Origin of the sequence: Dyella halodurans, assembly GCF_026283925.1 — a bacterium.
In the GTDB taxonomy this organism is placed as follows: Bacteria; Pseudomonadota; Gammaproteobacteria; order Xanthomonadales; family Rhodanobacteraceae; genus Dyella; species Dyella halodurans.
Genome location: NZ_JAPDPF010000006.1, coordinates 229907 through 285178 on the forward strand (window position 1 = coordinate 229907; position 55272 = coordinate 285178).

The window sequence follows — 55272 nt, forward strand, 5'->3', positions numbered from 1 at the left end:
CCTCGCTTACGCGCGTGACCGCGGAATTGAACACGGCGTTCGGGTTATTGATCGCCGGCAGCGCCACGATCGCCGCGGTATAGCCGGCCAGCACGAAGCCGTAGGACATGAAGTTGCGGTACAGCACGGCGCCACCCGCGCACAGGCCGACCCAGAGCGACAGGCTGAGCAGGAACAGCTCGCGTTGCTGCGGAAACGCCGCCATCAGCAGCAAGCCGCACAAGCTGCCGGCGACCGTGCCGATGGCGCGGTAGAAACTCTTCGCCAGCACCATGCCGCTGTGCGGATGCATCACGATCGACACGGTGATCATCGCCGTCGCCGGCTGCTCGAGCTGGAACACCATCGCCAGCCAGGCGGTGATGTAGAACGCCAGCATGCACTTGAACACGAAGACCCACGCCAGTCGCTCGCCGGTGAGGAACTCGGCCAACCAGGGCCAGGCTCGCTGCGTACGAAGATCCTGAGGAACCGCCGCCATGGCTTATTCGCGCTCCAGCTGCGCGCTGAATTTCTTCAGCAGGCGCTCCAGCTGCGCCATGTCGCGCGGATGCAGGCCACTCACCTGCCGCTCCAGCAGCGCGCACACATCCGGCAGGAAGCTCTCGATCATCGCCACCCCTTCGGCGGTCAGCGTGAGCGACACCTTGCGACGGTCCTCGTCGCTGGCGTGCCGCGCGATCAAACCCTTGTCGCAAAGCTCGTTGGTAAGACGGGTGATGTTGGCGGACTTCTCGCCGGCAGCATCGGCCAGCTCGGTCGGATGCAGCGTATAGCTCGCGGTGCCGTACAGCATCATCAACAGGTTGTACTCGGGATGATTGATGCCGTAGGGCCGCAACATCGCGTTGGCATCGTCATGTACGCGTTTATAAATGTGCTTGATCAACCGGATCAGCACCGCCGGCTCCAGCGGAAACGCTGGATGCCGCTGACAGGTGATGGCCAACCGCTGTTCGGTGGGAAGGAAGCTGCTCATGGCGTCCGGCCTAATTAGTACATATATGTATTATTTACATATGAATTTTATGGCTGTCGCGGAGTACGTGCAAGAGCGTCATCCCTTGGATGTGAAAAAGGCGCCACGAGGGCGCCTTTGTTTGTCGGGGAAAGCCGGGCGGCTTAGCCGCCCTTGACCGGGAACGTCTCGAAGGCCCCCGGCGCACTCGCGCTGGACGGGCTGGCCGGCTTGCCCGCCGGGTGGCTGGACGGCGCCAACTGCGCCGTGCCGCACTGGTAGGCGCCCCAGGGCTGCGAGCCGTCGGTCAGCTCGCCCAGTGGCTTGATGGTGTCGGCGTGCATCTTGGCCGCCTCATTGCGCGCCATCACCTCCAGCTCGTCGCGCACCTTGATGTCATTGCGATTGACCGGGCCGACATGGTCCATCACCGACACCGTGACCTTGCCCAGGTCATGACAGGAGGACACATCGCCGGTCCAGGCCGTGCGGACGTTCTTCGCGGCATCGTCCAGGGTGATGCCCCAGGTGCAGGCGCCAAGTAGCGCGATGGGAACGAGCAGCAGCAGGGTCTTGCGCATGGGTTACTCCGCAACATGAAATGTGAAAGCCGGGCGGTTACCCGCCCGGCCTCCATCCTAACCCGGGGACGTGAACAGGTCCCCACAGGAACTTACTTCGATGATACCGGCTTGCCGTCGCCATCGATCACCTGCAGCTCGCCCAGCTTGAGGTCGCGGATCGGCTGCTCAATCTTCTTGAGATCGCCCACGATGACCCAGGTCAGGGCCGGCGGCGCAATGATCTCCTTGATCGCCGCCTGCGCATCGGGTTGACCGACCGCTTCGGTTCGCGCCTTGAGCGTCTGCACATAGTCGTCCGGGCGGCCAAACTGCACGATCTCGCTCATCGCGCCCAGCACCGCGGCGCTGGTCTCGAAGCTGCCGGGCAAGCCGCGGATATGGGAGTCCTTGATCTTGTTCACTTCCTGCTCGGTCAGCGGACGCGGGCCGATCACGTCGGTCGCTTCCTTCAGCACTTCCCGGGCGGACTCGGCGGTCTTGTCCGTCTGCACCGGTGCATACATCAGGAACGGACGCTGGCCGATCGCGTCGCGCATGAAGCTGAAGGCGCCATAGGCCCAGCGCTTGTCCTCGCGCAGGTTCATGTTGAGGCGCGAGGTGAAGCTGCCGCCAAACGCACCATTGGCGATGTCGATGGCCAGCTCGTTGGGCGCCTTGCTCGACGGCGCCAACAGGCCGGCGAGCACCAGCGATTGCGGCGCATCCGGCTTGTCGATCAGGAACACGCGCGGCTTGGGCTGGGCGGCCACCTTGGCGATGTTCTTCTTCGGCACCGCGCTGGCCGGTGCCTTCCAGTCGCCGAACGCGGCCTCGAGCTGCGGGATGATCTGCTGCAGGGTGGTGTCACCCGCGACCAGGATCTTGACGTTGTCCGGACGCAACCAGTCCTGCTGGAACGCGGTCAGATCGGCCGCCTGCATCGACTTGATCGCCTGCTCCGTGCCGGTACCGGTGAACGGAATGCCGTAGGCGTGGTTGGCGCCATAGATCAGCGGCGGCAAGGTGCGCAGGGCCAGCGCCGAGGGCTGGGTCTTTTCCTGCGCGATGGTGGCCAGCCACTGGCCGCGCACGCGCTCGATGTCCTCGCCCTTGAAGGCGGGGTTGCGCACGATATCGGCAAACAGCTCCAGCGACGGCTGTAGCTGGTCGTTCATCGCGTTGAGCGAGGCCGAGCAGGCGTCCAGGCCACAACCCACGCGGGTGATCGCACCCAGGCGCTGCTTGCGCTTGGCCACTTCCACCGAGTCGAGATCCTTGGTGCTCTCGTTCATCAGCGTGGTGGTGAAGCTGGCCGTACCGAGCTTGCGGCCCTGGTCGGCGGCATAGCCGGCATCGAACATCAGCTGCACATGCGTGACCGGGATGGTGTGACGCTGCGCCAGTACGACCTCGATGCCGTTCTTGAGCTTGCCGCGCTCCAGCGTGGGGAAGCTGAGGTCCGGGAACTGGCTGACCTGGGGCACGCCGGTGCTGCGGTCGAGCTGGCTCTTGGCCACGGCGTAGTCGTGCTTCGCCGGCAGCTTGGCCGCCGGACGGCCTTCGGCCGGATTGAGCGCGACGACCTTGGCGTCTTCCGTATCCGGGTTGAACTCCTTGTCGGCGGGCAGCACGGTCAGCAGGTAGTCGCCTTTGCTCAGCCATTTGTTGGACGCCGCCTTCACGCTGGCCGCGGTGGCGGCATCGGCGCGTTCGAGGTCCTTCTTGTAGGCACCCGGATCACCGCGATAGACCTGGCCCTCGGCGAGGATCACCGCCTTGCCGCCGAAGCCACCGACCTTCTCCAGCCCGCGCACGAAGCCGGCGCGATTGCCGATCTTGGCCCGCTCCAGTTCGTCCGCCGTCGGACCTTCGGCGAGGAACTTGTTGAGCTCCTCGGTGATGACGGCTTCGACCTTGGCCGGGTCCACGCCGCTCTTCACATCGGCCTGGATCTGGAATTGGCTGGCCAGGGCGAACGGCGCGATGCTCGCCGACACGTTGTCCACCAGCTTGTCCTGATAGACGAGGCGCTGGTACAGGCGCGAGGTCTTGCCGCCGCCCAGCACGGTGGAGGCCAGATCAAGCTGGATCGAATCGTCGCTGCCCAGCTGCGGCACCACCCAGGTGCGATAGATGCGCGGCTGCGCCACGTGGTCGTGCTGTACGCCGCGCGTGGACTTGCTCAGCGGGGTGATCCACGCCTGCTGGCGCGGCACGGCCGGACCGGCCGGGATATCGCCGAAGTATTTCTCGGCCTTGGCGCGGGCCTGTTCCACGGTGATGTCGCCGGCCAGCACCAGGGTGGTGTTGGCAGCGCCGTAATAGTCGTGGAACCACTGCTTCACATCGGCCAGCGAGGCCGCATTGAGGTCGGCCATCGAACCGATGGTGTCGTGCTGGTAGGGGTGATTGCCGGGATAGGTATTGGACAGGATGTTCTGGTCGACGCGGCCGTAGGGGCGGTTCTCGCCCTGGCGCTTTTCGTTCTGCACCACGCCACGCTGCGTATCGAGCTCGTTCTGGCCGATCGCGCCGAGCAGATGGCCCATGCGGTCCGATTCCATCCACAGCGCCATGTCCAACGCCGTGGTGGGTACGGTCTCGAAGTAGTTGGTGCGGTCGAACCAGGTGGTGCCGTTCATGTCCGTGGCGCCCGCCAGCTCGAACGGCTGGAAATAGGTGCCCTTGTGGTTCTCCGAGCCGGAGAACATCAGATGCTCGAACAGGTGGGCAAAGCCGGTCTTGCCCTTGGGCTCGTCGGCGGAACCGACGTGATACCAGATGCTCACCGCGACGACCGGTGCCTTGTGGTCCTCATGCACCACCACGGTTAGCCCATTGGGCAGGGTGAAGCGGGTATAGGCAATGTCCGGAATCGCGTGGGCCGCCTGCTCGCTCGCCAGATTCGGCGCCGCGATCGCCGGCACGCCGGTCGACACGCTGAGCAGTCCTGCCACGAGCAGGGCGAGGGGCTTTCTTGCCATGAAGAAACTCCTGTTTCGCTGAATGAACACCGTGAGGCTATCGGTGGCTTCCCACCTTGGCAAATGACCAATGACAGGGGTGTCTAGGGATGCCTGGACTGTCCGCCACGCTGTCCGGTCCTGCTCGGCCGCTGTCCGCGGACAGCCATGTGCATTCGCGGGCACGCAAACAAAAGCCATGAATTCATTGACTTAGATTGCCATCCGAGGTTGGCACGCTGCTTGCCATATCTGCCATGTAGGACTCACCCACTTTCATCGGAGACATGATCATGAAATTCGAATCGTTGATGCTGCGCGGCCTCTTCGTCGTCTGCCTGCTGGTTTGCGGCCTGGTGCTTGGCGCCATGGTGACCGCCTCGCCGGACGCCGTTCGTCTCGCCGCCGCCGGCAGCGCTGGCCAGTTGCTGATTGCCGCCCCGACCACCTGCGCCCTGCCGCCCGACGGCATCGTGTGCCCGCGGATCAACGGCTGAGCAAGAACGTTCATCCGCTCCGGCGCTGTCGGGGGCGCGCACGAACCCCGATAATGGCCGGATGTTGCATGTCATTCTTTTCAGACCCGAGATACCGCCGAACACCGGCAACGTGATCAGGCTTTGCGCCAACACCGGCGCAACCTTGCACCTGATCCGCCCGCTGGGATTCGAGCTGGACGATGCCCGCCTGCGACGCGCCGGCCTCGACTATCACGAATATGCGCAGCTGGCCGTGCATGACGATCTTGCCAGCTGCCTGCACAGCATCGGCCAACCACGCGTGTTTGCGTTCTCGACACGCGGCCGCGTGGCCCACGTGGATGCCCGCTTTGCCGAAGGCGACGCCTTGCTGTTTGGTTGTGAAACGGCCGGCCTGCCCGGCGACGTGCTCGACGCCATCCCCGAAGCGCAGCGCCTGCGCCTGCCGATGCGGCCGAACAGCCGCAGCCTCAATCTCTCCAATACGGTTGCCGTGGCGGTCTATGAGGCCTGGCGGCAACTTGGATTCCTGGGCGCAACCTGACTCCCTCTCCCCTTAGGGCGACCCGAAGGTAGTCCCTGTGGGAGAGAGGGTTGGGGTGAGGGGTCAATCTAGCGACAGGCCCATATTTATGCCGGTTCTTTTGCGGACTTATCGCGAGCACCCGCCCCTCACCTCAATCCTCTCCCCGCAGGGGAGAGGAGGCAAAATCTGGCGAGCGGCTACAATGCCCGCCATGACCGAAGCCGTCTCCCGCTCCCTGCTCCCACGCCCGCTGCGCGCACTCGCCGGCCGCGCGCTGGAAACCGCGCTCAACCACACCTTGTCGCTCGACCCGGACACGGTCGGGCGCCTGGCCGCCCTGGATGGACGCAGCGTGCAGCTGCACCTGCGCGGCCCCGAGCTGGCCTTGTCTGTCACCGTCGATGGTGAGCGCCTGAAAGTCGGACCCGCCCAGGACGATAGCCATCTGCGCGTCGCCGCCACGCCGGGCAGCCTGCTCGCCATGCTGCTCAAGCGCGACGACGACGGCGTGGCGCCGGGCAAGGTGGAGATTGCCGGCGATGCCGAACTCGCGCGGCGCCTGGAGAAACTCGCCAGCAAGTTCGCACCGGATTTCGAGGAAGCGTTCGCGCGCACCTTTGGCGACGTGCTCGGCGTGCCGCTGGCCAAGGCGGTGCGCAAGGCGCTAGCCCACGCCCGTGAGACGGCCAGCCACCTCACCACCGACACGGCGGACTGGCTGCGCGACGAGGTGCGCGTGGCCGCAGCGCCGGGCGAAGTGGAAAGCTTCCTCGACGGCGTCGACGAATTGCGCGAACGCAGCGACCGCCTCGAAGCGCGGCTCGCCCGCCTCGAACAACGCCTGCGCAAAGGACCCGCCGCGTGACGACACCTCTGAACGTGGTGCCGCGCGTCTTGCGTGTCGCTTCCGTGCTGCTGGCCTACCGACTCGATGAACTGGTCGATGCCGCGCATTTGTTCCGCCCGCTCAAGCTGGTGCGCCCGTTCGTGGCCAGGGCACCGGCCGGTGTGGACAGCATGCCGCGCGGCGAGCGCCTGCGCCTGGCGCTGACCGAGCTCGGCCCGATCTTCGTCAAGGCCGGCCAGGTGCTGTCCACGCGCCGCGACCTGGTGCCGGCCGATATCGCCGACGAGCTGTCCCAGCTGCAGGATCAGGTGCCACCGTTCTCGGGCGCCGAAGCGCGCGCGATAGTCGAGCGGGAGCTGAAGGCACCGATCGGCCAGCTCTATGCCCGCTTCGACGAAACGCCGCTAGCCTCGGCGTCGATCGCGCAGGTACACGCCGCCACCCTGCACGACGGCAGCGAAGTCGTGGTGAAGGTGTTGCGTCCGGGCATCGAGCAGCGCATCGATCGCGATGTGAAACTGCTGCGCTCGTTGGGTGAACTGGCCCAGCGCTGGCACCCCAATGCCGACAAGATCCGCCCGCTCGACGTCGTCGCCGAAGTCGAGAAAATGCTGGAAAACGAGCTGGATCTGCAGCGCGAAGGCGCCAGCGCCAGCCTGCTGCGGCGCAATTTCGAGAGCGGCGTGGACCTGTACGTGCCGGCCGTGCACTGGGAACTGACCACCGGCGGCGTGCTTACTCTGGAACGCGTGCGCGGCGTCAGCAGCGACGATATTGCCGCCATCGATGCCGCAGGCATTGATCGCAAGGCACTCGCCGTGAAGGGCGTGCGCCTGTTCTACGAGCAGGTCTTCCGCGACAACTTCTTCCACGCTGACGCGCACCCAGGAAATATCTGGGTGGATACCACGCGACCCACCGAACCGCGCTTCATTGCGCTGGATTTCGGCATCATGGGCTCGCTGCCGGAAGAGGACCAGTACTGGCTCGCGCAGAATTTCATTGCGCTGTTCGAACGCGATTACGCGCGCATCGCGCAGCTGCATGTCGATGCCGGCTGGATGCCGTCCAGCGTGCGCCTGGACGAACTGACCGCCGCGGTGCGCACGGTGTGCGAGCCCTACTTCACGCGACCGCTTTCGCAGATCTCGCTGGCCGAGCTGGTCGTCAAGCTGTTCCAGACCGCGCGCCGTTATCAGCTGACCTTGCAACCGCAGCTGATCCTGCTGCAAAAGACCTTGCTGAACATCGAAGGCGTGGGTCGCATGCTCGATCCCGAGATCGACATCTGGGCGGTGGCGCACCCGGTGCTCAAGCGCATCCTGCGTGAACGCTACAGTCCGCTACGAACCCTGCGCACGGTCCGTCGCCGCCTGCCGGAATGGCTGCACGCCGCGCCGGAATTCCCGGAATTGATCCGCGATGCGCTGCGCCAGGTTGCGCGCGGCGAGCAGCGCAGCGTCAGCGATCCGAACGCACTGGCGCAGCAGCGTGACGATGCGCAGCGCGGCCAGCGCGCGCTCGCCTACGGCCTGCTGGGCAGCAGCCTGCTGATTGGCAGCGCGGTGCTGTGGTCGCAAGCGGCGGCACATGGCATCTGGCCACCGATTGCATCAGCTGTCCTGGGAGTCATCGTATTCGCCATCGGCTGGCCACGGCGCTAAGACACAAGCAGCCGTCATCCCATGCTCGAGATCCTCTACCAGGACGACGCCCTGATCGCGGTGAACAAGCCCGCGGGCCTCGCCGTGCATCGCTCCAAGATGGTCGGCAACGCCGAGGAGTTCCTGATCGACCAGCTGCGCGAGCAGGTCGGCGGCATCGTGTATCTGGCGCACCGGCTGGATCGCGCCACCAGTGGCGTCCTGTTGATCGCGCGCTCGTCCGGGATTGCCGCGGCGCTGGGCGAGCAGTTCATGGGCCGCGACGTGCACAAGCAGTACCTGGCCGTGGTGCGTGGCTGGCCGGAGCCGGAGGAGGCGCTGATCGACTACGCCCTGCCCGGCTCGCGCGACACCGGTCCACGCCGCGACGCCCGCACCCGCTACCAGCGACTGGCCACGGTGGAAGTGCCCATTGAGCTCGGCCGTTATGCGCAGCAGCGCTATGCCCTGGTGCTGGCGGAGCCGGAGACCGGTCGCTTTCGCCAGATCCGCAAGCACATGGCGCATATCCATCACCCGATCATCGGCGACTGCCAGCACGGCCGCGGCGATCACAACCGGCTGTACAAGCAGTACTTCAGCTGCCATCGCATGCTGTTGCATGCCTGGCGCCTGAGCTTTTCCCATCCGGTCTCGGGTCAGCCGATGCTGATCGAAGCACCGCTGGACGCCGCCTACCAGGCCCTGCTCGACCGCTTCGGCTGGACCCTGGCCGCTGGCTGAGCCCGGTTGCCGGCATGCTTTGCCGCGAGCCATGGCCGCGCATGACTTGCGCCCGCTAAACTGCGCGACATGCTCACCGTCAGCCGATCCATCGCCCTGCCCGAGACCGAACTGACCGAGCGCTTCCTGCGTGCCGACGGTCCAGGTGGCCAGCACGTCAATCGCACCGAAAGTGCGGTCGAGCTGCGCTTTGACGTGGTGCACTCGCCATCCCTGCCCGAACCCGTGCGGGAGCGTCTGCTGGCCCGCCGCGACCGTCGACTCACCGACGACGGCGTGCTGGTGATCCAGGCGCGTCGCTTCCGCGACCAGGCGCGCAACCGCGACGACGCGCGCGAGCGGCTGGTCGAGATCATCCGCGGCGTGCTGGTGCCGCCCAAGGCACGCATCGCCACCAAGCCCACCCGCGGCTCGAAAGAGCGGCGCCTCGCCGGCAAACAGCAGCGGGGCAAGATCAAGCAGACGCGTTCGCGTGACTGGAGTCGTGAATGAGTGACCGGATGCTGCCATCCGCCCCGCCCGAGGCGCCCAAGCTCAACAGCCGATTCTGGCCGTGGCTGGCGCGCGTCCTGCTGCGCCTGAGCGGCTGGCGCCTGCTCGGCGAACCGGCCAACGAGCCGAAGCTGATCCTGATCGGCGCGCCGCATTCGTCCTACTGGGACGGCTATTACGGCCTGTTGATGAAGATCGGCCTGGGTGTCGACATCAACATCATGATCAAGCGTGAAGTGCTGGATGGCCCGCTGGGCATCATCCTGCGCCCCATCGGCATGATCGCCATCAATCGCAGCGCGGCGCTCAACGTCGTGGACCAGATGGTGCAGCGATTCAACGAGCGCGAGCGGATGTGGCTGGGCATCACGCCGGAAGGCACGCGCAAGAAGGTTACGCACTGGAAGTCCGGCTTCCTGCGCATCGCGCACGATGCCAAGGTGCCGATCCAGACCCTCTTTCTCGACTATCCCAGCAAGACCTTCACGTTCGGTCCGGTGGTGCGGGCCACGGACGATCACGATGCCGACATGGCGAAGATCCGCGAGCTGTTCTCGCCCTATCGCGGCAAGCATCGCAACGCCAACGGATAAGCATTCGTGACCTCGCTCGGCATCCAGCACTTCGACGCCTTCCTGCTCGCCTGCATCGCGCTGAACCTGACGCCGGGGCTGGACACGTTCTACATCCTCACGCGCAGCGGGCGCGAAGGGCGTGCCGTGGGCGTCGCCGCTGCGCTGGGCATCAACGCGGGCTGCATCGTGCACACGCTGGCGGCGGTACTGGGCATCTCGGCGATCCTGATGACCTCGGCCATCGCCTTCAGCGTGCTGAAGTACCTGGGTGCGGCTTACCTGGTATGGATCGGCCTGCGTATGCTGCTTGCGCGCGGCACGGCGCGACAGCCCACGGTGACACGTGGCAAGGGCCTCGTGGCGGCATTCCGCCAGGGCATGCTGACCAATGTGCTCAATCCGAAGGTGGCGTTGTTCTTCCTCGCCTTCCTGCCGCAATTCGTGTCGATGCAGGCGGGCCATCCGCAGCTGGGCTTGCTGGTGCTGGGGCTGAGCTTCATCGGCACGGGGACGTTGTGGTCGATGGTGCTGGCCTTGCTTGGCGGACACATCCACCACCTGCTCCATACACGTCCGCGACTTGGTCAGGGGATGGATCGGGTGTGCGGCATGGTGCTGGTCGGCTTTGGATTCAGGCTGGCCCTGCAACGGCAGCCATAGCCACCCCGCCGTTTTTTTGTAGGAGCGCACCCAGTGCGCGATCGGTGGCACGGCGGCACCGCTACGTTGGCTTTTCGCGCACTGGGTGCGCTCCTATAGAAGCAGGTCTTAGCGTTCGGAGTGACCCGACTCATCATAATCGCGATGCGTCAGCAGGCCAGGGCGCACCAGGTCGACGAACGCCCTCGCCTCTTCACTGAGAAACTTGCCCTTGCGCATCACCACGCCGTAGCTGCGCTGCGGAAAATACTGCTTCATATTACGGACGGCCAAACGCGAACGGTCGGCTTCGGTGATGCAGATGCCGGTGACGATGGAAATGCCCAGGCCCATCGCCACGTATTCCTTGATCACGTCCCAGCCGCCCACTTCGATGGCCACCTTGTAGGGCACCTGGCGCTGCTGGAACACCAGGTCGACCAGTCGATACGTGGACAGTCGCTGCGGCGGCAGGATCAAGCCGAAGGGCGATAAATCCTCGAGGGTAATCCGGTCCTTGGCCGCCAGCGGATGATCGAGCGGCGTGATCAGCATCGGGTCGTAGTGGTGCACCGGGGCCCAGGCGATATCGTTCGGCACGTCGAGCATGGAGCCGACGGCGAAGTCCGCCTCATCGGCGCGCAACAGCGCCAGCCCGTCCTTGCCGGTGACATTGGCCAGTTGCAGATGCACCGTGGGAAAGCGTTCGCGATAGCGGCGCACCAGGTCAGGCAGCAGGTATTGGATGGTCGAGCTGCCCGCCGCAATGGTCAGGCGGCCGCCTTGCATGCCCTTCACCTTGGCCTGGAAGTCGCGGTCCAGGTTCTCCCATCCCTCGACCAGGGGGCGCGCTAGTTCGTACAGGGCTTCGCCGGCGTCAGTGAGATTGATACGGCGGCGCCGACGCTCGAGCAGGCTCACGCCGAGCTCGCGCTCCAGGGCCTGCAATTGCAGGCTCACCGTCGGCTGAGACAAGTAAAGGGCCTCGGCAGCTCGCGTCAGGGTACCCAGCTTCACCGTGTAGACGAAGGCCCGCGTCTGCTTCTGGCGGTTGCCCTTGTAATAGAACCGACCCGACTCGCTGGCGGCCGACTCATCGCCTTTTCGCCGCCTTGGTGGCTCGACAGGTGCTTTTTTTGCCTTTTTTGGCGTCGACCGGACGGATTTCATGGCTTTTGACTCAACGAGTTGCAACACGTATTGATAAATACAATACCAAAAATTGAAACATTTGCTTTGTCAAAGCAATTCTCCGTGACCTAGTGTCATCGCATCGTCATCACGGAGATTTGCCATGGCCGTCCCCAAGGAACGCGTTCTCACCCAGCCGGCCCAGGTCCATGGCGCGACCCGGCCGGAGCACGACGCCATCCTCACCCCCGATGCGCTGGCCTTCCTGGCTGACCTGCACCGTCGTTTCGACGCGCGGCGCCTGGAACTGCTGGCCGCGCGCAAGCTGCGCCAGGCCCGTTTTGACGCTGGCGAACTGCCGGATTTCCGTCCGGACACTGCCGCCATCCGCGAGGGCCAGTGGACGGTCGCCCCGATCCCGGCCGCCCTGCGCGACCGCCGCGTCGAGATCACCGGCCCGGTCGAGCGCAAGATGATCATCAACGCGCTCAACTCCGGCGCGAAGGTGTTCATGGCGGACTTCGAGGATTCGTCGGCCCCCACCTTTGCCAACCAGATCGACGGCCAGATCAACCTTCGCGACGCCGTGAACGGCTCCATCGAGTACGTCTCGCCCGAAGGCAAGCAGTACCGCGTGAAGCAGAACCCGGCCGTGCTGGTGGTGCGTCCGCGCGGCTGGCACTTGCCGGAGCGCCATATCAGCGTGGACGGTGAGCCGATGGCTGGCGCCCTCGTCGACTTCGGCCTGTACGTTTTCCATAACGCCCGCCAGCTGCAGGCGCGCGACCTGGGCCCCTACTTCTACCTGCCCAAGCTCGAGGCGATGGAAGAGGCGGCGCTGTGGGACGAGGTGATGTCCGCCGCCGAGAGCGAGCTGGACCTGCCGCCGGACTGCATGAAGGCCACGGTGCTGATCGAGACGCTGCCGGCCGCGTTCCAGATGCACGAGATCCTGCATGCGCTGCGCGGCCGCATCGTCGGCCTCAACTGCGGACGCTGGGACTACATCTTTTCCTACCTGAAGACGTTCCGCGCCCATGGCGATCGCTTGTTGCCGGATCGCGGCCAGGTGCTGATGACAGTGCCGTTCCTGAAGTCGTATTCGGAGCTGCTGATTCAGACCTGCCATCGCCGCGGCGCCTTCGCCATGGGCGGCATGGCGGCGCAGATTCCGATCAAGGGCGACGAGGCCGCCAACGAGGCCGCCTTGGCCAAGGTGCGCGCCGACAAGCTGCGCGAAGTGCAGGCCGGCCACGACGGCACCTGGGTGGCGCATCCGGCGCTGGTGCCGGTGGCGCAGGAAGTGTTCGACCAGTACATGCCGTCGCCGAACCAGCTGGGCGTGGTCCGCGCCGATGTCTGCGTCACCCGCCATCACCTGATTGCACCCTGCAGCGGTTCGATCAGCCGCGCCGGTTTCGACAACAACGTCGAAGTGGCGCTGCGCTATACCGCGTCGTGGCTGGACGGCCAGGGTTGCGTGCCGATCCATCACCTGATGGAAGACGCGGCCACCGCCGAGATCGCCCGCGCCCAGCTTTGGCAGTGGCTGCACCACGGCCCGCTGGAATTCACCGATCACGCGCCGATCGACTTCGCCCTGTTCGATCACGCCCTCGCCAAGCACACCCATCGCTTGCGCGAGAGCAACGCGGCCTACGCCGCTCGCGCCGACCAAGCCGCCGCCCTGCTTTCCACGCTGACCCACGCCGACCACCTCGGCGATTTCCTCACCCTGGCCGCCTACACGCAGCTCTGACCTTCCACCGATCGCACCGACGCATCACCGATAAGAAAGGGAGACACGCTCATGAAGAACACGCTGCCCACCGCCGACCAGATCGCTCTCGACTGGAGCAACAACCCTCGCTGGAGCGGTATCCAGCGCAATTACTCCGCCGCCGACGTGGTGCGTCTGCGCGGCACGGTGGCGGTGGAACATTCGCTCGCCCGTCGTGGCGCCGAGCGTCTGTGGCAATCGCTGAACAAGGAAGACTTCGTCAACGCGCTTGGCGCGCTGACCGGCAACCAGGCCATGCAGCAGGTGAAGGCCGGCCTGCAGGCGATCTACCTCAGTGGCTGGCAGGTCGCGGCCGATGCCAACGTCGCCGGCGAAATGTATCCGGACCAGTCGCTGTATCCCGCGAACTCGGTGCCACTGGTGGTGAAGCGCATCAACAACACCTTGCTGCGCGCCGACCAGCTACATCATGCCGAGGGCCTGCACGACATCGACTGGATGGTGCCCATCGTGGCCGATGCGGAAGCCGGTTTCGGCGGTGTGCTCAATGCGTTCGAACTGATGAAGGCGATGATCGAGGCCGGTGCCGCCGGCGTGCACTTCGAGGACCAGCTTGCCTCGGTGAAGAAGTGCGGCCACATGGGTGGCAAGGTGCTGGTGCCGACGCGCGAGGCGGTGGACAAGCTCAATGCCGCGCGCCTGGCTGCCGACGTGCTCGGCGTGCCGACCCTGCTGGTGGCGCGCACCGATGCCGATGCTGCCGACCTGCTCACCTCCGATATCGACGAGAACGACCAGCCGTTCGTCACCGGCGAGCGCACGGTGGAAGGCTTTTTCCGCGTGCGTCCGGGCCTGGACCAGGCGATCAGCCGCGGCCTTGCCTATGCGCCCTACGCCGACTTGGTGTGGTGCGAAACCAGCAAGCCGAACCTGGAAGAGGCGCGCAAGTTCGCCGAAGCCATCCACGCCAGGTACCCGGGCAAGCTGCTGGCCTATAACTGCTCGCCCAGCTTCAACTGGAGGAAGAACCTCGATGACGCCACCATCGCCAGGTTCCAGAAGGAACTCGGCGCGATGGGTTACAAGTTCCAGTTCATCACCCTGGCCGGCTTCCACAGCCTCAACTACGGCATGTTCGATCTGGCCCACGGCTATGCACGCCGCCAGATGAGCGCCTTCGTGGAACTGCAGGAACGCGAGTTCGCCGCCGCCGAACGCGGCTTCACCGCGGTGAAGCATCAGCGTGAAGTGGGCACCGGCTACTTCGATGCGGTGACCCAGGCAATCCAGCAGGGCCAGTCGTCCACCACGGCACTGAAGGGTTCCACCGAAGAGCAGCAGTTCCACGCATCCCGCCAGGCCAGCGCGGCCTGATGAGGCACCACGTGTCGCGTGAGCCAGCACGGAAGCCGGCGTGTGCGCGGAGAGCATGGCTCTCCGCGCACGCCACGCAGGGAGTGCGGCCCTCATGGATCAGCCAGGTTGCGCCGTCGTCTCGGCTCGCACCAGCGTAGTCACGGTCCAGCCAGGACGAGGTTCCAGCTCGCGCTTCGCCGACGCCATGCGCAACGCGCCCCTTTCTTCCACGCCAAACAACAGCACGGTGTCGGAACCATACTGTTCGATGAAGTGCGGCCAGTCGAAGGTGGCGGTGAGGCGCGTCGACTTGATGCGCCAGCCTTGCGCCAGCAGCTGGATGAAACGCTGATGGGTCATGTCGGCGGCGAACAGCCGCGGCACCAGGAAACGCCGCACCAGCTGGTCACGCTCACTCCCTTCCTGGGGAAGGTCGTTCTGCAAGCGATAGACGCGTTCGCGCCCGAAGTCCTGACGGTAATGCACACAGGCTAGCGTGTTGCGCTCGCGATGAGTCGACATCGCCAGCAGGCGACCGATGCCGGTGAGATCGAGATGTCGCTCCGCATGGGCGCTGGCCGGATGGCCATAAAACGTGGTCAGCCCCTCCATGCGCGCCTGGCGTATGCCTTCCCACTGCTCGTCCGCCACGATCACGCGGAACCCGGCGTCGACCAGTGCTCGCGCCACGGCGCGCGCCACTTCATCCGAACCATAGATCAAGACGCCGTTGGGATCGGGCTCGGCAACTTTCAGCCAGCGTGCCAGGGGGCGCGCGGTGGCGCTCTGCAACACCACCGTGCCGACGATCAGGATGAAGACCAAGGGCACCAGCGCCTCCGCACCTGGCAGCTGCAGATCATCCAGGCGCAGCGCGAACAGCGCAGACACCGCGGCCGCCACGATGCCACGCGGCGCCACCCACGCAATCAAGGCACGCTCGCGCCAACTCAGCGAGCTGCCGGCGCTGGCAATCGCGACCGTGAGCGGGCGCACCACCAGTTGCGCAGCGAGGAAGATCGCGATGCCCGACCACAGCACGCCATCGGGCAGGGGCCAATCCAGTCGCGCCGCGAGCAGAATGAAGAGCACCGAGACCAGCAAGGTGGTGAGGTTTTCCTTGAAGTCGAGAATGTCGTCGATATGCACATCGCGCATATTGCCCAGCGCGATGCCCATCACCGTCACGGCCAGCAGGCCGGACTCGTGGGTGATCGCGTTGGACAACGAGAACGCAAGCAACACGGTCACCAGCGCGCCGTAATTCTGCAGGTATTCGGGAATCATGTGACGGCGCAGCAGGGCAGCCAGCAGCCATGCGGCAGCCAGACCGATCGCGGTGCCGCAGCCGATCACCAGCAGGAATACGCCAATGGTGTGGCCTTGCTCGCGCGTCACGATCGCTTCGTACACCAGCACGGCGAACAGCGCGCCGAGCGGATCGATCACGATGCCCTCCCAGCGCAACGTATTGGCGATACGCGCGTTCGGCCGCACCGTGCGCAGCATCGGCGCAATCACCGTCGGCCCGGTGACGCAGGTGAGCGCACCAAACAGCAGGGAAACCTCCCAGCTCAGACCCGCCAGGTAGTGGGCAGCCAGCGCCAGCAACAGCACGGCGACCACGGCGCCATAGGTGACCAGCCCACGGACCACGCCACCGATGCCCGGCAGCTCGCTGAAGCGCAGCGTGAGGCTGCCTTCAAACAGGATCACCGCCACGGCCAGCGACACCACCGGGAACAGCAGCGGCCCCAGCAGCTGGTCCGGCGCCACCACGTGACCCACCGGCCCAAGCAGGATGCCCGCCAACAACAGGAACAGGATGGCCGGCAGCTTTACCCGCCATGCCAGCCACTGGCAAAAAAAACCGATGCCCAGCAGGCAAACCAGCAACAGTCCAAGGTCAGCCGCCATGCGCCATCCTTCGCGTGCCCGTCAGGGAGCTATCGGAGCACGCGCACGGCAACGCCGTCCACCCTTGGGCGGACCATTGAACACGAGGGGAAGAAGGGGGGCCAAGCCCCGGTATCGGACGGGGGAGGGGGAGGGGAGTACCGATACCGGGGTGGCAGGCATAGTTCATTTGCGAACCAGCGGGTACAAATATTACCCCGCTTGCCGGACAAGTCAATACCCGTCAGTACAAGAATTGCCCTGCGCCAGCCGGCGACCCGTCAGAAACGCCGGTAGGTCAACGCCTCGGCAAGATGCGAGCGGTCCAGCAGGCCTGCTCCGCCGTCGAGGTCGGCAATGGTGCGAGCCACCCGCAAGGTGCGGTGATAAGCGCGGGCCGACAGTCCCAGGCGTTCCAGCGCGGCATCGAACCAACGCCGCTCGGCCGGCCCCAAGGCGCAGTCGCGTTCCAGTTCGCGCGTGCTGATTTCCGCATTGGAGCGGCCTGCCCGCATCAAGGCATGCTTGCGCGCCCGCACCACCCGGGCCCGCACCGTGGCCGAGTCCTCGTCGTGCTCACCGCGTGGCGTGCCCAGTTCGCTCAGCGGTACGCGCGGCACCTCCAGGCTCAGGTCGATGCGGTCCAGCAGCGGTCCTGAAATGCGCGCGCGATAGCGCTGGATCTGGTCCGGCGTACATTGGCAACGCTGGCGCGGATCGCCGGCATAGCCGCAAGGGCAGGGGTTCATCGCCGCCACCAGTTGGAACTGGGCCGGAAAGGCCGACTGCCGCGCCGCCCGGGAGATCACGATATGACCGGACTCCATCGGCTCCCGCAGTACATCCAGGACATGCCGACCGAACTCCGGCAGCTCGTCCAGGAACAGCACGCCGTTATGCGCCAGCGAAATCTCGCCAGGCCGGGGCACCGCGCCGCCGCCCACCAGGGCAACCGCCGACGTCGTGTGATGGGGCGCCCGGAACGGCCGCCGACGCCAACGCGCGGGGTCCACGGTCTGTCCGGCCACCGACAACACCGCACAGGTTTCCAGCGCTTCAAGTTCGCTCAGCGGCGGCAGGATGCCCGGCAAGCGCTCGGCCAACATGGTCTTGCCGGTGCCCGGCGGCCCCGCCAGCAACAGGTGATGGCCACCGGTGGCAGCGATCTCCAGCGCACGTCGTGCCTGGGGCTGCCCGCGAACGTCGGCGAGGTCCGGCCCCCCGGCGTCGATGTAGGCGTCAGGGGCATCGGACGGCAGGCCAAGATCCTGTGCCCCGCGCAACCAGCCGCAGACTTCGGCCAGGGTGTCGGCCACCAGCACATCAGCATCCGAAACCAGGGCGGCCTCGGCCGCATTGGCCCGCGGCACCACCACGCGACGCCCGCGAGCGCGTGCCCGCAACAACGCCGGCAGCACGCCCGATACGCCGCGCAAGGCGCCAGAGAGCGCCAGCTCGCCCAGGAACTCGCAGTCATCCAGCTTCTCGCGCGGCACCTGGCCGCCAGCGGCCAGGATGCCCAGCGCAATGGCGAGATCGAAGCGACCGCCATCCTTCGGCAGCTCGGCCGGCGCCAGATTCACGGTGACCCTTCGATTCGGGTACTCGAATGAGGTGTTCTGGATCGCCACCCGCACGCGGTCGCGCGCCTCGCGCACGGCGGCTTCGGGAAGACCCACGATATTGGTGCCTGGCAAGCCACCCGACAGGTGGACTTCGACCATCACCTGCGGGGCAGCCACGCCTTCCTGGGCGCGGCTAAGCGTAACGGCGAGGCTCATGGCGCCGGCACGGAACGAATGGGACGAGCGCGGCTGCCAAGTTGGAACACAGGGTTGGATCCCTCAAGCGACCTGTGACTTAAAAACAGCCGCCCCCGACCGTTCTCGGGGTGAGGGTGACAGATCGGGGGCGGCTCCCGGGACGTGGACCCGCGCTACGCCCGTTAGGTGGCAGCACCGGCCTCGAGATCGGCGATTCGCTTCTCCAAAGCCTCGACCTTGGCGCGGGTACGCGCCAGAACCTGGCTCTGGACTTCAAACTCCTCGCGGGTGACTAGATCAAGGCGGCGCAATCCCTGCGCCAGGACATCGCTGAAGTTGGTGCGCAAATCCTGGTGCGCCTGGGTCAATCCATTTGGAACCAACGAAACAAGACGCTGGGCAAGTTGATCGATATCCTGCCTATCCATCATGGACAGCACCTCGAGCTCGTCGGGGGACAGTGTAGATTCATGTCTTTAAACGCCACCATCAGCTTGCTCCGCTAGAAGATGTAGGCATTCTCCTACACGCTAAGCACCCAGGCGACAGCCCGGGCCGCGCGCAGGCAAAATGGCGCCTCACGGCACCCGGTGCCGAACACAACGATTTCAAGGAATGCCCATGAAGCTGGTGGTTGCGGTCATCAAGCCGTTCAAACTGGACGACGTACGCGAAGCCCTGGCCGAAGTGGGAGTCCAGGGCATTACGGTCACCGAGGTGAAGGGCTTTGGTCGCCAGAAGGGCCATACCGAGCTGTACCGCGGCGCGGAATATGTCGTCGATTTCCTACCCAAGATCAAACTCGAGGTAGCCGTGGCCGACGATCAGCTGGATCGCGTCGTGGAAGCCATCCAGCAGTCCGCGCGCACCGGCAAGATCGGCGACGGCAAGATCTTTGTCAGCTCGCTGGAGCAGGTGATCCGTATCCGCACCGGCGAGCTGGACAACGACGCGCTTTAGGAACGAGCTGTCGCGGCTGCCTGGCTGCGTTCGAAGCGGCGGTGATGCACCAGCAGGCCGGCGAAATAAGTGATGTAGTAACCGATCAAGAGCCCGAACACGGCCAGGGTCAGCGGGCTGTTGCCGAAGGCCGGCGCGGCGTTCGCCAGGGCCGGATCCTGCAATTGGGGCATCAGCACCGCATAGCGCCAGCCGAGGCGGGCGAGCAGCAGCACGGTCAGCAGGCCGCCGATCCACGGGTTGGGAAGATAGGCGTCGGCGCCATTTGCGTCGCGCTCGAAACGGGTCAGCCGTAAACCCACCAGGCCCAGCAGCGCGCCGCCCAGGGCTCCTCCGAGCAGGCCTTCCAGCAAGCGCAGGTTGTGCAAGCCACCAAGCGCGAGCGCCACGCCAAGCACGGCGAAGAAGGCGATGCGAACCGTCATGCGCTGCCGGCGGATCGGCTGCCGCCCAAAGCTGCCACGCACGCGGCGCCAGACGGCGAACGCCATCAAGGGCAGCATGATGAAGGGAATCGCAGTCGGAGCCACGGGCAGTCCTTCGCTGGGAACAGGCTTCGCAGCTTATCGGACCCGCCACCGCGCTGGCGATGGGCATGGCACAGCCACCGCGGGTGACAGCTGTCACCCGCGATGGCGCCTGGCAGTCTTACTTGGCCTTGCCCTGGTTGGCCACGGCGGCCATCTTCGCCGCGATCGCGTCGGCGTCGCCGAGGTAGTAATGGCGCAGCGGCTTGAGCTCGGCGTCGAACTCGTACACCAGCGGCACGCCATTGGGGATGTTCAGCTCGACGATGTCGTCGTCGGAGATGTTGTCCAGGTACTTCACCAAGGCGCGCAGCGAATTGCCGTGGGCGGCGACCACGACACGCTGGCCAGCGCGGATCGCCGGCGCCAACACGTCATGCCAGTACGGCAACACGCGCGCGACGGTGTCCTTGAGGCACTCGGTATCCGGGATGTCCCGCGGGTCCAGCTTGGCGTAGCGCGGATCGGTTACCGACTCGTTGGCAGCGCGATCCAGCGGCGGCGGCGGAATGTCGTAGCTGCGGCGCCAGACCTTGACCTGGTCCTCGCCGAACTTCGCCGCGGTCTCGGCCTTGTTGAGGCCGGTGAGCGCGCCGTAATGGCGCTCGTTTAGACGCCACTCGAAACGCACCGGTATCCACATCAGGTCCATGGCGTCCTGCACGCCCCACAGCGTGCGCACGGCGCGCTTGAGTACCGAGGTGTGGGCCACGTCGAAGGTGTAGCCTTCGGCCTTGAGCAGGCGACCGGCCTCGGCGGCTTCGGCCATACCCTGTTCGGTGAGGTCCACGTCGGCCCAGCCGCTGAAGCGGTTGTCGAGGTTCCACTGGGACTGGCCGTGTCGGATGAGTACGAGCTTGTGCATGGCGGAAATTCGCAGCGAGAAACCTGAAATGTTGAGGCTCGCTACCGGGTACGTCAAATAACCCGGCCGGCCCCTGTCGAAGGTCATGCTAAACCCGCAGCTGCCGGGGAGCATCCTACGGCGGTCAATATCTCTACATGGAGTTTGTTATGCGACGTAACCTGATCACGCTTGCCCTGGGCCTGGCCCTGCCCCTGTCCGCACTGGCAGCGGATAACGACGTCAGCAAGGTCAATGGCACGGTGCATGTCGAATCCGGTCAACAAGCCGGCAACGTCAGCACGGTGAACGGCGCTGTCCGCATTGGCGACAACGCCACCGTACAGAAGGCCAGTACGGTCAACGGTTCGGTGGAGCTTGGCGATAAAACCCAGGCGACGGCCATCGACACCGTGAACGGTTCGGTCACCCTGGGTGCCGGCGATCGCATCGCTGGCACAGTGAGCACCACCAATGGCGGTGTTCGCCTGGGTGAACATGCCGATGTCGCCGGCAAGACCAGCACCGTCAACGGCAGCATTACGCTCAACGCTGCTCACGTAGGTGGTGGCATCCACACTACCAACGGTGACATCACCGTCGGCGCCAACTCTCGCGTTGAAGGCGGCATCCTGGTCGACAAGCCGGGTGGCTGGTTCACCTGGAACACCAACAGCCGGCTGCCGCACGTGGTGATCGGCCCGCACGCCGTGGTGCAGGGCCCGCTGGAGTTTCGCCGCGAGGTGGTGCTGCAGGTGAGCGATACCGCGCAGATCGGTCCAGTGAAGGGCGCCACGCCGGTGAAGTTCAGTGGGGATATGCCGCCGGCGAACTGACCTCAGCGGTGCTCAAACCCAGTCGCGCGGCTTCAGGTAATCGCTGAGCCGGGCTTCTGGTGAACCGGCTTCGGGTTCATAGGCGTATTCAAAGCGCACGCGCGGCGGCAGGCTCATCAGGATCGATTCGGTGCGCCCACCCGATTGCAGGCCAAACAGGGTGCCGCGGTCGTAGACCAGGTTGAATTCCACGTAGCGGCCGCGGCGATAGAGCTGGAATTCGCGCTCGCGCTCGCCATACGGCGTGTCCTTGCGGCGCTCCACGATCGGCAGGTAGGCGTCGAGAAAGCCCTGGCCGACATCGCGGGTAAACGCGAAGCAGCGCTCGAAGCCGCCTTCGTTGAGGTCGTCGTAGAACAGGCCGCCGACACCGCGCGTCTCGTTGCGGTGCTTGAGGTAGAAGTATTCGTCGCACCATTGCTTGTAGCGCGGGTAAACGTCCGCGCCATAGGGCTCGCACAGGTCGCGCGCGACGCCATGCCAGTGCAGCACGTCCTCGTCGTGCGGGTAGAACGGCGTCAGGTCGAAGCCACCACCGAACCACCACACCGGCTCCACGCCTTCCTTGCTCGCCTCGAAGTAGCGCACGTTGGCGTGCGTGGTAGGTATGTGCGGATTGCGCGGATGCAGCACCAGCGACACGCCGGTGGCCACAAAGCTGCCGCCGGCCAGGTCGGGCCGGTGCGCGGTGGCGCTTGGCGGCAACTGATGGCCATAGACGCGGGAGAAATTCACGCCGGCCTGCTCGAAGATCGCGCCATCGCGCAGCACGCGCGTGCGTCCACCGCCGCCGGCGGGGCGGGTCCAGGCGTCCTCCTCGAAACGGGCGTTGCCGTCCAGCTGCTCGATGGCCGCGCAGATGCGGTCCTGCAGGTCGCGCAGGAAGGTTTCGGCGAGATCGGCTTGTTGGCTCATCGATGGACTCGTGGTCGGGTGAACCCGCCAAGCTTAACAAGCCCGCGCATGCCGACTGCTGCGACCTGGCGTCGCGCGCTGTTTCCAACCGACGTGTCGGGTCTAGCTGAGGCGCTCGACGATGCGGCGGTGACCGATCAGATTCGCCCAGCGCGCGCCGAGGTCGATCCACATCAGATAACCCGATTCCGCCAGCAGCCGCAGCAGATAGCGCCGACTCAGCACCAGCGCCGGTTCCGCCGCGACCGGCACGCAGTCGAAGCCGAGTCGTCGCGCCAGCAGCTGGCAGCGGGCGAGGTGATAACGGCTGGTGACCAGGGCCACCGGCGGCAGCATCCGCATCAAGGGGCCGTCCTGCTGCAGCAGGCTGCGCGCGTGGCGCAGGTTTTCCAGCGAATCGACCGATGCCTGCTCCAATTGCAGGATCACCCCGGCGGGAAGCTCATGTTTGAGCAGCCAGGCGCGTCCGGCGGCGGCTTCGCTGACACTCCCACCGCTGCGACCGCCCAGCAGCAACACATGGTCAGTCTGGTCGGCCCGCATCAGTGCCAGCGCGCGTGACAGGCGTTGTTGGTAATCCGGCTCGGGCTGGTCGTGCACCAGTCGGCGGCCGAACACCAGCACGGTCATCCGCCGCGGCATGGTCAACGGGCTACGCCCCGCCACGCGCCATACATGAATGAGATAGCCAACCCAGACCAGGCCCAGGCTCAGCACCAGTGCGACAACCGTCACGGCCGCGGCATGCAGCACGTCCCGATCGCTCAAATAGCGCCAGGGACCACGTTTGAGCGGGGCGATGATGGGCGACACGGGCAGGGCGGCGGCCAGGGCAAACTCAGTGCCCGAGTGTGCGCAGCTGGCCGTGCAGACGCAATCGCGGCCCGCGACCAGCCCCTGCACAAAGATGAATGCCGGCCCCGGGCGCCGTTTGTCCAGACTAGGAAATATGACGATCGCTGGTTAGGCTCCCGCGATGTCAGTACCGATCCAACCCTTGGCCGTCAGTGCCTATACGGCCACATCGGCGCTCGGCCATGGTCTTGAAAGCCACGTCGCCGCCCTCGCCGCCTCCCGTGGCGCACTCCGCCCGAACGATTTCAGCAGCGCGCCGCTGGCCTGCTGGATCGGCCGCGTCGATGGCGTGGAAGAGGCCTCGCTGCCGGCCGCGCATGCCGTGTGGGAATGCCGCAACAACCGCCTTGCCTGGCTTGGCCTGCATCAGGACCATTTCCTGGAGCGTGCGCTGGACGCGCGCCAGCGCTACGGCGCCGCGCGCGTCGCCTTAGTATTGGCGACCTCCACCGCGAGCATGGGTGCCACCGAGGAGGCCTATCGCCGCCTCGACGAGCAAGGCCAGATACCACCGGACCTGCGGCGCCCGCTGATCCACTCCCCGCACTCACTGGCGGGCTTCGTGGCCGAGGCGCTGGGCCTGGAAGGGCCTTGCCTGACCGTCTCCACGGCGTGTTCGTCCAGCGCCAAGGTGTTCGCGAACGCCGAGCGACTGATCCGGCTGGGACTGGTGGACGCTGCCGTCGTCGGTGGTGTCGACACCCTCTGCGACAGCGTGCTGTTTGGCTTCAACGCGCTGGAACTGGTGTCGCCGGAGCCGTGCCGGCCGTTCGACCAGGCCCGCCGCGGCATCTCGGTCGGCGAAGCGGCCGGGTTCGCCCTGCTCGAACGCATCGAGGCCGCACCCCGTGCGCTGCGCCTGCTCGGCTACGGCGAGTCCAGCGACGCCCACCACATGTCGACGCCCCACCCGGACGGCTTGGGCGCCGAACTCGCCTTGCGCGACGCCCTCGCTCGCGCCGGCCTACGCGCGGACCAGGTCGATTACATCAACCTGCATGGGACCGCCAGCCACAAGAACGACGAAGTGGAAGCCGCCCTGATCGCGCGGACCTTTCCGGCCTCCACCCGGGCCAGCTCGACCAAGGGCTACACCGGTCACACGCTGGGTGCCGCTGGGATTCTGGAAGCTGCGTTCTCGCTCCTGGCGATTCAATACGGCCTGGTCCCGGGCAGCCTCGGTTGCACCACCCCCGATGCCGCTTGCGGTCCGCAGTTGGCGCTGGAAAACGAGCAACGGCAGATCAATGTGGCGCTGAGCAATTCCTTCGGTTTTGGCGGCAACAACGCCTGCCTGGCCTTCGGCAGGGCACCCGCATGAGCAGCTTGTCGGTTTTCGTCGAAGGGATTGGCCTGTGGTCGCCCGCCCTGGGGGATTTCGCCGCGCTGCGGGCCCAGGAACATGGCCAGGCGGTGACGCCGCCCCCCGCCAAGCTGCCAGCCACCTTCCTGCCCGCCAACGAGCGGCGTCGTGCGCCTGAAAGCGTCCTGCTGGCCGTCGAGGTGGCCGGGCAAGCGGTCGCCATGAGCGAACGCTCGGCCAGCGAACTGCCGTGCGTATTCAGCTCCGCCTATGGCGACCAGCTGATTTCCGACTACATGTGCGCCACGCTCGCCCTGGCGCCGACGGAACTCTCGCCCACGCGCTTCCACAATTCGGTGCACAACGCACCGGCCGGTTACTGGACCATTGCGACCGGCTGTCACGCCGCATCCAGCGCCATCTGCGCCGGCCCCGCGAGTTTTGGCGCGGGATTGCTGGAGGCGGCCAGTTTCAGCCAGGCGGAACAGCGCCCGGTGCTGCTGGTCTGCAGCGACATCGCGGGTAGCGGGCCGGTCGGCGAGATGAACGGCTCGCGCACCAACTTTGGTTGCGCCCTGGTACTGGCCCCGGAGCAGGGCCTGCACAGCCTCGCCAAGCTCGTCCTGACGCTCGAACCGCATGCCGGCCTGGCCCTGCACCCGGGCCCGCCCTCCGGTGCCTGGCACGAAGCCAATGCCACTGCTGCATCGGCGTGGCCGCTGTTACAAAATCTTGCACATGGCGAGGGACACTGTACTCTCGCCGCGGCTGCGACCCTGGCCTTGCGAGTCTCAATGGAGAAGGTTGCTTGAATACATCCGACGCCCGCTGGTGCGTGTTGATCCCCTGCCTCAACGAGGAAGCGGCGATTCAAGGCGTGGTCGAATCGGTGCTCGCACTCAACGTAGCGGTCATCGTCGTGGACGATGGCTCGAACGATCGCACGCCGCAGATCGTGGGCGCGCTGCCCGTCACCTTGCTGCGTCATCCGCAGCGCAGGGGCAAGGGCGAAGCGCTGCGTACCGGTTTCCGCGAAGCCGTGCGCCAGGGATTCGACGCCGTCATCACCATGGATGGCGACGGACAACATCTCGCCAGCGACATCCCGCGCATCGTCGCCGCGGCGAAGCGCTTTCCCGACCATATCGTGATCGGCGCGCGCCTGCTCGATCGCGAACAGCAACCGAAGGGTCGCCGGCGCGCCAATGCGGTGGCCGACTGGGCCATCTCCTGGGCCTGCGCGCAGCCCGTGGCCGACACGCAGAGCGGGCAACGCTGGTATCCGCGTGCCGCCCTCGACCTGGTCGACCTGCCGGCGGAGAACTTCGTGTTCGAGGCCGCCATACTCATCACGGCGTCGCGCATGAAGAACCTGGGTGTCGTCTCCGTGCCGATCGCGTCGCGCTACCACCGCGAGTTTCGCATCAGCCACTTCAGCCCGGTACGCGACATCGCGCGGATCACCGGTTACACCATTGGCCAGCTGATCCACAACGGCAACGTCGTCGCCAGCTATCGGCGCTCGCGCGCGTCGCGCCCGCTCGTCTACGACACCGCCGCAACCTGATGGTGGCTGCACCCGGCGCTGTCGCCGGGTGCAAGCCAGCCGTTATCGATCACGCGACGGGATGGATCACGGCAGCCCGTCCGCTGGCCAGCACATGACCACGATGTTCCACCCGGAACGCATATTGCGCACCGGTATCGTCGGCATACAGGCACTGCACATGGACGTCCAAATGCCCATCCAGCTCATCGACGAACTCGACTGTAAGCGTCACGTCGCGCACGCTGACCAGACGGCCCCGGCGCGGCTCCAGCACGCCACGGTCACGCGTTAACAGTGCGCTGTGCACCGCCATGGCCTGCGCGCCACACTCGACCAGGTTGACCGCATGCAGGCGATCCTGCGCGCGCAATGGATGGTCGACGCTGGCATGACCACGGCTCGTCGCGTGGATGCTGGTGGCATCCCATGCCAGCACGGCATCCAACAGGCACATCGCGCCCTGGTGAGGGATGAGATGCGCCCAGTCAGTCTTTGCGAGCATGCGGAGCCATGAGGATCGAAAGGCAGAAATGGAAGGCCACGCCAAGGCTCACCGTCAGCCCGATGGCACGCAGCACGGGAATCGAGCTCCAGGCGAGCATCCCAAACACCAGCAGGGCCGACAGCACGCAGACCAGGGTGGCATGCAGGGTGCGCCGCTGTTCGGCCGCATCGCCGGTGTCGCGCTCAAAGAACAGCGCGTAGTGCAGCCCGAGGCCGGCCGCGAGGATCAGTGCCACCAGATGGAACAGCGAGATCTCGACGCCGGCCATGCGCTCGACCGCCAGCACCAGGAAGGTGGCCAGGGTCATCGGCGCCAGTACGTGCCAGGCGCGCCGAACGCTGCGCAAAGCGAAGGAGATGACCAGCACCAGCAGCACCGCGGCGGCCAGCAAGGCATGCAGGATGCGTGCGCGATAATCGGCCACCAAGGACTCCGCGGCATCCTTCAGATCGAGCAGACGCACGGCTCCACCGTTTTCCTTCACCCATGCCTGCATCGCGGCCACGTCGTGCAACCCGCTCAGCGTGGCCAGGCCCAACCACTGGTCATCTCGCTGCACCAACATGGCCGCCAGACGCTGCCCCAAGGGTGACGCCGCAAAACGAGCCGGTGTGAGCGGCGGCGATTCGCGTGCCCGCTGCACATCATCGACGAACGGGGCGAACAGGCCGGGCTTGAACGGCATGCCTTGCAAGGCCTCGTCCAGCGCCTGCTGCAATGCGTCGCGAGCCGGCAGTTTCTGCTGGCGCTCACGCTGCACGGCCGCGCTGGGGAGATAGCGCGACGGCAACTCGACGGTATCCACCACATGTCGCGCCACCAGCGCCGCGATCGCCGGCTCGATGCGCTCGGACAACTCCAACACCCCTTCGTCACTCGAAGAGGCCAGGACCAACAGGTAGCGCACATCCGGTGCACCCAGGGCCTCGCGCAGGCGCGCGTCGCGCTGCAACAGGTCCCGCGGCAAGGGCGTAAGCGCAGACAGATCGTTTTGCCAGAACGGGCCTTGCGCAAAGACCAACATCAACACGGTTGCCAGCGCGACCAGCAGCGGTATCCAGCGCGGCCGCGGCAATGCATCGACGAAACGGCGCGTGGCGACCAGCCAGCGCATGTCGGCCACGTCACGAACCCGCTCAGGCAGCAGATAAGGCAGCAGATAGCGCGTGCTGAATCCCGCCACCAGCAGCCCGGTGACGGTGAACACCGCCAGCTGACGCAGTCCATTCACGCCCGAGGCGTAGAACGCGGCATAGGCGATGCAGGCCGATGCGATGGCCGTCAGCAACAACGGCCACAAATCACGCACGCTTTGCACGGCGTCCTCGCCAGCGCGGCGATGGCTGAGGACGCGTATCGGATACTCCTGCGCCACGCCCAGCAGGGTGAAGCCAAACGCCAGCGTGATGCCGTGCACTTCAGGAAACAACCACACCAAGGCGGCGATACCCACCAGTGCGGCGCTGGCGATCGGCAGGGCCGACAGCAGTAGCGAACTGACACTGCGATAAGCCAACAACAACAACAGGACGAAACCCACGGTGGAGATGCGACCGATCCACTCGGCCTGGGCGCGTGTCTGCGCGTTCACCAGCACGCTGAAATACCCAGGACCGCTCAGCGCAAGCGTGGCGCCCTGGTGGCCGGGCAGCGCGTCGAAGGCGCGACGAATGCCGTCGATGGCGATTGACTGTGCATCGGGATCAAAGCCTGGCGCCTGCGTCTGCACCAGCAGCAAGGCCTCGTGCTGCGCCGAAAACCACACGCCGTTGCGCACCTCCGGCGACGTCGGCGGCGTCCAGCGCTCGGCCAGCTTCAGCACTTCAAGCGTGGGATCGCGCGGCAGCAGACCCTTCAGCAAGCTGGCCGCCGGCGAGGACAGATCTTCCAGCCGTTGCTGCAGTTCGTCGCGCAGGAAGGCGGCATCCATGCGCTGGGTGTCCAGCGTCGGCGACAGCAGATAGCGGTAGGGCAGCAGCCTGTCGTCGAGCGAGGCGATGTCGAAACTGCCGTTGAGCACCTGGCTGTAGCGAGGGTCTCCGCGCAGCGCCGCCACCAGGCCCTGGCTCAGCGTCGCGAGTTGCTCGTCGGATTTGCCGGCGATGGCCAGCAGCAACAACCGTGAGCCGGGACCTTCGCCAACCTGCTCCATCAACAGGCGCTGATCGGGCGTGGTCGGCGCCGGCATGAAGCTGCGCAAGTCGGTGCTGATGCGTAGGCGCTGGGACACCATCCAGCCCAGTGCGGCCAGGGTCGCCAGCCACAGCACCAGGAGGAGCAGGCGCCCGCGGCGTTGCATGCTCATCCGCCGTGGCAGAGCGCCACCAGCGCTTCGCGCGTAGGCGTCACCGGCATGCTGGCGGCGAGCTCACCGAGCAGGTCGATGGCGAGATCGCCGTCCGTCTCCTGCATGCGCATGCAGCGCGGCTCATTGCCTTGGCCGTCGATCTCGATGCGACTGACCGTGCGCAGCAGGGTCGGGTCGCGCGGCGTAAGCGTCAGGGTCCAGCGCTTGGTGTCGTTGACGGTGTGCTGGATCGCAAAGGCCTGCTCCAGGCGTTCGGAATCGCCGCCGAGCAAGGCGACGAAACTGTCGAGCATGATCTGTAGCTGCGGCGCGCGCTTGAGCGAGAAGCGACGCGGCGGACGGCCCTCGCGCTGCTGGGTGACCTCGCCGTCGGCGATGCTCGAGACTTCGCGATTCGGATGATCCACGCGGCGCTCAAGGCGATCGCCGCCCAGCCAGGCCAGCTCGCCCGACACCACCAGCGGTTGGTCCAGCAGCTTGAGGAAGCGCGCCTCGGCGAACGCCGTGCGCGCAGGTGCAGGACGACCCAGCGAGTTCACCAGCACGCGCGCCGTGGCGGCGTCTTCAGGCGCCGACGCGTTCGCGCACAGCGACAGCATCGTTCCACCCAGGAACACCAGCATCTTGCTGCCAGAAATCATAGAAATTGAACCAGTTGTAGGGGGCAACCTGGGCGTAATGTTCCACGCGACGGGCGTAACGGGCGATGACCGCGTCCAGCGCTTGCGCGCGCTCATGGCGCGGAATCTCCACGCGTTCGGCGAACGCTTCGAAGATGAGGCGGTAGCGGTTGCCGCCTTCGTACAGTCCGAAGCACAGCATCACCGGCACTTTCAGCGAATGAGCCAGCAACCAGGGACCCACCGGGAACGGCGCGGGTGCGCCGAGGAAGGGCGTACGCCGCAACACTTCGTGCTCGCGCCCACGGTCGGCCAGCAAGGCCACCATGGCGCCCTGCTCGCAGGCTTCGGCGATGGCGAGCGTGATCGACGCGCCACCGAGCGATGCATCGATCACCTGGTCGCCGACTTCGGGAGCGAGCGCTTCGAGCAACTCGGTCATGGCTGGCGTCTTCTGCTTGTCCAGCACGACGCGCAGCGAAACCTCCGGCCGGCGCGAACCCAGCGCGCGCAAGGCTTCGAAGCTTCCCTGATGGGTTCCCAACAGCAGCATGCCACGCCCCTGGGCGAGGCAGGCCTCGAGCTCGTCCAGCCCTTCGACCGAAATATCGAAGCCTTTCTCGCCGTGCGCCAGCAGGAAGATCCGATCCAGAATCGTCGCGGCAAAGCTGTGGATGTGCTTCATCACCTGCCAGGTGGATACCGGCCGGGCCAGCACGCGCTCCAGGAAGCGCCGCGAGGCGAGCCGCTCAGGCCCACGCCGCAGGAAGAAATAAAGCGTGATCGGATAGAGGCATAGACGGCCAAGTGGGCGACCACCATGCAAGGCAATCGTGCGGATCAGCCACAACGCAAAGCGTCCACCACCTTCAGGGCGACTCTGCCAGTGTTCGCTCACGGCGCCCCCTCGATCAGGCCACGCGCCAGCAAGGCGCCGTCGCGGCGTATTTCAAAGCGCACGCCGCCGGCTGCGTCGACCAGGTCCAGCGTGGCATGTTGATCCGGCAGCAATGGCGCCATGAACTTCGCTTCCAGCACGCGCGCCAGGCGTACGTCGCGCCACTCCCGCAACGCCAGCGCCACGTGCTCCAGCAGCACCACGCCCGGCACCAGCGGCGCGCCAGGGAAGTGACCGGGCAGGCTGGGATGATCCGCCGCCACGCAGATCTCGCGCTGGAAGACGGTGCTGCTCATGGCAACGCAGATCCGTTACCAGGCGCCCACCGGGGCCAACGGGCCGCCATGGCATAGTCATCCGAAGCAAGGAGGCAGGAGCGCGACATGACTGGATCTGCCTGTTCCTTAGAGGGGCGACGGCGACGGAAGGCTGCAGGATCTGACCGCATCGTGCCCCATGCGGGTCAGGCCGCCCGGTGCTGTTCGATGTGTTCGGACAGCGTACGCAGGCTGGTAAAAATCTGGCGGTTTTCCGGATTGTCCGAGCGCAGCTGAAAACCGTAACGCTTGGACACGGCCAGCGCGATCTCCAGCGCATCGATGGAATCCAGGCCGAGATCGCCGCCGAACAGGGGCGCATCAGGATCGATCTGATCCGGCGTCACTGCCTCCAGATTGAGGCATTCCACAATCAAGGTAGCCAGCTGGTGTTGTGGGGTGCTCTGCTCGGCCATGCCCTTTCGTACTCGTTACTGGCGCCTCTCCCCCAGAGGCAGCGGTCGACAAGTGTAACATAGCGCCCCCGTCTCCCTCGGTTGCACTCCATGGTTCAGGGTTGTGAAAACGCGGTCGCCCGGCCCACGCTGCGGCGCGCACCAAGGGTGTCTTACCGCAATGCCGACCCCGAGGCGGTCCTGCACGAGCCGGGCACGCTGGCCGTCTTCGGCTTTGGGGCCGGCGCCACCCGCAGCGCCGATCCACGCTGGCTGGGGGTGGATCTTGAGTGCTTCGATGCGCCGGCGCCGCTGGAAATCTGGCAGGTGAACGGGCCGGTAACCCATGGTCGCGCGGGCGAGCTGCGCTGGTCCGCTGGCGACGGCTGGCTGTTCGCCGCCATCGAGCTGGACGAGCGCGCCCATGACGGCACCCGCGGCGCCAGCGCCGCTGCCTATGCGGCCTTGTGCGCCTTTCTGGCGACCCGCGGCGAACGCCATGTGCAACGCATCTGGAATTACCTGGGCGCGATCAACCTGGGCGAGGGCGACAACGAGCGCTACAAGCAGTTCTGCGACGGCCGGGTCGAGGGCATGGGCGGGTTCTTCGCCGATGGCTTTCCCGCGGCGACTGCCATTGGCCACCATGCCGGCGAAGCACGCCTGCAGGTCTACCTGCTCGCCGGCGACCAACCCGGCCTGAGGGTGGAAAATCCGCGCCAGGTCAGCGCCTGGCACTACCCACGCCAATATGGCCGCACGACGCCCCGATTCGCCCGCGCCATGGCCTTGCCGGCACAGGACGCGCTGGCCATCTCAGGCACGGCCGCCGTGGTCGGCCATGCCTCGGCGCATCAGGACGACCTGCAAGCCCAGCTCGACGAAACGCTGACCAACCTGGAGGCCTTGCTTGCCAGCGCCGGCATGAAGGCCGGATTCGACACGCAGTCGCCGCTCAAGGCCTATGTGCGACACCCGACCGACGCGCCGCATGTGCGCGACTTCCTGCAGCACCGCCTGCCGGGCGTGCCCGTGCTGCTGCTGCATGGCGACATCTGCAGGCAGGAGTTGCTGGTGGAACTCGACGGCTGGCGTTACGCGTAACGCCGGAACTCGCGGACAGGCACTGCATCTGCGTGCAAATGCGGGTTTGCCGGCCCCTCTGTTCGTCGCCGGTATTGCCGACGCGGCGCGGGAGCGCCTGAGCCGGATTCCCCGCGGCCAACTCGATCCTGCCGCTTATTTCTTGGTCGGGCGATGCCAGCCTTGCAGCGTTACCTGGCGGGCGCGCGCAATCGTCAGCTCACCGGCCGGCGCATGCTTGCCGATCACCGAGCCCGCGCCAATGGTGGCCTGGGCGCCGATGCTCACCGGCGCCACCAAGGCGCTGTTGGAACCGATGAAGGCGCCATCGCCAATGGTGGTGAGGCTCTTGTTGACGCCGTCGTAGTTGCAGGTGATGGTGCCGGCGCCGATGTTCACGCCGCTGCCGATCACGGTGTCGCCGAGATAGCTCAGGTGATTGGCCTTGCTGCCCTCGCCAAGTTGCGCTTTCTTGGTCTCGACGAAATTCCCGATATGCACGCCGGCGGCGAGTTCGGTACCCGGGCGCAAGCGCGCATACGGACCGATGATGCAAGGCCCGTGCGTCACCACGCCTTCCAGGTCGCAGTGCGAATGCACCACGGTGCCAGCGGCAAGGCTGACATTCTTCAGGCGCGTGAAGGCGCCGATCCGCACGTCCTCGCCCAGCGATACCTCGCCTTCGAGAATGACGTCGATATCGATGTCGACGTCCATACCTGCCGTCACCGTGCCACGTACGTCGATGCGTGCAGGGTCGACGATGCGCACGCCGTCCAGTGCGAGCGCCTTGGCGGCACGCAGTCGATACTGCGCTTCGAGCTCGGCCAGCTGCCAGGGATTATTGGCACCGGCCGCCTCGTATTCGTCCGCGCATTCCACGCAGGCCGCGGCGCGATTTTCGGAGGCGGCCATGGCGAAGATATCGGTGAGGTAGTACTCGCCTTGCGCATTGTTGCGATCGAGTTTGGAGGTCCAGCGCTTCAGCGCCTCCGCCTCGGCGGCCACGATGCCCGTATTGATCAGATTGACGGCGCGCTGGCCGTCGTCGGCGTCCTTCTCTTCCACCACGGCACGCACGAAGCCATTGCCGTCACGCAGGACGCGCCCGTAACCCTGCGGATCGGCGACGCGGGTCGCCAGCAGGCTGACCGTGCCTTCGGCGTTCACCAGTTGCTGCAGGGTCTGCGCGCGGGTCAGTGGCACATCGCCATACAGCACCAACACCGTGGCGTCGTCAGGAACATCGAGCAGCGCTTCGCGCACGGCGTGCCCCGTGCCCAGCCGCTGCGACTGCAGCACCCAGTGCAGATCGGGCTGGCCCTCGAACGCTCCCCGTACCTGGTCACCGCAATGGCCGTAAACCAGGTGGATGACCTGCGGCCGCAACGCGCGGGCGGCCTCGAGCACATGCGCCAGCAAGGGGCGGCCGGCCAGCGGCATCAGCACCTTGGCTTTCTTGGACTTCATGCGCTTGCCCTCACCAGCGGCAAGGACGATGACGTGCAGGGGGGCATTCTTGATCATGGGCTGGCCCGTCGTGGCTAGCGGCGGAGCATACCAGCCGCCAGCGGGAACGCCGCGGTCCGTTCCATGGCCAGGAAAGGGCTAGCGGCCAGCGTCTGGCGGGGCGCTGGCGTCGGTCACCGGTTTCCCGTCCTTCCAGGCGAAATGAAACACATAGTGCAGGCTGAAAGGGCGCGCCTCGCTGTCCACTTCGTGGGGATTGCCGTTGGCATCGGCCGCCCAGCGACTGATGCGCAGCGGCTCGAAGGTCCATTGCTCGGCCGCCGTGCGCACGGCCTGGGCAAACAGCCGCTGCTGCGGGTCAGCCTGTGCTTCATCGGCAATGCGCACGTCGTTCACCTTGCCCTCGGTGTCGACGACCAGCAGGGCCTCGACCTCCTGCGGTGGCAAGCGTGCCGCCAGCAACGCCGGCGGATAGACCGGCGCCGGGTGGAGGAGCGGCGTGGCGCCGGCCGAGATCTCTCCCAGCGCCAGCTGATAGTGCTGCATCCCGGCCGTAGCCCGCTCGCGGTACGAGGTCTCGCCCACGGGCTGGGGAGCCTCGGGCCTGGCCGAGGGTGAGCTGACACAGCCTGACAGCAGCAGGGCAGCGAGAGACAGGACACCGCCGAGAGTCGGCGCTGGACCGAACCGGCGCGGTGATGACACATCCATGGGCGGCGACCTCCCTGAAGGTGGCAAGCCAGCATAAACAAAAACGCCGGCCCCAAGGCCGGCGTTCGATGTCCTTCCCCCACTGGCGTGCGGGTAGGCAGACCCCTTAGTGCTTGAGGGTCTTACGCAGACGCTCCAGCGCCTGCAGCTGGGTGAGTGCCTGGGCCAGCTTGGCCTGGGCATCGGCGATCTCGACCGCATCGGTGCGATTGGCCAGCGCGTCCTCGGCTTCCTGCTTGGCAGCCAGGGCGGCAGCCTCGTCGATCTCGTCGGAGCGGATCGCCGAATCGGCGAGCACGGTGACGACCTGCGGCTGCACTTCGAGAATGCCGCCGCCGGTGATGGAGATATCCACCTTCTCACCGTTCGACTGGGTAACGACGACCTTGCCCGGCTTCAGGCGGGTGATCAGCGGCGCGTGGCGCGGCGTGATGCCCAGCTCGCCGATCTCGCCGGTGGCAACGACCATCGTCGCCTCGCCCGAGTAGATCTCGGCTTCGGCACTGACGACTTCGACGCGAATGGTGTGGCTCATGACTCGGATTCCGGATGCTTAAGGCAATGGGCGGACCACAGGGTCCGCCCCGAGGGATCAGGCGGCCTTCTTGGCGCCCATGTCCTCGGCCTTCTTGATGGCCTCGTCGATGCCGCCGACCATGTAGAACGCCTGCTCCGGCAGGTGGTCCACGTCGCCGTCGACGATCATCTTGAAGCCACGGATGGTTTCCTTCAGCGGCACGTACTTGCCCGGCGAGCCGGTGAACACTTCGGCCACGTGGAACGGCTGCGAGAAGAAGCGCTCGATCTTGCGCGCGCGCGACACGGCCAGCTTGTCTTCTTCCGACAGCTCGTCCATGCCCAGGATCGCGATGATGTCCTTGAGCTCCTTGTACTTCTGCAGCGTGCCCTGCACGCGACGGGCCACGTCGTAGTGCTCGGCGCCGATCACGTTCGGATCGAGCTGGCGGCTGGTGGAGTCCAGCGGATCCACGGCCGGGTAGATACCGAGCGAGGCGATGTTACGCGAGAGCACCACGGTCGCATCCAAGTGGGCGAAGGTGGTGGCCGGCGACGGATCGGTAAGGTCATCCGCGGGCACGTACACGGCCTGGATCGAGGTGATCGAACCGGTCTTGGTCGAGGTGATGCGCTCCTGCAGCACGCCCATTTCCTCGGCCAGTGTCGGCTGGTAACCCACGGCGGACGGCATGCGGCCGAGCAGTGCCGACACTTCGGTACCGGCCAGCGTGTAGCGGTAGATGTTGTCGACGAACAGCAGCACGTCCTTGCCCTTGCCGTGCTCGTCCTTCTCGTCGCGGAAGTACTCGGCCATGGTCAGGCCGGTCAGCGCCACGCGCAGACGGTTGCCCGGCGGCTCGTTCATCTGGCCGTACACCATCGCGACCTTGTCGAGCACGTTGGAGTCCTTCATCTCGTGGTAGAAGTCGTTGCCCTCACGGGTACGCTCACCCACGCCGGCGAACACGGACAGACCCGCGTGCGCCTTGGCGATGTTGTTGATCAGCTCCATCATGTTCACGGTCTTGCCGACGCCGGCGCCGCCGAACAGGCCGACCTTGCCGCCCTTGGCGAACGGGCACATCAGGTCGATCACCTTGATGCCGGTTTCCAGCAAGTCGCTCGCAGCAGCCTGGTCGTCATAGCTCGGCGCTTCGCGATGGATGACCCAGCGATCCTGCTCGCCGATCGGGCCGGCTTCGTCAATCGGCTCGCCCAGCACGTCCATGATGCGGCCCAGCGTGGCCTTGCCGACCGGCACCTTGATGCCTTCGCCGGTGTTGCGCGCCACGAGGCCGCGCTTCAGGCCGCCGGTGGAACCGAGGGCGATGGTACGGACGATGCCGTCACCCAATACCTGCTGGACTTCCAGCGTGATATCGGTGCCGTCGATCTTCAGCGCGTCGTAAACCTGCGGCACCTGATCGCGCGGAAATTCCACGTCGATGACCGCGCCGATGATCTGTACAACTTTGCCCTGGCTCATGGATTTGCTCCGGATGGATCTTTTAGGTTTGGTACGGCGCCGCTACGCGTCGCCAGAATTTGATGGGTGCAGCTGCGGTTACACCGCAGCTGCACCACCGACGATTTCGGAAATTTCCTGGGTGATCGCGGCCTGACGCGCCTTGTTGTAAATCAGCGTCAGCTCACCGATCACCTTGTTCGCGTTGTCCGACGCGCTCTTCATCGCGACCATGCGCGCGGCATGCTCGCTGGCGAGGTTTTCCAGCACGCCCTGGTACACGATCGACTCGATGTAGCGAGCCATCACGTGTTCAAGCACGGTGGCGGCATCGGGTTCGTAGATGTAATCCCAGTCGTGCTTCTGCTCGAGCTTGAGGCCCGCCACCGGGTAATCCGGCGACGGCGACGACTCGCTGGCCACGACGCCCAGTTCCTCGGCAACCACGCCCAGCGGCAGCAGCGCGTGCACGGCCGGCTTCTGCACCATGGTGTTGACGAAGTCGTTGTGGGCCAGGAACACACGGTCGACCTTGCCCGCCAGGTAGCCGTCCAGCGCGAGCTTGATCACGCCCACCAGCTGATCGAGCTTCGGCTTCTCGCCGAGATGGCTGACGCTGCCGATCAGGTTGATGCCCTTGAGGCGGCGGAAGAACTGGATCGCCTTCTGGCCGACCGCCACCACGTCCACTTCGACGCCCTTGGCCTGCCATTCGAGGATGTTGGGCAGCAGGCGACGGAACAGGTTGGAGTTCAGGCCACCGCACAGGCCGCGGTCGGTGGTGATGACCAGATAGCCCACGCGCTTGACGGTCTCGCGCTCCTGCAGGAACGGATGACTGAAGTCGGTGTTGGCCTGGGCCACATGCGCGATCACCTTGCGCATGGCGCGCGCATAGGGGCGCGAGGCCTTCATCAGATCCTGCGCCTTGCGGATCTTCGAGGCCGAGACCATTTCGAGCGCGCGCGTCACCTTGCGCATGTTCTGCGTGCTCTTGATCTTGGTTTTGATTTCGCGTCCGCTTGCCACGTTTGCCTCAACCTGTTGGGTGATTGCGATCCCGGTCCGTTCGGCCGGAGTGCTGTACAGCCGCGCATGCGGCGGCTGTACACCCGTTACTGCTTACCAGCTACCGGTCTTCTTGTACTCGTCCAGCGAGGACTTGAAGACGCCTTCGATCTCGCCGTTCCAGTCACCGGTGGCGACGATCTTCTTCATCAGCTCGCCATGGTTCTGGTGCATGAAGGCATGCAGGCCCTTCTCGAACGGCAGCACCTTGTTCACCGCCAGGTCGTCGAGGTAGCCCTTCTCGGCGGCGTACACCGACAGCGCCAGCTCGGCGATCGACAGCGGCGCGTACTGCGCCTGCTTCATCAGCTCGGTCACGCGCTGGCCGCGGTCCAGCTGGGCGCGGGTGGCCGGGTCGAGGTCCGAAGCGAACTGCGCAAACGCAGCCAGCTCGCGGAACTGCGCCAGGGCCAGCTTCACGCCGCCGGACAGCTTCTTCACGATCTTGGTCTGGGCGGCACCACCCACGCGCGACACCGAGATACCGGCGTTCACGGCCGGGCGGATGCCGGCGTTGAACAGGTCGGTTTCCAGGAAGATCTGGCCGTCGGTGATCGAAATTACGTTGGTCGGCACGAACGCGGACACGTCGCCAGCCTGGGTCTCGATGATCGGCAGCGCGGTCAGCGAACCGGTCTTGCCCTTCACTTCACCGTTGGTGAACTTCTCCACGTACTCCTCGGAGACGCGGGAAGCGCGCTCGAGCAGGCGCGAGTGCAAATAGAACACGTCGCCCGGATAGGCTTCGCGGCCCGGCGGGCGCTTCAGCAGCAGCGAGATCTGGCGGTAGGCCACGGCCTGCTTGGACAGATCGTCATAGATGATCAGCGCGTCCTGGCCGCGATCACGGAAGTACTCGCCCATGGTGCAGCCGGAGTACGGCGCGATGTACTGCAGCGCAGCCGACTCGGAAGCGGAAGCGACGACCACGATGGTGTTGGCCAGCGCGCCGTTCTCTTCGAGCTTGCGCACCACGTTGGCGATCGACGAGCGCTTCTGGCCGATGGCGACGTAGATGCACTTAATGCCGGAGTCTTTCTGGTTGATGATCGCGTCGATGGCCAGCGCGGTCTTGCCGGTCTGGCGGTCGCCGATGATCAGCTCACGCTGGCCACGGCCGATCGGGATCATCGAGTCGACGGACTTGTAACCGGTCTGCACCGGCTCGTCGACCGACTTACGCCAGATCACGCCCGGCGCAACCTTCTCGATCGGCGAGCTGAGCTTCGCTTCGATCGGGCCCTTGCCGTCGATCGGGTTGCCCAGCGCATCGACGACGCGGCCGAGCAGCTCGGTGCCGATCGGCACTTCGAGGATGCGGCCGGTGGTCTTGGCAACGTCACCTTCGCGCAGGTGCTGGTACTCGCCCAGCACCACGGCGCCGACCGAGTCACGCTCGAGGTTCAGCGCCACGGCATAGGAGTTGCCCGGCAGTTCGATCATTTCGCCCTGCATCACGTCGGCCAGGCCGTGGATGCGCACGATACCGTCGGACACGCTGATGATGGTGCCTTCGTTGCGAGCTTCCGCGCCGAGCTTGAACTGCTCGATACGGCTCTTGATCAGTTCACTGATCTCGGACGGGTTCAAAGTGGTGCTGGACATGGTCGGTATCCTGAATTTTTAAGCTTCTTTAAGAGTCCGGCCACGGATGGCCGGTTTGGCTCTTCGCGAAACGGACTTCGCGTAAAACTTTTAATGCGTCAGCGCGCTGGACAAGCGCGCCAGACGTCCACGAGCGGAGCCGTCGATCACTTCGCTACCGGTGTCGATCACCACGCCGCCAAGCAACGAAGCGTCGACCTTGGTCTCCAGCTCGATCTCGCGCTTGAAGCGGCGCTTCAACGACGCCTTCAGCTGTTCGGCCTGCGCGCCATCCAACGCAAACGCGCTGGTCACCTTGACCAGCAGCTGCGACTCGGATTCACGCTTGTACTGCTCGAACAACGCAGCCGCTTCCGGCAGCAAGGCCATACGGCGATGCTCGGCCAGCTCGCCCAGGAACTGGGCGAACGGCGCATCGGCGCTCATGCCTTGCGGCAGGTGCAGCGCCACCAGCTGTTCAGGCTGCACGCGCGGATCGTTGCCGAGGCCGACCACACGCGGGTCCTTCGCCACTTCCGCAGCGAAAGCCAGCGCCTGCGACCATGCGCCCAGCGAACCGGCTTCATGAGCCAGTTCGAAGGCGGCACGCGCATACGGGCGGGCGAGGGTGATTGCCTGGGCCATGGCTTAGATCTCGGCCACGAGCTGGTCGAGCATGGCCTTGTGGGCCGTGGCATCGACTTCGCGCTGCACGATCTTCTCCGCGCCCTGGACGGCCAGACGGCCGACCCAGCCACGCAGTTCTTCGCGCGCACGCTGCTGCATGCTGACGAGCTCGTCGGCAGCGGCTGCCTTCAGGCGGTTCGCCTCGGCCGTGGCTTCGGCGCGAGCCTTGTCCACGATCTGGTTGGCCTGCTGCTGCGCACGCTCGATGATTTCGTTGGCCTGCTGGCGAGCCTGCTTGATCTCGTTGGCGACCTTGGCGTCGGCGTCCTTCAGTTCGGCGCGCGCCTTTTCAGCGGCGGCCAGACCATCGGCAACCTTCTTCTGACGCTCTTCAATCGCATGATTGAGCTGCGGCCAGATGAACTTGGTGGTGAACCAGACCAGGATGGCGAAAGAAACCATCTGGCCCAGGAAAGTCAGATTGATATCCATGAGCTTTCCAATTAACTCCGATAACGCGTTAAACCGCCGATCGCCGCAGCGGCACAGGCACGCTGCGGCGACTCATGTCGCGTTGATTAACCGCCGGTGGCGGTCTTCAGCACGGAGATGAGCGGGTTCGAGAACGCAAACAGCAGGGCCACGGCCAGACCGATAATGAACGCAGCGTCGATCAGACCGGCGAGCAGGAACATGCGGCCCTGCAGCAGCGGCACCAGCTCCGGCTGACGGGCAGCGGACTCGAGGAACTTGGAACCCATGATGGCGATACCCAAGCAAGCGCCCAGAGCGCCGAGGCCGATGATGATGCCGATGGCAATGGCGGTCAGGCCCTGCACGTGTGCGATGAGTTCCATGGTGTTCTCCTGTGAATCGATAAAGGTTTTTGGTTAGAACGCAAAAGATGAAGCAAAAACGAAATGGAGCAGAAAAGCCTTAGTGATGCTCACGCGCCGTGGCGATGTACACGATCGTCAACATCATGAAGATGAACGCTTGCAGCAGGATGATCAGGATGTGGAAGATCGCCCATGCGGTGTTGAAGACCACGCCCGGCAGGAAGCTCAGCCAGCCCGCAAACAGGCCGGCGATCAACATGAACACCAGCTCGCCGCCGTACATGTTGCCGAACAGTCGCATGGCCAGCGAGACCGGCTTCGACAGGTATTCGATGACGTTCAATGCAAAGTTGAACGGCATCAGGATGATCTTCACGATCATGTTGTCTGCGTGGAAAGGCGCCGTGATCAGCTCCCAGCCAAAACCGCCCACGCCCTTGGCCTTCATGCCGTGACCCAGCACGATGAAGAACACGGCCAGGGCCAGGCCCATGGTGGTGTTGATATCGGCGGTCGGCACCCAGCGGAAGAAGGTGTGGTGCATCGTCTCGGTGCCGGCGAGAGCCTTCACGCCCCAGCTCGGTGCATCGAGCGGCAGCAGATCCATCGCATTCAGGAACACCACCCACATGAAGATCGACAGCGCCAGCGGCGTCACCGTACGGCGATCACCATGGAACGTGTCCTTCACCTGGGTATCGACGAACTCGACGATGATCTCGACGAAGGCCTGCCCCTTGGACGGCACGCCCGAGGTTGCCTTGCGGGCTTTCAGCCAGAACCACAGGCAGAACAAGGCACCCAGCACGAAGGACACCACCAGCGAATCGAGGTGGATCTTCATGAAGGCGCTGTCACCCAGGCTCACCGTGTTGTGGTGAAGGTGATGCTGGATGTATTCGGTTAGCCCGCCCTGCGGCTCGCTTGCCATGTGTTAACCCTTGAATCTGAATGCCAGCAGATTTATTGCGTAAGCAGCCACCAGCCCCGTGATGGCGGCTAGCGGCGGCAGTTTCCATTGACCCAGGATCGCAACCAGACCCCCTAGGATCGCGATCCACTTTAAGACCATGCCCGACAACAGGCGTCCCATCGTCATGCCGCCACCGCTCAATCCGGCGAAAGTACGTACTGCCAGAAGCGACGTACCCAGCGCCACGATTGCGGCGCCCGCGAAGGCCGCCAGTGCATCGAGGCGTCCCTGCGTCAGGAAGGCGAGGCCCACAATCGCCGCTACGGCGAGCTGCAGCAAGATAATGCGCAGCGCCAAACGACGACCGGAAGCAAGACTGTTGAGCACTGAGGTTCCCGCGCGGTTTCGCTCTAGGCGGCACCGAACCAGCTACGGGCCACGGTCCAATCCGAAAAAGTATATCAGCGCGGCATTTACAGCGACAAGTCGCAGGCGCCGCGGCATCTTGTCATGGCCGATTTTGTTCACACTTTGCGCACCGGCGCACAAAGAAAAGGGCCGGACATGAGTCCGGCCCTGAGACGCAACTGGGGGGAAGTGTTGCGTCGATAAAACGTGATTACTTGCCTGCAGCGGCTTTCTTGACCGCGGCCACCGGCGCCGCCACGGCGTCGTTGGCAGCCTGCTGCTGCTCCTGCACGAGCGCATTCAGCGACTCGGCGGTCTTCTGGGTCACGGCGATGATTTCTTGCGTCACAGCCACGGCGCGCTCGGCGTTCTCGCGGCTGACAGCGGTGCCCTTCTCCCACAACGCACGCAGGCCATCGGCATCGCGGGTCTCGAAAGCTTCGGTAATGAAGGAAGAAGTGACTTCCGCCTGCTTTTCGAGCGCCTTGATCTGAAGCTCGGCGACCTTTTCCAGACCCTTGAGCGCCAGGGACTGCGCCTTGAAGGCACTATCAGCCAGCTGCTTGGCGTAGGCAAAAACCTGGGAATTGAGTTGCTGCGTCATGACTTGGTCCCTCGACGGGAGTTTGGGTAGTGGGAAGAAGCCTACCAAGTCATTTGTTGCAATGCAATATATTTTTTATGACGGAGTCGACCTGTCACGAAAATTTCAATGAATTCGTGAATTTAAGACGAGACCATGAAATTTTGCGACGCGTCAAAAGCTGTCACGGCTACAACTGGCGCCCGAGGTGCAGGTCTCGTGCACGACCACCTTGTCCAGGCCCGGCAGGCGCGGCTCCAGGCGCGTGAAGATCCAGCGCGCCAGCACTTCGCTGGTCGGGTTCTCCAGCCCCTCGATGTCATTGAGGTAGTGGTGATCAAGCTGGTCATACAACGGCGCGAAGGCCGTCTTCACGTCGGCGAAGTCCATGACCCAGCCCAGCGACGGATCCGGCTCACCGGCGACGTGAATTTCGACCCGGAAGGAATGCCCGTGCAGGCGCGCGCACTTGTGGCCCAGCGGCACGTTCGGGAGTCGATGGGCCGCTTCGAGGTGGAAGACTTTGAAGATATGCATGCCGCCATTCTACCGCCTGCGGCCCGCGGCTTCCGACGTGGGGCGTCCGCCATGGTTTTCCGCGCCCCAAAGCGATGGTCATCCACACATGCGTTGCACGCCCGGTTGACGCGCGCGCTGGCTTAAATGGACGACCGGAGGCGGGGGTCGTCGGCACGCGGGGAGCGCGGGCAACCAACGGCCTGACGGCGTGCCACCCGCGACCACACCTCGCCGTCGCTTAAAGATCGTTGCGTGACCGAGTGCTCCTTGCCTGGAGGGTAGGGCGATGTGCAGGTTGTGGTCTGCCGCTACCGCCGCTGCACTGGCGGCAGCGATCGTTCCAGCGGTGGCCGCGGCTGCCGATGGCGGCTCGAACCCTCTTTTGCGTGGCGGGTCCGTCGCTGCGTACGCCGGGCCACAAACCAACAGTCCTGTGGACGCAATGGACACCGGCCTGGCAAGCGCACCGAACTGGGCGGCGCCCATCACCACCGTGGATGCCGTCCGCCTGACGACGGTGATGAGCCAAGCCTGGGCGTTTCCCGCAGCCGGCGACCGCAGTAACTGGAGCCGCGACGTCGGCCGATGGAGCTTTGCCGCGGTGACGACGTCGAACAACCCGTCGTCCGATGCGTTCAACCTGCAGGCGGGCAACCTGCCGAGCAGCCCCGTCTTCATGGCCAATGGTGACGGCGCGATCGCCCGCACCCAACTCCTGGCCGGTTACCGCATCAGTCCGACCGACCGGATCGCGGTGTCGTATGGCGTCACCGCGGCCAGCAGCAACCTCCAGAGCAGCCGGCGTAGCAAGGCCGCGTACAACTTCTGGACCCTCACGCCGAAGGTGGCCTACATCAAGACCCTGGCCAGCGGTGACGCGGATGCCTCCACCATCGTCGCCGTCGGTTGGTTCTCGCGCAAAGCCAATGCGATCTACCAGAACAGTGCGGTAGGCCGCATCGAAACCGTGGTGATGCGACAAGGCGCGGGCGGCTGGGGCGTCGGCGGCGTGGCAGCGGCGATCGAACACTACTCACAAGATCCGACCGCACCCAGCTACGGCATGCCGCGCAACCCGAACTTCGATGGCGTGGGCCTCGGCGTGGGGCCGCAGATCAATTGGAATACCAGGTGGCGCGGCGGAAACATCGAATTCCGCTATCGCTGGATCTACGAATTCAATGGCCCCGGCGGACGCGCGGATCAGCCCATGCTGCTGTCCGCCACCGTGCATTTGTAGCCACTACGAGGGCCGCGAGGCCCGCCATGCGTCAGGGCCTGGCCATCCTGGCGTCGCCACGGCGCGCATTCACTGGCCATCGACTCAGGCCCAGAACGGCCGCACTCACTCCACATGGTTCATGTGGTCGCCCAGGATCATCACGTTGAGCACGCGCTTCTTCCAGAACATGCCATGGACACGCGGTTTCAACTTTTCCAATTCTGCTTCCGTGACGCCAGCGTAGGTCAGCAGGACGGCAGGCCGTGAACCGTCGCCGGGCACCTGCTCGATATGGCTATAGGAGGGAAAGCCGTATTTGTGTAGGAAGGCCGTGACCTCCTCTTCGGACGTACCCGGTTCGATATTGCCAAGCAGTAAGCGGGTCATGAACGCCCTCCTGTAGCAACCGTCCTCTGCAGCGCCGGCACATCGCCCGCGTCCGTCAGTATTTTTCGTCGATGTAGCGGTAGGGATAATCCGGCTCGCGGTAATCACCGCGTTTCTCGCGCTTGGGCAGCACCACTTTCGCGCGTGGCACTTCCTTGTACGGAATGCGGTTGAGCAGGTCGTTGATGATGTTGAGGCGGGCGCGGCGCTTGTCATTGGAGTTGACCACCAGCCACGGTGCAAACTCGGTGTCGGTGGCACGGAACATGTCATCGCGTGCGCGCGAGTAGTCGTACCAGCGGCCATAGGACTTCAGGTCCATCTGCGACAGCTTCCAGATCTTGCGCCCATCGTCGATGCGCGCCTGCAAGCGCCGCGTCTGCTCTTCCTCGTCGACTTCCAGCCAATACTTCAGCAGGGTGAGGCCGGAGGCCGCCATGATGCGTTCGACCAGCGGAGCCACGTGCAGGAAGTTCTCGACCTGTTCTTCGGTGCAAAAACCCATCACGCGCTCAACGCCCGCGCGGTTGTACCAGCTGCGATCGAAAATGACGATCTCGCCCGCCGCCGGCAAATGCGGCAGGTAGCGCTGGATATACATCTGGCTCTTCTCGCGCTCGGTGGGTGCCGGCAACGCCACCACGCGGAACACGCGTGGGCTTACCCGGTCGGTGATGGCCTTGATGGTGCCGCCCTTGCCTGCGCCATCGCGCCCTTCGAACACGATGCAAATCTTGGCGCCTTCCTTCTGCACCCAGCCCTGCAGCTTCACCAGCTCCACGTGCAGCTTCTGCAGCTCGCTCTGATAGTCCTTGTTCTTGAGCCTGGTCCGCTCGGCGGGCTCGTCCCCTTTGGCTGCCTTCTTGTCCTTTGCCATCGCATCGCCCTCTTTTCGGCCTGGACGTGGCACGCATATAAACATCCCCTCGACGGCGGCTCACCTCGCCGTCGTTCGCGCGAAGGAGCGGCGGCCGCCGCTCCAGCCTTGCCTTGTCCCTCGAACTTATCGCCGCGGCCATGAAGATCACGTCACGCACGCGCTGAGGTTCACACCCATGTGCACGTGAGATTGACGCGCATGGTGTCTAAATATGGCGCTGAAAGCGCATCTGGTCGTCGCGAAGGAAGGTTTCGTGGCGACGGTTCCACGACTTTCATGATGTCGGCCACCGCCATCGACCAGGCCCGCGCTCTCCGCGTAGTCAATAACTGACTAAATGCCTTCTTGGGGCATGGCGATGAGTCCGCTATTCCGTACGGCCACCGTATTGCTGGTGGCGCTGTTCTGGTCGGTGCCGGTGCTCGCTGGAGACGGGGGTGCGGGTTCCCAGGCGACAGCGTCTGCGCAGCTGGGGCAAGCCGGTCCGGACTGGGCCGGGCATGCCAGCACGATCCCGGACGCAGGCCTCCCGGCCCCGCTGGCACCAGCCCCGGACGCTGTTCAGGCTGCCAAGGAGTTCGGCGGAACGTGGACGTTTCCTGAAATGAACGATATGCATGCATGGGGCACGGGGCAGGGGCGATGGAGCATCGCGTCGCTGGCCAGCTCGGCCTATGCCACCCCGCTGCCTCCCGGCATCGAAGCGGACGCGCTTGGTGTCAGTCCGACCAATGCCAACTACGCAGCCAGCTTCGTCCCGGTCATTGCCAGCTATCGCATCAGCCAGACCGACCGGATCGCCATTTCCCTGGGCATGGCCTCGACGTCACACGGCTATCAATATGGCCGTCCCACCAATACCGCCATGGACGTCTGGAGCATCCGGCCCCGGGTTTCCTACACCAAGGTCTTTCCGGGCTCCGACGTCGAATCCTCCACGTTTTTCGCGATGGGCGTGTTCTCGCAGAAAACCAATGCGATGTATCAGAACGGCTTCGTGGGACGCTTCGAATCGATGCTGGTGAAACGAACCCCGGGCGGCTGGGGCTTTGGTGGCGTGGCCGCCGCGATCGAGCAGCCCAGTTCCGACCCTGGCAGCATGCCGGGCCGGGGCGCGAACTACGAGGCAAACAACGGGCTCGCGATGGGCGTCGGCCCCCAGGTCTCCTGGGCCCACCGCTGGATGGGCAGCAATGTCGAGTTCCGCACGCGCTGGATCTACGAATTCCGCGGCCCCAACGGCCATACCGACCAGCCGATCATGCTGACGGCCACGCTGCAGCCCTGAGCACACCTCGATTGAGCGATGATGACCATCGGTGCGAGGGTGGTGAGCGCTCTCGTAGGTCTGCCCACGGATTCAGCCATTGACGTGCTGCGGATGTCCACTTACGACCCGCAGCGAACCTGACTGAGCGGTATGAGGAAACGCCAGTAGACTCATGGACGTGAGTCTACGCTTGCATCCGTCGGTATCCACAAAGGACACGGCATGAACGGTTGGCAGCGCTGGCTACCCGGACTACGCATCATCCGCCAATACGAAGCGTCCTGGCTGCCGCACGACCTGATGGCCGGCCTGGTGCTGACCACGATGCTGGTCCCGGTCGGCATTGCCTACGCGGTGGCGTCCGGTGTCCCGGGCATCTATGGCCTCTATGCCACCATCGTTCCCCTCATCGCTTACGCGCTGTTTGGTCCCAGCCGCATCCTGGTGTTGGGGCCGGATTCCTCGCTCGCTGCGGTGATTCTCGCGGTCGTCCTGCCGCTCTCTGCCGGCGATCCGGCGCGCGCGGTGGCCGTGGCCAGCTTGATGGCGATCGTGTCGGGCTTGGTGTGCATCCTGATCGGGGTGCTGCGCCTGGGCTTTGTCACCGAGCTGCTGTCGAAGCCGATCCGCTATGGCTATATGAACGGCATCGCTCTCACCGTGCTGATCAGCCAGTTGCCCAAGCTGCTCGGCTTTTCCATCGACAGTGCGGGACCGCTGCGCAACCTCGTGCGCATCGTCCAGGCGATCTTCGGCAGCCAGACCAACTGGACGGCGTTCGCGATCGGCATCGGTACGCTGGCGATCATCCTGCTGCTCAAGCGCTGGCAACGAATTCCCGGCCTGCTGATCGCCGTAGTGGTCGCCACGCTCGTGGTCGGTGCCTTTGGCCTCGATCAAAGCATGGGAGTCAAGGTGCTCGGTCCGCTGCCTCAGGGCCTGCCAGCGTTTGCGCTGCCATGGATCGGTCTCACCGACCTGGGCCAGGTGCTGATCGGCGGCAGCGCGGTGGCCATGGTGGCGTTCGCCGATACCAGCGTGCTGTCGCGCACGTACGCGGCCAGGACCCACGTCACCGTCGATCCGAATCAGGAGATGGTCGGCTTGGGTGCGGCGAACCTCGCGGCGGGGCTGTTCCAGGGATTCCCGATCAGCAGCAGCTCCTCGCGCACACCCGTCGCCGAGGCAGCGGGCGCGAAGACCCAGCTCACCGGCGTGGTCGGTGCCGTGGCGGTGGCCGTGTTGCTGCTCGTCGCACCGAACCTGCTGAAGCACCTGCCCAGCAGCGCGCTGGCGGCCGTCGTGATCGCCTCAGCTATCGGCTTGTTCGAGTTCGACGACCTGCGCCGCATCTTCCGCATTCAACAGTGGGAGTTCTGGCTGTCGATCGCCTGCTTCGTCGGTGTCGCGGTGCTTGGCGTGATTCCCGGCATTGGTATCGCCATCGGCATCGCCGTCATGGAATTCCTGTGGGACGGTTGGCGGCCGCACTTCGCCGTGATGGGCCGGGTCGACGGCATCCGCGGCTACCACGACATCAAGCGCTATCCCGAGGCGCGGCTGATTCCCGGCCTAGTGCTGTTCCGCTGGGATGCCCCCCTGTTCTTCGCCAATGCCGAGTTGTTCCACCAGCGCGTGCTCGAGGCCGTGGCGCAGGCGCCTACGCGGGTGCGGCGAATTACCGTGGCCGCCGAGCCGGTCACCAGTATCGACGTAACCTCGGCAGACATGCTCGCCGAGCTGGAACAGGCACTGCGCGAGTCCGGCATCGAACTGCGCTTCGCGGAGATGAAGGACCCGGTCAAGCAAAAGCTGCAGCGCTTCGCCTTGCTTGATCGATTTGGCGCGCTCTATCCCACCATCGGTGCGGCCGTCGACGCCTACCTCGAGGACCATGCGGTGGACTGGAAACCCTGATAACGAAGAAATCGGGCGCGCCGACCCATGCCACGGCCCCCATGCCCGCGCGCGTCACGACCGGGAGCGTCGACCGACATCAGCGCGAGCCGACTGATTCGCCGCCACTTCTGCCAGGGCGGTGCGGGCTTCCGCCACGATCTCCGTGAAGCGTGTGGTGACGGCGTCCTTCTGCAGCTGTTGCATGGATGGCCCGAGCGAGTCGCGGACCACCGTTTCGACCATGGCCTGCGCCTTGCGCCATTGCGGCATGAGCGGCGCGGCGGTCAATTCGCGGATGTGTGCCGCCGCAGCCAGGAAGCGCGCAGCGCGCGTGGCATCGCCATGCCCGCTCAGCAAATAAGCGGCGCCTTCGACGCAGCCGGCCACGCCGCGCCAGTCCTCGAGTTCCACAAAGGCTTCGATGGTGGCCAGCCAGTCCCCCGCGGCGCCAGGCATTTGACCCAGGTAGTAGCGCTGCAAGGCCCGGTTGATCAGGACGTATGCCTGTTGATACACGCCATGGCCGGGCGTCGACACCGCATCGAAGGCTTCGCCGAGACAAGCCTCCGCCTCGCGGTGCTGTTCGCCCAGGGCGAACGCGATGCCTCGCCCCAACAGCGCCATCGAGCGTAGCCACGCGTCGCCCTGCACATCCGCGATGACCTGTGCCGAGGCCGCGCAGGCCTCCGCGCCGGCGATATCTCCGGAGGTCGCCAACTCAAACGCCAGTACGGCCCGGCCGGCACCGGCCAGGCTCGACTCCCCCAGCTGCTCCGCCAAGGCAATGCCGTCGCGCAGCAGTTCCTGCGCGCGCTCGTGCACCTGCAACTGGTGTTGCATGATGCCGCAGGCAATGAGCGCCTGCGCCCGCTGCCGCGTCAGCGCCAGTCCCAGGCACAAGGCCTGATCGAGCCAGCGCGTGGCCTCGCCGTAGTCGGCGCCCATCCTGAAGTACCAACAGAGATTGCCGCTCAGGGCCAGCGCCATCTCCACGCGATCCCGCCGCGATACGGCATAGTCGAAAGCAGCGTGCAGATCGGCCCATTCGTGCCTGACCCGATCGCACCACCACTGCTCGTGCTCGCCGCGTATCTCTGCGTCGACACGCTCTGCAAGACGTACGAAGTGCGCCAGATGCGCGTCGCGCACGCGTTCCACATCGCCGTTCTCGGCAAGTTTCTCCAGCGCGTAGAGCCGCACGCTGTCGAGCAAACGATAGTGCGGCGGCAGCGTCGCGGCGTTGACGACCAGCAAGGATTTGTCGACCAGTCCACCCAAGGCATCCACGACCTGTTCGTCATAGAGACCGAATACCGCGCCGACCGCATTGGCTCCGCCCAGCGTGCAGGGGCCCATGAAGACACTGAGGCCGCTGAGCAGCGAGCACTCGCGCCCCGACAACAACGCGAAGCTCCAGTCGATCAGCGCACGCAAGGTCTTGTGGCGGGCGGGCCAGCTGGGGCAGCCCTCGGCGATATTCAGCAAATGGACGTCCATGCGCTGCAGCAACTGTTCGGGGCTCAGCAGGCGCAGTCGTGCCGCCGCGATCTCCAGGGCCAGCGGCAGTCCATCCAGGCGACGACAGATCTCGGCGACCGTGGGTGCATTGGCCAAGGTCAGCGCGAAACCCGATGCAAAGGCGCGCGAGCGCGTCAGCAGCAGCTTCACCGAAGCGACCTCGGACAGGCGGGCGACATCCTCGTCCGTGTTCCATTCGCCCACTGGCGGCACCTCCAGCGGCGGCAGCCAGTACAGCGTTTCGCCCTGACAATTCAGTCGATGCTGGCTGGTGACCAGCACGCATGGATCCACGCTTGCCGCCAGCAGGACCTCGATCGCCGCCCCCAATGGCCCGGCGATACGTTCGCAGTTGTCGAACACCAGCAACACGTGACGCGTCCGCAGCAGGGCGCCTAGACGCGTCATCAATTCGTCCATGCCAGCGGTGAGGCGTATATCAAACAGTCCGGCGAGCCAGCGTGCGAGCCCCTCACCGTCGGTTTGCGCCGTGCAATCGAACAACCACACGCCGTCCAGAAAATCCCGGTTGACGCTACGCGCCACTTCCAGGGCGGCCTGCGTCTTGCCGATGCCACCCGCGCCCGCCACCGTCACCAGGCGGACATCCTGCAGCAGGCGGCCGAGCTGGGTGATGTCGTCGTCGCGTCCAATCAACGGGTCGGCCCGTTGCGGCAGGCGGGCACGGGCCGGCGGCACGAAGCTCAGCGCCGGTGCCGGCGCCTCCTCCTGCTCCGCTTGCTGCTCACTGAGCGGCGCGATGAAGCGGTAGCCCAGGCCGTGCACGGTCTGGATATAGCGCGGTTGTTCGCTGTCGTCCGCCATTGCCCTGCGCAGGTGCGCAATGACGCGGCTGAGTGTAGAAGGCGTGACGAAATTGTGTCCCCATACGGCGTCCAGCAAGTCGTCACGGCTGATCAGCTGGCCGGGATGCGCCAACAGCTCCAGCAACACCGCGAACGCTTTCGGCTCCACGGTAATTTCACGTCCATCGCGCGTCACCCGATGGGCCCACGCGTCGACGACCACGTTCGCAAACGCAAACGCCGGGGGTTTCTCCTGCTCTTCCGGGTGCTTTTCGTTCGCCATGCCCCAGTGCGCCCCATCCGGACCCGGTTATGGCGCTCCTTGCCGTGTCGCGTCTCGAGAATCCCTTACTGATTCATCGAGACTTCGGCCCCTGGACTTCGTAGCTTATACCCCGACGGGCACCATAGGCTGCCCCGCCTCGCGCGGGTGACTTCACGCTCACCTCATTAACGACGCGCGTCACCGCATCACGAGGACCAGAAACACCGCGGTATCGCGGTGAGCGCTTTGGGAATCACGTTGCCGAATCTTCCACCTGCAGCCCGACTACCCTAGCCCTGGCGCCTACCGCACGCCCTCGGCGCGATTTCGGCCGGCACGTTTGGCGGCATAGAGCGCCGCATCGGCACGCTGCAGCACGCTGTCGACGCTGTCCGTATCCAATGCGATCGTCGCGCCGCAACTGATCGTAATCCCGTGGCCACCGACCATCGGTTCCGTCGCAACATGTCGGCACAGGGCACCCGCGATGTGCAGCGCCTCTGCGAGATCCGCGTTACGAAGCAGCGCCACGAACTCGTCGCCGCCCCAGCGGGCCAAGGTGTCCATGCCGCGAAACACTTGCGCAGCACGCGCGGCCAGCGCGACGAGCGCCGCGTCGCCAGCACCGTGCCCGAATTTGTCATTGATCCCCTTGAAGTGGTCGATGTCAAAGAGCACCAACGCAAACAGGGTCCCCCGCTCCCGCAGGTGCCCTAGCTCGACGTCAATCAGGGTAGCCATGCGGCGACGATTGCACAGCTTGGTGAGTTCGTCCGTATTGGACAGCGCCGCGAGCTCGCCGACGGTCAGCTCCGCAAGCTGGAGGCGGCGCTGGTAGCTGGAAAAGAAATACAACGCGGCTATCAATACCAGGGAAACGACGTGCAGCTGCAAGGTGAAGTTGGCGTAGGGGCCATCAATGTCGCGTATCAAATAAGGCACGCTGATGGAAGCGAACAGCGCCATCACCGCCAGCGAGATTGCCAGGCTGGTCTTATGGTCCGTCAGGGTGAATGCGAACACGTAGAGGACCGGGATCCACAGATAAAGCGGCTCCAGGTCGAGGGCGGCGCCGTAGCGTGGCGAATACAGGCGCAAGACCATGCACAGCGCGCAGACGGCGACGGCAAACAGCAGGCAGCCCAGTCCTAAAGCGCGGGCCGGTAGCATCCGCCGCCACGCGACGACGAATAGGCCCACCAGAACCAGCGTGCATGTAGCGAACATCCCTCGCAGCACCGGAGAGAGCAGACCACGCGCGCCCATGATGCCCCAGCCGCTGAGTGTGCTTAGCAGTGCCAGCACAATGATGGCCATCAGCAAGCTACGCGTGAAGCTATCGGCGGAGGGCGAGGTCAAGCTGTGGTGATTCATGGATCGGTATTGCCTGGTCGAGTCGCCGTTTCTTGAGTCATTGATATGCGGTCGGCGGCACCAAGTGGAGTTGGTGTGCGTGTGGTCGACACATCATTCGCTGGGCCTCTGAATCCGCCGACGCCCCCCTCCAGCGATAATGGCGGCTTCGCGTTGCGCGGTAAAGGATGGGGGCCTGCAAGCAGCGCTGCTGGCAAACAGAGGGCGTTTCCAGGCTCGGAAGCAAGATAACCCGCACCGTCCTCTCAATGGCCGCCGAGGGACGGAATCAGACCGTCGCAGCGACCGCCAATCGAGGCCTGCACGCAACCAGGCAGGCCGGGCCTGGATGGGGCAAAGGCAAAACTAAGACCGGGGCCTTATAAAGCAGCGCCTGCACCTAACAGCGGCGCTTACAAGGAATCCCATGAGAATCGTGACGGCCTCGCTGACCGCCACCCTGCTGCTGATTAGTCTGCAAGCCCGTGGCGACGACGACAAGGACGGCCCCATACGGCTCGAATTCGGTGGTGCAGACGAATGGAGTCTGCAAGATCATCAACACCAACGCGGGCCCGGTGTCGGCCTCGAAATTGAAAGCTTCAAGGATTTCGAGATCGAGATCGGCACCGCCCCTCTGCGTGGTGGTCACACGACGGAATGGAACACCGACGTCATCATCAAGAAGGAATACCCGCTGAGTCCCAATCTCGAATTCGAGGCGGGCCTAGGGCCGGAATGGAATCACACCATCGGTAGCCACATTCGCAACTCAGCTGGCGCGGCGGTCGAAGCCGAACTCATCTACTGGACCAGCGCAAATCACCATCTTGGCTGGTATGTAGAACCAGAATATGGATACGACTTCGGGAAGGAGCATGAGCAGTCCCTTGGCATCGGCGTAGGGCTTACTGTCTCCCTCTTCTGAGGGGCGGCCATCATGGCTGACTCATATGAATGGGTCCGCTACGGGTTGCGGATTCAGCCGGAAGCGGACACGCCCCGATGGCGCCCTTTTCGACAAAGGGGGCGGAAGTTGTTGAGACTTCCGTTTTCGCTATTCAACTACCTTCACCCCCCCTTTGCCGAGCAAAGCAGATAGCCGGTCGGGTGTGTCTGCAATGCGCTCGAGATGGGGATAGCGCAGTCCGCCTCGGTAGTCGATGGTGACGACCCGCTTGTTCCCATGGATGTCGGCGCGGATGCTCAGGAGTTTTGTTCCAGCTGACTCGACCGCCGCCAAGAGTGCGCGACTCGACATGGGTCGCCCATTGACCTCCAGCACTTTTGAACCAGGCGACAATCCAGCGCGGAATGCCGGACTGTCCCATCGAACCGACTGAACGCTTCCATCCGCGCTGATCTGCACACCAATCGAATAGTCGAGATTGATGGCGCCGGCTTCTTCTTCGTTCTGCCGAAACGTTTCAGTGGGCGTATCGGTGTAGACAAGCTTCCAGCCGGCGCGGGCCAAGCCGGCGATCGCTTCGTCCGCGCTATGGCTGTGGAGATGCTGATTGAGGAACGCGGCCCAGTCATCCGGGGCGACTCTGTCCAGCGCATCACAGACATCCTGGAAGGTATAGGTCCGTGTTGGTTGCGCGCTGTCCTTGACGAAGAATGCGCGCGCGAAGTCATCGATGCCGCGTTCGTCATGGCTCAATTCGCGCAGCCGTGCGTCCACATCCAGCCACAGCAACACGCCTTCGGGGTAGTAGTCCTCACGGCGTTGCCAGTCAGGCCATACGACATGGTGTTTTGCCATGTAGACCGCGTCATTGGTGCTGTCTTGCAGGTCTTTCCAGCGTTGGCCACTCCGGTTGGCGACGGTGGCCGCATCCATGGCGAGCTTGTCCAGCGTCTGCTGGTGATCGCGCAGGCCGGCGCGGGCTGCCAGCACGCGCCCCCAGAATTCGGTTTGCCCTTCGTACACCCACAGCAGCGATCCACCGACCGGCTGATTGAAGGTGGGCGACCACAAGTCCGCCGGTTGGCGCCACCGGCCGTTCCATGCGTGGACAAATTCGTGGGCGATCAGGTCGAGGTTATTGAGTTGTTTCGCGTTGTTGGTGAAGTAGGCAGCAGGAAGATTGCTTTCACCCTCCTCAAGATGTTCGACACCGCCACCGCCGCCGTCGGGCGATAAGACATCGCTCAGGGTGACGATTGCGTCGTAATGCCGGTACGGTGCCGTGCCGAAGGTCTTGAGGCTCTGGGCGATGAGCGCTTTCATGCGTTCGACCTCCGACTGGGTGATGGCAAGGTCTTCTTCTGCGTCAGCCAGTAGATCCAGCGTCACCGGTTGGGCAGCGCCCCCGTTCAACATGATCCGGCGCGTGTATCGCCCGGCATAGATGGGGGCGTCGATCAACTGCTCCAGCGTTACCGGTTGAAAGCCCAACGTTCCGTCCTTGCCCGCATGAAGAGCCAGTGCCGTGAAAGGCGTTAGCCCAGGCGGGAGCGCGAGCGTTGCGGCCACAGGGATGTCCCGCACATACCAGCCGGCGGGATAGAGCAAGACGCGCTGCCAGGGGACCATGACCATGTCCGGCCGCAACAGGTGGGCCTGGGTCGGCGCAAGGAACTGGAAGTCCAGCGTCAGCAATTTCGCGCCCTTGGGCACGTCGACGTGGAAGGCGTGCATATCCGCCGGATCGCGCCTCCACTCCGATGCCTTGCCATCGACGAGCACGACCAGGCCAGCCAACTCCGCCACCGTGGCGGTAGGCGCGTGG

Annotated in this window: 56 protein-coding genes (2 of these 56 only partly in view); 20 read left to right on the forward strand and 36 right to left on the reverse strand. The window is 65.0% G+C overall.

Features of this window, described 5'->3' with window-relative positions; translation table 11 throughout:
• The 4 genes from OUZ49_RS13655 to OUZ49_RS13670 form a co-directional block, all read right to left on the reverse strand.
• Nucleotides 1–481, reverse strand: the beginning of a protein-coding gene (locus tag OUZ49_RS13655; RefSeq protein WP_266151022.1) for an FUSC family protein. Its footprint begins 1661 nt before the window's first position; only the first 481 of its 2142 coding nucleotides appear in the window; its start codon is at nt 479–481; its stop codon lies off the left edge, out of view.
• A gap of 3 nt (nt 482–484) precedes the next feature.
• Nucleotides 485–979 (reverse strand): MarR family transcriptional regulator, encoded by a 495-nt coding sequence (locus OUZ49_RS13660; protein WP_266151023.1) that lies wholly within the window; start codon nt 977–979, stop codon nt 485–487.
• Between the two features lie 143 nt (nt 980–1122).
• Nucleotides 1123–1539 (reverse strand): DUF4156 domain-containing protein, encoded by a 417-nt coding sequence (locus OUZ49_RS13665; RefSeq protein WP_266151024.1) that lies wholly within the window; start codon nt 1537–1539, stop codon nt 1123–1125.
• Nucleotides 1540–1631: 92 nt separating this feature from the next.
• Nucleotides 1632–4505: a M16 family metallopeptidase gene (locus OUZ49_RS13670; protein WP_266151025.1), complete on the reverse strand. Its 2874-nt coding sequence runs from the start codon at nt 4503–4505 to the stop codon at nt 1632–1634.
• A gap of 272 nt (nt 4506–4777) precedes the next feature.
• On the opposite strand from OUZ49_RS13670, the gene OUZ49_RS13675 reads away from it, so the two are divergent.
• From OUZ49_RS13675 to OUZ49_RS13710, 8 genes are all read left to right on the forward strand, one after another.
• Nucleotides 4778–4981: a hypothetical protein gene (locus tag OUZ49_RS13675; protein WP_266151026.1), complete on the forward strand. Its 204-nt coding sequence runs from the start codon at nt 4778–4780 to the stop codon at nt 4979–4981.
• A gap of 61 nt (nt 4982–5042) precedes the next feature.
• Nucleotides 5043–5507, forward strand: coding sequence for a tRNA (uridine(34)/cytosine(34)/5-carboxymethylaminomethyluridine(34)-2'-O)-methyltransferase TrmL (gene trmL, locus OUZ49_RS13680; protein WP_266151027.1), 465 nt, complete (start codon nt 5043–5045; stop codon nt 5505–5507).
• 193 nt (nt 5508–5700) lie between these two features.
• Complete coding sequence (locus OUZ49_RS13685) at nt 5701–6354, forward strand: ubiquinone biosynthesis accessory factor UbiJ (RefSeq protein WP_266151028.1); 654 nt, start codon at nt 5701–5703, stop codon at nt 6352–6354.
• An 8-nt stretch (nt 6355–6362) separates the two neighbouring features.
• Nucleotides 6363–8000 carry a ubiquinone biosynthesis regulatory protein kinase UbiB gene (gene ubiB, locus OUZ49_RS13690; RefSeq protein ID WP_417323500.1) on the forward strand — a complete coding sequence of 546 codons (1638 nt, stop codon included), beginning with the start codon at nt 6363–6365 and terminating at the stop codon, nt 7998–8000.
• A gap of 21 nt (nt 8001–8021) precedes the next feature.
• Nucleotides 8022–8723 carry a pseudouridine synthase gene (locus tag OUZ49_RS13695; protein WP_266151031.1) on the forward strand — a complete coding sequence of 234 codons (702 nt, stop codon included), beginning with the start codon at nt 8022–8024 and terminating at the stop codon, nt 8721–8723.
• A 69-nt stretch (nt 8724–8792) separates the two neighbouring features.
• Nucleotides 8793–9215, forward strand: a complete 423-nt coding sequence (gene arfB / locus OUZ49_RS13700; RefSeq protein ID WP_266151032.1) for an alternative ribosome rescue aminoacyl-tRNA hydrolase ArfB — start codon at nt 8793–8795, stop codon at nt 9213–9215.
• Nucleotides 9212–9808 carry a 1-acyl-sn-glycerol-3-phosphate acyltransferase gene (locus OUZ49_RS13705; RefSeq protein ID WP_266151033.1) on the forward strand — a complete coding sequence of 199 codons (597 nt, stop codon included), beginning with the start codon at nt 9212–9214 and terminating at the stop codon, nt 9806–9808. Before arfB ends, OUZ49_RS13705 begins: the two co-directional genes overlap by 4 nt.
• 6 nt (nt 9809–9814) lie before the next feature.
• On the forward strand, nt 9815–10450 hold the full coding sequence (locus OUZ49_RS13710; RefSeq protein WP_266151034.1) for a LysE family translocator: 636 nt from the start codon (nt 9815–9817) through the stop codon (nt 10448–10450).
• Nucleotides 10451–10558: 108 nt separating this feature from the next.
• Here OUZ49_RS13710 and OUZ49_RS13715 read toward each other — a convergent pair whose 3' ends face one another.
• Nucleotides 10559–11599: a LysR family transcriptional regulator gene (locus OUZ49_RS13715; RefSeq protein WP_266151035.1), complete on the reverse strand. Its 1041-nt coding sequence runs from the start codon at nt 11597–11599 to the stop codon at nt 10559–10561.
• Between the two features lie 124 nt (nt 11600–11723).
• Here OUZ49_RS13715 and aceB point away from each other — a divergent pair, with 124 nt between their 5' ends.
• On the forward strand, nt 11724–13319 hold the full coding sequence (aceB, locus tag OUZ49_RS13720) for a malate synthase A (protein ID WP_266151036.1): 1596 nt from the start codon (nt 11724–11726) through the stop codon (nt 13317–13319).
• A 51-nt stretch (nt 13320–13370) separates the two neighbouring features.
• On the forward strand, nt 13371–14675 hold the full coding sequence (gene aceA, locus OUZ49_RS13725) for an isocitrate lyase (RefSeq protein ID WP_266151037.1): 1305 nt from the start codon (nt 13371–13373) through the stop codon (nt 14673–14675).
• Nucleotides 14676–14774: 99 nt separating this feature from the next.
• Here aceA and OUZ49_RS13730 read toward each other — a convergent pair whose 3' ends face one another.
• The 3 genes from OUZ49_RS13730 to OUZ49_RS13740 form a co-directional block, all read right to left on the reverse strand.
• Nucleotides 14775–16574 carry a cation:proton antiporter gene (locus tag OUZ49_RS13730; protein WP_266151038.1) on the reverse strand — a complete coding sequence of 600 codons (1800 nt, stop codon included), beginning with the start codon at nt 16572–16574 and terminating at the stop codon, nt 14775–14777.
• A gap of 260 nt (nt 16575–16834) precedes the next feature.
• Complete coding sequence (locus OUZ49_RS13735; protein ID WP_266151039.1) at nt 16835–18334, reverse strand: YifB family Mg chelatase-like AAA ATPase; 1500 nt, start codon at nt 18332–18334, stop codon at nt 16835–16837.
• A gap of 164 nt (nt 18335–18498) precedes the next feature.
• Complete coding sequence (locus OUZ49_RS13740) at nt 18499–18747, reverse strand: accessory factor UbiK family protein (protein WP_266151040.1); 249 nt, start codon at nt 18745–18747, stop codon at nt 18499–18501.
• A 190-nt stretch (nt 18748–18937) separates the two neighbouring features.
• Here OUZ49_RS13740 and glnK point away from each other — a divergent pair, with 190 nt between their 5' ends.
• Nucleotides 18938–19276: a P-II family nitrogen regulator gene (gene glnK, locus OUZ49_RS13745; RefSeq protein ID WP_243048302.1), complete on the forward strand. Its 339-nt coding sequence runs from the start codon at nt 18938–18940 to the stop codon at nt 19274–19276.
• Here glnK and OUZ49_RS13750 read toward each other — a convergent pair.
• A complete protein-coding gene (locus OUZ49_RS13750) occupies nt 19273–19806 on the reverse strand; it encodes a CcdC protein domain-containing protein (protein ID WP_323134935.1) in 534 nt (177 codons plus the stop codon). The genes glnK and OUZ49_RS13750 overlap by 4 nt on opposite strands.
• Nucleotides 19807–19924: 118 nt before the next feature.
• Nucleotides 19925–20668 (reverse strand): 2,3-diphosphoglycerate-dependent phosphoglycerate mutase, encoded by a 744-nt coding sequence (gene gpmA, locus OUZ49_RS13755; protein ID WP_266151099.1) that lies wholly within the window; start codon nt 20666–20668, stop codon nt 19925–19927.
• A 149-nt stretch (nt 20669–20817) separates the two neighbouring features.
• Between gpmA and OUZ49_RS13760 the strand changes: the two genes are divergently transcribed.
• On the forward strand, nt 20818–21483 hold the full coding sequence (locus OUZ49_RS13760) for a DUF4097 family beta strand repeat-containing protein (protein WP_266151042.1): 666 nt from the start codon (nt 20818–20820) through the stop codon (nt 21481–21483).
• 12 nt (nt 21484–21495) lie between these two features.
• Here OUZ49_RS13760 and hemF read toward each other — a convergent pair whose 3' ends face one another.
• Together hemF and OUZ49_RS13770 are read right to left on the reverse strand one after the other, a co-directional pair.
• Nucleotides 21496–22398, reverse strand: coding sequence for an oxygen-dependent coproporphyrinogen oxidase (hemF, locus tag OUZ49_RS13765; RefSeq protein ID WP_266151043.1), 903 nt, complete (start codon nt 22396–22398; stop codon nt 21496–21498).
• Nucleotides 22399–22500: 102 nt separating this feature from the next.
• Nucleotides 22501–23301: a SanA/YdcF family protein gene (locus OUZ49_RS13770; protein WP_266151044.1), complete on the reverse strand. Its 801-nt coding sequence runs from the start codon at nt 23299–23301 to the stop codon at nt 22501–22503.
• Nucleotides 23302–23374: 73 nt separating this feature from the next.
• Here OUZ49_RS13770 and OUZ49_RS13775 point away from each other — a divergent pair, with 73 nt between their 5' ends.
• From OUZ49_RS13775 to OUZ49_RS13785, 3 genes are read left to right on the forward strand one after another with little or no spacing between them, the layout of a single operon-like run.
• Nucleotides 23375–24574 carry a beta-ketoacyl-[acyl-carrier-protein] synthase family protein gene (locus OUZ49_RS13775; RefSeq protein WP_266151045.1) on the forward strand — a complete coding sequence of 400 codons (1200 nt, stop codon included), beginning with the start codon at nt 23375–23377 and terminating at the stop codon, nt 24572–24574.
• Nucleotides 24571–25368, forward strand: a complete 798-nt coding sequence (locus OUZ49_RS13780) for a beta-ketoacyl synthase chain length factor (RefSeq protein WP_266151046.1) — start codon at nt 24571–24573, stop codon at nt 25366–25368. Before OUZ49_RS13775 ends, OUZ49_RS13780 begins: the two co-directional genes overlap by 4 nt.
• On the forward strand, nt 25365–26123 hold the full coding sequence (locus OUZ49_RS13785; protein ID WP_266151047.1) for a glycosyltransferase family 2 protein: 759 nt from the start codon (nt 25365–25367) through the stop codon (nt 26121–26123). The genes OUZ49_RS13780 and OUZ49_RS13785 overlap by 4 nt, the downstream gene beginning before the upstream one ends.
• A 49-nt stretch (nt 26124–26172) precedes the next feature.
• Here the strand turns inward: OUZ49_RS13785 and OUZ49_RS13790 are convergent, their stop codons facing one another.
• The 6 genes from OUZ49_RS13790 to OUZ49_RS13815 all read right to left on the reverse strand — a co-directional run bounded on the left by OUZ49_RS13790 (nt 26173) and on the right by OUZ49_RS13815 (nt 31169).
• Nucleotides 26173–26607: a hotdog family protein gene (locus OUZ49_RS13790; protein WP_266151049.1), complete on the reverse strand. Its 435-nt coding sequence runs from the start codon at nt 26605–26607 to the stop codon at nt 26173–26175.
• Nucleotides 26591–28909, reverse strand: coding sequence for an MMPL family transporter (locus OUZ49_RS13795; RefSeq protein WP_266151050.1), 2319 nt, complete (start codon nt 28907–28909; stop codon nt 26591–26593). The genes OUZ49_RS13790 and OUZ49_RS13795 overlap by 17 nt, the downstream gene beginning before the upstream one ends.
• Before the next feature lie 2 nt (nt 28910–28911).
• Entirely contained in the window at nt 28912–29559 is a 648-nt protein-coding gene (locus tag OUZ49_RS13800) for a LolA-related protein (RefSeq protein WP_266151051.1), read from the reverse strand.
• The gene (locus OUZ49_RS13805; RefSeq protein WP_266151052.1) at nt 29483–30436 is read right to left on the reverse strand and encodes a lysophospholipid acyltransferase family protein; all 954 of its coding nucleotides are present in this window, start codon (nt 30434–30436) and stop codon (nt 29483–29485) included. Before OUZ49_RS13805 ends, OUZ49_RS13800 begins: the two co-directional genes overlap by 77 nt.
• Nucleotides 30433–30732: an ApeI family dehydratase gene (locus OUZ49_RS13810; RefSeq protein ID WP_266151053.1), complete on the reverse strand. Its 300-nt coding sequence runs from the start codon at nt 30730–30732 to the stop codon at nt 30433–30435. The genes OUZ49_RS13805 and OUZ49_RS13810 overlap by 4 nt, the downstream gene beginning before the upstream one ends.
• A 167-nt stretch (nt 30733–30899) precedes the next feature.
• On the reverse strand, nt 30900–31169 hold the full coding sequence (locus OUZ49_RS13815; RefSeq protein ID WP_266151054.1) for a phosphopantetheine-binding protein: 270 nt from the start codon (nt 31167–31169) through the stop codon (nt 30900–30902).
• Nucleotides 31170–31259: 90 nt separating this feature from the next.
• Between OUZ49_RS13815 and OUZ49_RS13820 the strand changes: the two genes are divergently transcribed.
• Nucleotides 31260–32252, forward strand: coding sequence for a chorismate transformation FkbO/Hyg5 family protein (locus OUZ49_RS13820; RefSeq protein WP_266151056.1), 993 nt, complete (start codon nt 31260–31262; stop codon nt 32250–32252).
• Between the two features lie 135 nt (nt 32253–32387).
• Here OUZ49_RS13820 and glmU read toward each other — a convergent pair whose 3' ends face one another.
• The 13 genes from glmU to queD form a co-directional block, all read right to left on the reverse strand.
• Nucleotides 32388–33755, reverse strand: a complete 1368-nt coding sequence (glmU, locus tag OUZ49_RS13825) for a bifunctional UDP-N-acetylglucosamine diphosphorylase/glucosamine-1-phosphate N-acetyltransferase GlmU (protein WP_266151100.1) — start codon at nt 33753–33755, stop codon at nt 32388–32390.
• An 84-nt stretch (nt 33756–33839) separates the two neighbouring features.
• Nucleotides 33840–34286 carry an energy transducer TonB gene (locus tag OUZ49_RS13830; RefSeq protein WP_266151057.1) on the reverse strand — a complete coding sequence of 149 codons (447 nt, stop codon included), beginning with the start codon at nt 34284–34286 and terminating at the stop codon, nt 33840–33842.
• Nucleotides 34287–34518: 232 nt separating this feature from the next.
• The gene (locus OUZ49_RS13835; RefSeq protein ID WP_266151058.1) at nt 34519–34947 is read right to left on the reverse strand and encodes a F0F1 ATP synthase subunit epsilon; all 429 of its coding nucleotides are present in this window, start codon (nt 34945–34947) and stop codon (nt 34519–34521) included.
• Nucleotides 34948–35004: 57 nt separating this feature from the next.
• A complete protein-coding gene (gene atpD, locus OUZ49_RS13840) occupies nt 35005–36417 on the reverse strand; it encodes a F0F1 ATP synthase subunit beta (protein ID WP_266151060.1) in 1413 nt (470 codons plus the stop codon).
• Nucleotides 36418–36495: 78 nt separating this feature from the next.
• A complete protein-coding gene (atpG, locus tag OUZ49_RS13845; RefSeq protein WP_266151061.1) occupies nt 36496–37425 on the reverse strand; it encodes a F0F1 ATP synthase subunit gamma in 930 nt (309 codons plus the stop codon).
• Nucleotides 37426–37518: 93 nt separating this feature from the next.
• Entirely contained in the window at nt 37519–39069 is a 1551-nt protein-coding gene (atpA, locus tag OUZ49_RS13850; RefSeq protein ID WP_266151063.1) for a F0F1 ATP synthase subunit alpha, read from the reverse strand.
• A gap of 90 nt (nt 39070–39159) precedes the next feature.
• Entirely contained in the window at nt 39160–39693 is a 534-nt protein-coding gene (locus tag OUZ49_RS13855; protein ID WP_266151064.1) for a F0F1 ATP synthase subunit delta, read from the reverse strand.
• Between the two features lie 3 nt (nt 39694–39696).
• Nucleotides 39697–40167, reverse strand: a complete 471-nt coding sequence (locus tag OUZ49_RS13860) for a F0F1 ATP synthase subunit B (RefSeq protein ID WP_266151065.1) — start codon at nt 40165–40167, stop codon at nt 39697–39699.
• An 86-nt stretch (nt 40168–40253) separates the two neighbouring features.
• Nucleotides 40254–40532 (reverse strand): F0F1 ATP synthase subunit C, encoded by a 279-nt coding sequence (gene atpE / locus OUZ49_RS13865; protein WP_266151067.1) that lies wholly within the window; start codon nt 40530–40532, stop codon nt 40254–40256.
• Nucleotides 40533–40611: 79 nt separating this feature from the next.
• Nucleotides 40612–41445: a F0F1 ATP synthase subunit A gene (gene atpB, locus OUZ49_RS13870; protein ID WP_266151068.1), complete on the reverse strand. Its 834-nt coding sequence runs from the start codon at nt 41443–41445 to the stop codon at nt 40612–40614.
• Between the two features lie 3 nt (nt 41446–41448).
• Nucleotides 41449–41814 (reverse strand): hypothetical protein, encoded by a 366-nt coding sequence (locus OUZ49_RS13875; RefSeq protein ID WP_266151069.1) that lies wholly within the window; start codon nt 41812–41814, stop codon nt 41449–41451.
• 232 nt (nt 41815–42046) lie between these two features.
• Entirely contained in the window at nt 42047–42439 is a 393-nt protein-coding gene (locus OUZ49_RS13880; RefSeq protein WP_266151070.1) for a phasin family protein, read from the reverse strand.
• Between the two features lie 153 nt (nt 42440–42592).
• Nucleotides 42593–42955: a 6-carboxytetrahydropterin synthase QueD gene (queD, locus tag OUZ49_RS13885; protein ID WP_266151071.1), complete on the reverse strand. Its 363-nt coding sequence runs from the start codon at nt 42953–42955 to the stop codon at nt 42593–42595.
• Between the two features lie 424 nt (nt 42956–43379).
• Between queD and OUZ49_RS13890 the strand changes: the two genes are divergently transcribed.
• Entirely contained in the window at nt 43380–44177 is a 798-nt protein-coding gene (locus OUZ49_RS13890; protein ID WP_266151072.1) for a hypothetical protein, read from the forward strand.
• A 105-nt stretch (nt 44178–44282) separates the two neighbouring features.
• Here the strand turns inward: OUZ49_RS13890 and OUZ49_RS13895 are convergent, their stop codons facing one another.
• Both OUZ49_RS13895 and ppk2 read right to left on the reverse strand, forming a co-directional pair.
• On the reverse strand, nt 44283–44546 hold the full coding sequence (locus OUZ49_RS13895; protein WP_266151073.1) for an RNA-binding protein: 264 nt from the start codon (nt 44544–44546) through the stop codon (nt 44283–44285).
• A gap of 55 nt (nt 44547–44601) precedes the next feature.
• A complete protein-coding gene (ppk2, locus tag OUZ49_RS13900) occupies nt 44602–45423 on the reverse strand; it encodes a polyphosphate kinase 2 (RefSeq protein WP_266151074.1) in 822 nt (273 codons plus the stop codon).
• Between the two features lie 361 nt (nt 45424–45784).
• On the opposite strand from ppk2, the gene OUZ49_RS13905 reads away from it, so the two are divergent.
• A complete protein-coding gene (locus tag OUZ49_RS13905; protein WP_266151075.1) occupies nt 45785–46714 on the forward strand; it encodes a transporter in 930 nt (309 codons plus the stop codon).
• Between the two features lie 204 nt (nt 46715–46918).
• The gene (locus OUZ49_RS13910) at nt 46919–48613 is read left to right on the forward strand and encodes a SulP family inorganic anion transporter (protein WP_266151076.1); all 1695 of its coding nucleotides are present in this window, start codon (nt 46919–46921) and stop codon (nt 48611–48613) included.
• Nucleotides 48614–48667: 54 nt separating this feature from the next.
• On the opposite strand, the gene OUZ49_RS13915 is transcribed toward OUZ49_RS13910, so the two are convergent.
• Nucleotides 48668–51202, reverse strand: a complete 2535-nt coding sequence (locus OUZ49_RS13915) for an ATP-binding protein (protein WP_266151077.1) — start codon at nt 51200–51202, stop codon at nt 48668–48670.
• A 285-nt stretch (nt 51203–51487) separates the two neighbouring features.
• Entirely contained in the window at nt 51488–52558 is a 1071-nt protein-coding gene (locus OUZ49_RS13920; RefSeq protein WP_266151078.1) for a GGDEF domain-containing protein, read from the reverse strand.
• A gap of 406 nt (nt 52559–52964) precedes the next feature.
• Between OUZ49_RS13920 and OUZ49_RS13925 the strand changes: the two genes are divergently transcribed.
• Nucleotides 52965–53465, forward strand: coding sequence for a hypothetical protein (locus OUZ49_RS13925; RefSeq protein WP_266151079.1), 501 nt, complete (start codon nt 52965–52967; stop codon nt 53463–53465).
• A gap of 129 nt (nt 53466–53594) precedes the next feature.
• Here OUZ49_RS13925 and OUZ49_RS13930 read toward each other — a convergent pair whose 3' ends face one another.
• A protein-coding gene (locus OUZ49_RS13930; RefSeq protein WP_266151080.1) for a M61 family metallopeptidase crosses the window boundary here: on the reverse strand, nt 53595–55272 show its 3' portion. Its footprint extends 386 nt past the window's final position; 1678 of the gene's 2064 nt are visible here — the last part of the coding sequence; the start codon falls outside the window, past its right edge; it ends in the stop codon at nt 53595–53597.

Bases quoted from the DNA above. Each gene is read 5' to 3' on its own strand.
- OUZ49_RS13660 (WP_266151023.1), bottom strand. From the start codon at position 979: ATGAGCAGCTTCCTTCCCACCGAACAGCGGTTGGCCATCACCTGTCAG.
- OUZ49_RS13665 (WP_266151024.1), bottom strand. From the start codon at position 1,539: ATGCGCAAGACCCTGCTGCTGCTCGTTCCCATCGCGCTACTTGGCGCC.
- OUZ49_RS13670 (WP_266151025.1), bottom strand. From the start codon at position 4,505: ATGGCAAGAAAGCCCCTCGCCCTGCTCGTGGCAGGACTGCTCAGCGTG.
- OUZ49_RS13675 (WP_266151026.1), top strand. From the start codon at position 4,778: ATGAAATTCGAATCGTTGATGCTGCGCGGCCTCTTCGTCGTCTGCCTG.
- trmL (WP_266151027.1), top strand. From the start codon at position 5,043: ATGTTGCATGTCATTCTTTTCAGACCCGAGATACCGCCGAACACCGGC.
- OUZ49_RS13685 (WP_266151028.1), top strand. From the start codon at position 5,701: ATGACCGAAGCCGTCTCCCGCTCCCTGCTCCCACGCCCGCTGCGCGCA.
- OUZ49_RS13695 (WP_266151031.1), top strand. From the start codon at position 8,022: ATGCTCGAGATCCTCTACCAGGACGACGCCCTGATCGCGGTGAACAAG.
- arfB (WP_266151032.1), top strand. From the start codon at position 8,793: ATGCTCACCGTCAGCCGATCCATCGCCCTGCCCGAGACCGAACTGACC.
- OUZ49_RS13705 (WP_266151033.1), top strand. From the start codon at position 9,212: ATGAGTGACCGGATGCTGCCATCCGCCCCGCCCGAGGCGCCCAAGCTC.
- OUZ49_RS13715 (WP_266151035.1), bottom strand. From the start codon at position 11,599: ATGAAATCCGTCCGGTCGACGCCAAAAAAGGCAAAAAAAGCACCTGTC.
- aceB (WP_266151036.1), top strand. From the start codon at position 11,724: ATGGCCGTCCCCAAGGAACGCGTTCTCACCCAGCCGGCCCAGGTCCAT.
- aceA (WP_266151037.1), top strand. From the start codon at position 13,371: ATGAAGAACACGCTGCCCACCGCCGACCAGATCGCTCTCGACTGGAGC.
- OUZ49_RS13730 (WP_266151038.1), bottom strand. From the start codon at position 16,574: ATGGCGGCTGACCTTGGACTGTTGCTGGTTTGCCTGCTGGGCATCGGT.
- OUZ49_RS13735 (WP_266151039.1), bottom strand. From the start codon at position 18,334: ATGAGCCTCGCCGTTACGCTTAGCCGCGCCCAGGAAGGCGTGGCTGCC.
- OUZ49_RS13740 (WP_266151040.1), bottom strand. From the start codon at position 18,747: ATGATGGATAGGCAGGATATCGATCAACTTGCCCAGCGTCTTGTTTCG.
- glnK (WP_243048302.1), top strand. From the start codon at position 18,938: ATGAAGCTGGTGGTTGCGGTCATCAAGCCGTTCAAACTGGACGACGTA.
- gpmA (WP_266151099.1), bottom strand. From the start codon at position 20,668: ATGCACAAGCTCGTACTCATCCGACACGGCCAGTCCCAGTGGAACCTC.
- OUZ49_RS13760 (WP_266151042.1), top strand. From the start codon at position 20,818: ATGCGACGTAACCTGATCACGCTTGCCCTGGGCCTGGCCCTGCCCCTG.
- hemF (WP_266151043.1), bottom strand. From the start codon at position 22,398: ATGAGCCAACAAGCCGATCTCGCCGAAACCTTCCTGCGCGACCTGCAG.
- OUZ49_RS13775 (WP_266151045.1), top strand. From the start codon at position 23,375: ATGTCAGTACCGATCCAACCCTTGGCCGTCAGTGCCTATACGGCCACA.
- OUZ49_RS13780 (WP_266151046.1), top strand. From the start codon at position 24,571: ATGAGCAGCTTGTCGGTTTTCGTCGAAGGGATTGGCCTGTGGTCGCCC.
- OUZ49_RS13790 (WP_266151049.1), bottom strand. From the start codon at position 26,607: ATGCTCGCAAAGACTGACTGGGCGCATCTCATCCCTCACCAGGGCGCG.
- OUZ49_RS13795 (WP_266151050.1), bottom strand. From the start codon at position 28,909: ATGCAACGCCGCGGGCGCCTGCTCCTCCTGGTGCTGTGGCTGGCGACC.
- OUZ49_RS13800 (WP_266151051.1), bottom strand. From the start codon at position 29,559: ATGATTTCTGGCAGCAAGATGCTGGTGTTCCTGGGTGGAACGATGCTG.
- OUZ49_RS13810 (WP_266151053.1), bottom strand. From the start codon at position 30,732: ATGAGCAGCACCGTCTTCCAGCGCGAGATCTGCGTGGCGGCGGATCAT.
- OUZ49_RS13815 (WP_266151054.1), bottom strand. From the start codon at position 31,169: ATGGCCGAGCAGAGCACCCCACAACACCAGCTGGCTACCTTGATTGTG.
- OUZ49_RS13820 (WP_266151056.1), top strand. From the start codon at position 31,260: ATGGTTCAGGGTTGTGAAAACGCGGTCGCCCGGCCCACGCTGCGGCGC.
- OUZ49_RS13835 (WP_266151058.1), bottom strand. From the start codon at position 34,947: ATGAGCCACACCATTCGCGTCGAAGTCGTCAGTGCCGAAGCCGAGATC.
- atpD (WP_266151060.1), bottom strand. From the start codon at position 36,417: ATGAGCCAGGGCAAAGTTGTACAGATCATCGGCGCGGTCATCGACGTG.
- atpA (WP_266151063.1), bottom strand. From the start codon at position 39,069: ATGTCCAGCACCACTTTGAACCCGTCCGAGATCAGTGAACTGATCAAG.
- OUZ49_RS13855 (WP_266151064.1), bottom strand. From the start codon at position 39,693: ATGGCCCAGGCAATCACCCTCGCCCGCCCGTATGCGCGTGCCGCCTTC.
- OUZ49_RS13860 (WP_266151065.1), bottom strand. From the start codon at position 40,167: ATGGATATCAATCTGACTTTCCTGGGCCAGATGGTTTCTTTCGCCATC.
- atpE (WP_266151067.1), bottom strand. From the start codon at position 40,532: ATGGAACTCATCGCACACGTGCAGGGCCTGACCGCCATTGCCATCGGC.
- atpB (WP_266151068.1), bottom strand. From the start codon at position 41,445: ATGGCAAGCGAGCCGCAGGGCGGGCTAACCGAATACATCCAGCATCAC.
- OUZ49_RS13880 (WP_266151070.1), bottom strand. From the start codon at position 42,439: ATGACGCAGCAACTCAATTCCCAGGTTTTTGCCTACGCCAAGCAGCTG.
- queD (WP_266151071.1), bottom strand. From the start codon at position 42,955: ATGCATATCTTCAAAGTCTTCCACCTCGAAGCGGCCCATCGACTCCCG.
- OUZ49_RS13890 (WP_266151072.1), top strand. From the start codon at position 43,380: ATGGACACCGGCCTGGCAAGCGCACCGAACTGGGCGGCGCCCATCACC.
- OUZ49_RS13895 (WP_266151073.1), bottom strand. From the start codon at position 44,546: ATGACCCGCTTACTGCTTGGCAATATCGAACCGGGTACGTCCGAAGAG.
- ppk2 (WP_266151074.1), bottom strand. From the start codon at position 45,423: ATGGCAAAGGACAAGAAGGCAGCCAAAGGGGACGAGCCCGCCGAGCGG.
- OUZ49_RS13905 (WP_266151075.1), top strand. From the start codon at position 45,785: ATGAGTCCGCTATTCCGTACGGCCACCGTATTGCTGGTGGCGCTGTTC.
- OUZ49_RS13910 (WP_266151076.1), top strand. From the start codon at position 46,919: ATGAACGGTTGGCAGCGCTGGCTACCCGGACTACGCATCATCCGCCAA.
- OUZ49_RS13915 (WP_266151077.1), bottom strand. From the start codon at position 51,202: ATGGCGAACGAAAAGCACCCGGAAGAGCAGGAGAAACCCCCGGCGTTT.
- OUZ49_RS13920 (WP_266151078.1), bottom strand. From the start codon at position 52,558: ATGAATCACCACAGCTTGACCTCGCCCTCCGCCGATAGCTTCACGCGT.
- OUZ49_RS13925 (WP_266151079.1), top strand. From the start codon at position 52,965: ATGAGAATCGTGACGGCCTCGCTGACCGCCACCCTGCTGCTGATTAGT.